This window comes from Thalassococcus halodurans, from assembly GCF_900108225.1.
Lineage (GTDB): Bacteria > Pseudomonadota > Alphaproteobacteria > Rhodobacterales > Rhodobacteraceae > Thalassococcus > Thalassococcus halodurans.
The window spans coordinates 113,696-169,338 of record NZ_FNUZ01000007.1 but is presented as its reverse complement, the minus strand read 5'-3'; the positions used below and the strand labels follow the sequence as shown (position 1 = coordinate 169,338).

General features: G+C 58.6%; 59 protein-coding genes (2 of these 59 running past the window's edge). 42 read left to right on the top strand and 17 right to left on the bottom strand.

Annotated features, from left to right (window positions below):
• The 7 genes in view from C4S59_RS17935 to C4S59_RS17905 are tightly spaced (at most 39 nt apart) and all read left to right on the top strand, a layout consistent with a single transcriptional unit that may run on beyond the window.
• Positions 1-478, top strand: partial view of an ABC transporter substrate-binding protein gene (locus tag C4S59_RS17935; RefSeq protein WP_103911791.1) — the 3' portion only. Its footprint begins 695 nt before the window's first position; 478 of the gene's 1,173 nt are visible here — the last part of the coding sequence; its start codon lies off the left edge, out of view; it ends in the stop codon at positions 476-478.
• A 15-nt stretch (positions 479-493) separates the two neighbouring features.
• Positions 494-1,468, top strand: a complete 975-nt coding sequence (locus tag C4S59_RS17930) for a YVTN family beta-propeller repeat protein (protein ID WP_103911748.1) — start codon at positions 494-496, stop codon at positions 1,466-1,468.
• Between the two features lie 22 nt (positions 1,469-1,490).
• The gene (locus tag C4S59_RS17925; protein ID WP_103911747.1) at positions 1,491-1,751 is read left to right on the top strand and encodes a PepSY domain-containing protein; all 261 of its coding nucleotides are present in this window, start codon (positions 1,491-1,493) and stop codon (positions 1,749-1,751) included.
• A gap of 39 nt (positions 1,752-1,790) precedes the next feature.
• Entirely contained in the window at positions 1,791-2,765 is a 975-nt protein-coding gene (locus tag C4S59_RS17920; RefSeq protein ID WP_103911746.1) for an ABC transporter substrate-binding protein, read from the top strand.
• 9 nt (positions 2,766-2,774) lie between these two features.
• Positions 2,775-3,524 carry an ABC transporter permease gene (locus tag C4S59_RS17915; protein ID WP_103911745.1) on the top strand — a complete coding sequence of 250 codons (750 nt, stop codon included), beginning with the start codon at positions 2,775-2,777 and terminating at the stop codon, positions 3,522-3,524.
• On the top strand, positions 3,521-4,141 hold the full coding sequence (locus C4S59_RS17910) for an ABC transporter ATP-binding protein (RefSeq protein ID WP_103911790.1): 621 nt from the start codon (positions 3,521-3,523) through the stop codon (positions 4,139-4,141). The genes C4S59_RS17915 and C4S59_RS17910 overlap by 4 nt, the downstream gene beginning before the upstream one ends.
• Complete coding sequence (locus C4S59_RS17905; protein WP_103911744.1) at positions 4,138-4,572, top strand: hypothetical protein; 435 nt, start codon at positions 4,138-4,140, stop codon at positions 4,570-4,572. The genes C4S59_RS17910 and C4S59_RS17905 overlap by 4 nt, the downstream gene beginning before the upstream one ends.
• 3 nt (positions 4,573-4,575) lie before the next feature.
• On the opposite strand, the gene C4S59_RS17900 is transcribed toward C4S59_RS17905, so the two are convergent.
• From C4S59_RS17900 to C4S59_RS17875, 6 genes are all read right to left on the bottom strand, one after another.
• Positions 4,576-5,292: an LrgB family protein gene (locus tag C4S59_RS17900; RefSeq protein WP_103911743.1), complete on the bottom strand. Its 717-nt coding sequence runs from the start codon at positions 5,290-5,292 to the stop codon at positions 4,576-4,578.
• The gene (locus C4S59_RS17895) at positions 5,285-5,638 is read right to left on the bottom strand and encodes a CidA/LrgA family protein (RefSeq protein WP_103911789.1); all 354 of its coding nucleotides are present in this window, start codon (positions 5,636-5,638) and stop codon (positions 5,285-5,287) included. The genes C4S59_RS17900 and C4S59_RS17895 overlap by 8 nt, the downstream gene beginning before the upstream one ends.
• A 177-nt stretch (positions 5,639-5,815) precedes the next feature.
• Positions 5,816-6,448: an ATP-binding cassette domain-containing protein gene (locus C4S59_RS17890; protein ID WP_103911742.1), complete on the bottom strand. Its 633-nt coding sequence runs from the start codon at positions 6,446-6,448 to the stop codon at positions 5,816-5,818.
• Complete coding sequence (locus C4S59_RS17885; RefSeq protein WP_103911741.1) at positions 6,441-8,165, bottom strand: ABC transporter permease; 1,725 nt, start codon at positions 8,163-8,165, stop codon at positions 6,441-6,443. The genes C4S59_RS17890 and C4S59_RS17885 overlap by 8 nt, the downstream gene beginning before the upstream one ends.
• A gap of 15 nt (positions 8,166-8,180) precedes the next feature.
• A complete protein-coding gene (locus tag C4S59_RS17880) occupies positions 8,181-9,392 on the bottom strand; it encodes an ABC transporter substrate-binding protein (RefSeq protein ID WP_200813250.1) in 1,212 nt (403 codons plus the stop codon).
• A gap of 9 nt (positions 9,393-9,401) precedes the next feature.
• Positions 9,402-10,013 (bottom strand): CDP-alcohol phosphatidyltransferase family protein, encoded by a 612-nt coding sequence (locus C4S59_RS17875; protein WP_103911740.1) that lies wholly within the window; start codon positions 10,011-10,013, stop codon positions 9,402-9,404.
• Between the two features lie 256 nt (positions 10,014-10,269).
• Between C4S59_RS17875 and C4S59_RS17870 the strand changes: the two genes are divergently transcribed.
• The gene (locus C4S59_RS17870) at positions 10,270-11,166 is read left to right on the top strand and encodes a lysylphosphatidylglycerol synthase transmembrane domain-containing protein (RefSeq protein ID WP_103911787.1); all 897 of its coding nucleotides are present in this window, start codon (positions 10,270-10,272) and stop codon (positions 11,164-11,166) included.
• Between the two features lie 2 nt (positions 11,167-11,168).
• Here C4S59_RS17870 and C4S59_RS17865 read toward each other — a convergent pair whose 3' ends face one another.
• Positions 11,169-11,801, bottom strand: a complete 633-nt coding sequence (locus C4S59_RS17865; protein WP_103911739.1) for a TetR/AcrR family transcriptional regulator — start codon at positions 11,799-11,801, stop codon at positions 11,169-11,171.
• 201 nt (positions 11,802-12,002) lie between these two features.
• On the opposite strand from C4S59_RS17865, the gene C4S59_RS17860 reads away from it, so the two are divergent.
• The 3 genes from C4S59_RS17860 to C4S59_RS19535 all read left to right on the top strand — a co-directional run bounded on the left by C4S59_RS17860 (position 12,003) and on the right by C4S59_RS19535 (position 14,566).
• Positions 12,003-13,409, top strand: a complete 1,407-nt coding sequence (locus tag C4S59_RS17860; protein ID WP_234994824.1) for an alkaline phosphatase D family protein — start codon at positions 12,003-12,005, stop codon at positions 13,407-13,409.
• Positions 13,410-13,483: 74 nt separating this feature from the next.
• Complete coding sequence (locus C4S59_RS17855) at positions 13,484-13,756, top strand: hypothetical protein (protein ID WP_103911738.1); 273 nt, start codon at positions 13,484-13,486, stop codon at positions 13,754-13,756.
• A 15-nt stretch (positions 13,757-13,771) separates the two neighbouring features.
• On the top strand, positions 13,772-14,566 hold the full coding sequence (locus C4S59_RS19535) for a hypothetical protein (RefSeq protein ID WP_146064561.1): 795 nt from the start codon (positions 13,772-13,774) through the stop codon (positions 14,564-14,566).
• A 19-nt stretch (positions 14,567-14,585) separates the two neighbouring features.
• Here the strand turns inward: C4S59_RS19535 and C4S59_RS17840 are convergent, their stop codons facing one another.
• On the bottom strand, positions 14,586-15,449 hold the full coding sequence (locus C4S59_RS17840; RefSeq protein ID WP_103911735.1) for a MurR/RpiR family transcriptional regulator: 864 nt from the start codon (positions 15,447-15,449) through the stop codon (positions 14,586-14,588).
• Positions 15,450-15,565: 116 nt separating this feature from the next.
• Here C4S59_RS17840 and C4S59_RS17835 point away from each other — a divergent pair, with 116 nt between their 5' ends.
• From C4S59_RS17835 to C4S59_RS17800, 8 genes are all read left to right on the top strand, one after another.
• Entirely contained in the window at positions 15,566-16,342 is a 777-nt protein-coding gene (locus C4S59_RS17835; protein WP_103911734.1) for an N-formylglutamate amidohydrolase, read from the top strand.
• Complete coding sequence (locus tag C4S59_RS17830) at positions 16,339-16,860, top strand: TRAP transporter small permease subunit (RefSeq protein WP_103911733.1); 522 nt, start codon at positions 16,339-16,341, stop codon at positions 16,858-16,860. The genes C4S59_RS17835 and C4S59_RS17830 overlap by 4 nt, the downstream gene beginning before the upstream one ends.
• Positions 16,850-18,175, top strand: coding sequence for a TRAP transporter large permease (locus C4S59_RS17825; protein WP_103911732.1), 1,326 nt, complete (start codon positions 16,850-16,852; stop codon positions 18,173-18,175). The genes C4S59_RS17830 and C4S59_RS17825 overlap by 11 nt, the downstream gene beginning before the upstream one ends.
• Positions 18,176-18,232: 57 nt before the next feature.
• Positions 18,233-19,261 carry a TRAP transporter substrate-binding protein gene (locus C4S59_RS17820; RefSeq protein ID WP_103911731.1) on the top strand — a complete coding sequence of 343 codons (1,029 nt, stop codon included), beginning with the start codon at positions 18,233-18,235 and terminating at the stop codon, positions 19,259-19,261.
• A gap of 68 nt (positions 19,262-19,329) precedes the next feature.
• Entirely contained in the window at positions 19,330-20,682 is a 1,353-nt protein-coding gene (locus C4S59_RS17815) for a glutamine synthetase family protein (protein ID WP_103911730.1), read from the top strand.
• Between the two features lie 52 nt (positions 20,683-20,734).
• Complete coding sequence (locus C4S59_RS17810; RefSeq protein ID WP_103911729.1) at positions 20,735-22,111, top strand: aldehyde dehydrogenase family protein; 1,377 nt, start codon at positions 20,735-20,737, stop codon at positions 22,109-22,111.
• On the top strand, positions 22,108-23,253 hold the full coding sequence (locus C4S59_RS17805; RefSeq protein WP_103911728.1) for an iron-containing alcohol dehydrogenase: 1,146 nt from the start codon (positions 22,108-22,110) through the stop codon (positions 23,251-23,253). Before C4S59_RS17810 ends, C4S59_RS17805 begins: the two co-directional genes overlap by 4 nt.
• A 133-nt stretch (positions 23,254-23,386) precedes the next feature.
• Entirely contained in the window at positions 23,387-24,112 is a 726-nt protein-coding gene (locus C4S59_RS17800) for a hypothetical protein (RefSeq protein ID WP_103911727.1), read from the top strand.
• 6 nt (positions 24,113-24,118) lie between these two features.
• On the opposite strand, the gene C4S59_RS17795 is transcribed toward C4S59_RS17800, so the two are convergent.
• Both C4S59_RS17795 and C4S59_RS17790 read right to left on the bottom strand, forming a co-directional pair.
• Positions 24,119-25,015: a sugar kinase gene (locus C4S59_RS17795; protein WP_103911726.1), complete on the bottom strand. Its 897-nt coding sequence runs from the start codon at positions 25,013-25,015 to the stop codon at positions 24,119-24,121.
• On the bottom strand, positions 25,012-25,710 hold the full coding sequence (locus C4S59_RS17790) for a GntR family transcriptional regulator (protein ID WP_103911785.1): 699 nt from the start codon (positions 25,708-25,710) through the stop codon (positions 25,012-25,014). Before C4S59_RS17790 ends, C4S59_RS17795 begins: the two co-directional genes overlap by 4 nt.
• A gap of 121 nt (positions 25,711-25,831) precedes the next feature.
• Here C4S59_RS17790 and uxaC point away from each other — a divergent pair, with 121 nt between their 5' ends.
• The 12 genes from uxaC to C4S59_RS17730 all read left to right on the top strand — a co-directional run bounded on the left by uxaC (position 25,832) and on the right by C4S59_RS17730 (position 37,429).
• Positions 25,832-27,238, top strand: coding sequence for a glucuronate isomerase (gene uxaC, locus C4S59_RS17785; RefSeq protein ID WP_103911725.1), 1,407 nt, complete (start codon positions 25,832-25,834; stop codon positions 27,236-27,238).
• Between the two features lie 29 nt (positions 27,239-27,267).
• Positions 27,268-28,242: a TRAP transporter substrate-binding protein gene (locus C4S59_RS17780; RefSeq protein ID WP_103911724.1), complete on the top strand. Its 975-nt coding sequence runs from the start codon at positions 27,268-27,270 to the stop codon at positions 28,240-28,242.
• 67 nt (positions 28,243-28,309) lie between these two features.
• Positions 28,310-28,816, top strand: coding sequence for a TRAP transporter small permease (locus tag C4S59_RS17775; RefSeq protein WP_234994823.1), 507 nt, complete (start codon positions 28,310-28,312; stop codon positions 28,814-28,816).
• Between the two features lie 3 nt (positions 28,817-28,819).
• Positions 28,820-30,100: a TRAP transporter large permease gene (locus C4S59_RS17770; protein WP_103911723.1), complete on the top strand. Its 1,281-nt coding sequence runs from the start codon at positions 28,820-28,822 to the stop codon at positions 30,098-30,100.
• Positions 30,101-30,112: 12 nt separating this feature from the next.
• Positions 30,113-30,424, top strand: coding sequence for a cupin domain-containing protein (locus C4S59_RS17765; protein WP_103911722.1), 312 nt, complete (start codon positions 30,113-30,115; stop codon positions 30,422-30,424).
• Between the two features lie 15 nt (positions 30,425-30,439).
• Positions 30,440-31,264 carry a 5-dehydro-4-deoxy-D-glucuronate isomerase gene (gene kduI, locus C4S59_RS17760; RefSeq protein ID WP_103911721.1) on the top strand — a complete coding sequence of 275 codons (825 nt, stop codon included), beginning with the start codon at positions 30,440-30,442 and terminating at the stop codon, positions 31,262-31,264.
• Positions 31,261-32,007 carry a 2-dehydro-3-deoxy-D-gluconate 5-dehydrogenase KduD gene (kduD, locus tag C4S59_RS17755; RefSeq protein WP_103911720.1) on the top strand — a complete coding sequence of 249 codons (747 nt, stop codon included), beginning with the start codon at positions 31,261-31,263 and terminating at the stop codon, positions 32,005-32,007. The genes kduI and kduD overlap by 4 nt, the downstream gene beginning before the upstream one ends.
• Positions 31,985-33,436, top strand: a complete 1,452-nt coding sequence (locus tag C4S59_RS17750; RefSeq protein ID WP_103911719.1) for a mannitol dehydrogenase family protein — start codon at positions 31,985-31,987, stop codon at positions 33,434-33,436. Before kduD ends, C4S59_RS17750 begins: the two co-directional genes overlap by 23 nt.
• Positions 33,433-34,620, top strand: a complete 1,188-nt coding sequence (gene uxuA / locus C4S59_RS17745) for a mannonate dehydratase (RefSeq protein WP_103911718.1) — start codon at positions 33,433-33,435, stop codon at positions 34,618-34,620. Before C4S59_RS17750 ends, uxuA begins: the two co-directional genes overlap by 4 nt.
• The gene (locus C4S59_RS17740) at positions 34,613-36,136 is read left to right on the top strand and encodes a UxaA family hydrolase (protein ID WP_103911717.1); all 1,524 of its coding nucleotides are present in this window, start codon (positions 34,613-34,615) and stop codon (positions 36,134-36,136) included. The genes uxuA and C4S59_RS17740 overlap by 8 nt, the downstream gene beginning before the upstream one ends.
• A gap of 205 nt (positions 36,137-36,341) precedes the next feature.
• Positions 36,342-36,497: a hemin uptake protein HemP gene (gene hemP, locus C4S59_RS17735; protein ID WP_407703080.1), complete on the top strand. Its 156-nt coding sequence runs from the start codon at positions 36,342-36,344 to the stop codon at positions 36,495-36,497.
• A gap of 263 nt (positions 36,498-36,760) precedes the next feature.
• Positions 36,761-37,429, top strand: coding sequence for a GntR family transcriptional regulator (locus C4S59_RS17730; RefSeq protein ID WP_146064560.1), 669 nt, complete (start codon positions 36,761-36,763; stop codon positions 37,427-37,429).
• On the opposite strand, the gene C4S59_RS17725 is transcribed toward C4S59_RS17730, so the two are convergent.
• Positions 37,426-39,750, bottom strand: coding sequence for a Tex family protein (locus tag C4S59_RS17725; protein ID WP_103911714.1), 2,325 nt, complete (start codon positions 39,748-39,750; stop codon positions 37,426-37,428). The two genes, C4S59_RS17730 and C4S59_RS17725, sit on opposite strands and share 4 nt — an antisense overlap.
• Positions 39,751-39,834: 84 nt before the next feature.
• Positions 39,835-40,251 (bottom strand): Fur family transcriptional regulator, encoded by a 417-nt coding sequence (locus tag C4S59_RS17720; RefSeq protein WP_103911713.1) that lies wholly within the window; start codon positions 40,249-40,251, stop codon positions 39,835-39,837.
• A 119-nt stretch (positions 40,252-40,370) separates the two neighbouring features.
• Here C4S59_RS17720 and C4S59_RS17715 point away from each other — a divergent pair, with 119 nt between their 5' ends.
• The 10 genes from C4S59_RS17715 to rfbA all read left to right on the top strand — a co-directional run bounded on the left by C4S59_RS17715 (position 40,371) and on the right by rfbA (position 50,918).
• The gene (locus C4S59_RS17715; RefSeq protein WP_103911712.1) at positions 40,371-41,270 is read left to right on the top strand and encodes a metal ABC transporter substrate-binding protein; all 900 of its coding nucleotides are present in this window, start codon (positions 40,371-40,373) and stop codon (positions 41,268-41,270) included.
• On the top strand, positions 41,267-42,016 hold the full coding sequence (locus C4S59_RS17710; RefSeq protein ID WP_103911711.1) for an ATP-binding cassette domain-containing protein: 750 nt from the start codon (positions 41,267-41,269) through the stop codon (positions 42,014-42,016). The genes C4S59_RS17715 and C4S59_RS17710 overlap by 4 nt, the downstream gene beginning before the upstream one ends.
• Positions 42,017-42,019: 3 nt before the next feature.
• Positions 42,020-42,871: a metal ABC transporter permease gene (locus C4S59_RS17705; RefSeq protein ID WP_103911710.1), complete on the top strand. Its 852-nt coding sequence runs from the start codon at positions 42,020-42,022 to the stop codon at positions 42,869-42,871.
• Positions 42,868-43,692: a metal ABC transporter permease gene (locus tag C4S59_RS17700; RefSeq protein WP_103911709.1), complete on the top strand. Its 825-nt coding sequence runs from the start codon at positions 42,868-42,870 to the stop codon at positions 43,690-43,692. Before C4S59_RS17705 ends, C4S59_RS17700 begins: the two co-directional genes overlap by 4 nt.
• A 183-nt stretch (positions 43,693-43,875) precedes the next feature.
• The gene (locus tag C4S59_RS17695) at positions 43,876-46,413 is read left to right on the top strand and encodes a hybrid sensor histidine kinase/response regulator (RefSeq protein ID WP_103911708.1); all 2,538 of its coding nucleotides are present in this window, start codon (positions 43,876-43,878) and stop codon (positions 46,411-46,413) included.
• A gap of 181 nt (positions 46,414-46,594) precedes the next feature.
• Complete coding sequence (locus tag C4S59_RS17690) at positions 46,595-47,458, top strand: hypothetical protein (protein ID WP_103911707.1); 864 nt, start codon at positions 46,595-46,597, stop codon at positions 47,456-47,458.
• A 126-nt stretch (positions 47,459-47,584) separates the two neighbouring features.
• The gene (gene rfbC / locus C4S59_RS17685) at positions 47,585-48,151 is read left to right on the top strand and encodes a dTDP-4-dehydrorhamnose 3,5-epimerase (RefSeq protein WP_103911706.1); all 567 of its coding nucleotides are present in this window, start codon (positions 47,585-47,587) and stop codon (positions 48,149-48,151) included.
• Positions 48,148-49,185 (top strand): dTDP-glucose 4,6-dehydratase, encoded by a 1,038-nt coding sequence (rfbB, locus tag C4S59_RS17680; protein ID WP_103911705.1) that lies wholly within the window; start codon positions 48,148-48,150, stop codon positions 49,183-49,185. The genes rfbC and rfbB overlap by 4 nt, the downstream gene beginning before the upstream one ends.
• A 6-nt stretch (positions 49,186-49,191) precedes the next feature.
• Complete coding sequence (gene rfbD / locus C4S59_RS17675; protein WP_103911704.1) at positions 49,192-50,049, top strand: dTDP-4-dehydrorhamnose reductase; 858 nt, start codon at positions 49,192-49,194, stop codon at positions 50,047-50,049.
• Positions 50,046-50,918, top strand: a complete 873-nt coding sequence (gene rfbA / locus C4S59_RS17670) for a glucose-1-phosphate thymidylyltransferase RfbA (RefSeq protein ID WP_103911703.1) — start codon at positions 50,046-50,048, stop codon at positions 50,916-50,918. The genes rfbD and rfbA overlap by 4 nt, the downstream gene beginning before the upstream one ends.
• A gap of 2 nt (positions 50,919-50,920) precedes the next feature.
• On the opposite strand, the gene C4S59_RS17665 is transcribed toward rfbA, so the two are convergent.
• The 3 genes from C4S59_RS17665 to C4S59_RS17655 are packed head-to-tail and all read right to left on the bottom strand — an operon-like array spanning position 50,921 to position 53,627.
• Positions 50,921-51,841: a sulfotransferase gene (locus C4S59_RS17665; RefSeq protein ID WP_103911702.1), complete on the bottom strand. Its 921-nt coding sequence runs from the start codon at positions 51,839-51,841 to the stop codon at positions 50,921-50,923.
• The gene (locus tag C4S59_RS17660; protein WP_103911701.1) at positions 51,838-52,503 is read right to left on the bottom strand and encodes an ABC transporter ATP-binding protein; all 666 of its coding nucleotides are present in this window, start codon (positions 52,501-52,503) and stop codon (positions 51,838-51,840) included. The genes C4S59_RS17665 and C4S59_RS17660 overlap by 4 nt, the downstream gene beginning before the upstream one ends.
• Positions 52,500-53,627 carry a capsule biosynthesis protein gene (locus tag C4S59_RS17655; RefSeq protein WP_103911700.1) on the bottom strand — a complete coding sequence of 376 codons (1,128 nt, stop codon included), beginning with the start codon at positions 53,625-53,627 and terminating at the stop codon, positions 52,500-52,502. The genes C4S59_RS17660 and C4S59_RS17655 overlap by 4 nt, the downstream gene beginning before the upstream one ends.
• Positions 53,628-53,842: 215 nt before the next feature.
• Here C4S59_RS17655 and C4S59_RS17650 point away from each other — a divergent pair, with 215 nt between their 5' ends.
• On the top strand, positions 53,843-54,787 hold the full coding sequence (locus C4S59_RS17650; RefSeq protein WP_407703079.1) for a glycosyltransferase: 945 nt from the start codon (positions 53,843-53,845) through the stop codon (positions 54,785-54,787).
• Here the strand turns inward: C4S59_RS17650 and C4S59_RS17645 are convergent.
• Positions 54,732-55,511 (bottom strand): sulfotransferase family 2 domain-containing protein, encoded by a 780-nt coding sequence (locus C4S59_RS17645; protein WP_103911698.1) that lies wholly within the window; start codon positions 55,509-55,511, stop codon positions 54,732-54,734. The two genes, C4S59_RS17650 and C4S59_RS17645, sit on opposite strands and share 56 nt — an antisense overlap.
• Positions 55,508-55,643 carry the final stretch of a CatB-related O-acetyltransferase gene (locus C4S59_RS17640; protein ID WP_103911697.1) on the bottom strand. 590 nt of this gene lie beyond the right edge of the window, so 136 of the gene's 726 nt are visible here — the last part of the coding sequence; its start codon lies beyond the right edge, outside the window; the stop codon is at positions 55,508-55,510. Before C4S59_RS17640 ends, C4S59_RS17645 begins: the two co-directional genes overlap by 4 nt.

The following is a 55,643-nucleotide window of genomic DNA, read 5'->3' as shown; positions in this document are numbered from 1 at the left end:
CGCCGCCGATGAGTCCGACGTGTTCGCGCCATACCTTCCGTTCCATTTGTGGACACCGCGCCCTGTGATGGGGGCGGCGGGGCTGCGGCCTGTGACAATCCACGGCGCGCATGAGGCATGGGGCGCGACCCAGTTCCAGCGCCGGTTCGAAGAACTGACAGGCCGCTATATCCGTGAAGAGGATTATCAGGTCTGGCTGTCCCTGCGCGTGCTGGGCGAGGCGGTGATCCGGACCTCGTCAAACGATCCGCAGACCATTCTGGACTATGCGATCAGTGATGAATTCGAACTGGCCGCCTTCAAGGGCGTGCCAGTGACGTTCCGGCCTTGGAACGGCCAGTTGCGCCAGCCAATTCTGCTTTATGACGGGCGGATAACAGTCAGCGTGTCGCCGCAGGACGGGTTCCTGCATCAGGTTTCGCCGCTCGATACACTCGGGTTGGATAAGCCTGAATCTTCTTGCACCGCATTTAACTGATTGGAGATTACCGTGATGAAATCGTTGTTTTTGTCTGCGGCGTTGGCATCCGTGGTGGCGATGCCCGCCATGGCGAACAAGGCGTTCGTGTCGAACGAAAAGGGCAACACGGTCACCGTGGTGGACACCGACACCTGGGAAGTGCTGGCAGAGTTTGATGCTGGCAACCGCCCCCGCGGCATCACCATCAGCCCCGATGGGAAAAAGCTTTATGTTGCGGCATCGGACGACGACACTGTGCGGGTGTTCGATACCGAGACGTATAAGGAAATCCACACCCTTCCGTCTGGTCCTGACCCCGAGCTGTTCGTTCTGCATCCCAGCGGCAACCCGCTCTATATCGCGAACGAGGACGACAACCTTGTGACCGTGACGGATACGGAAACGCGTACCATTCTGGCCGAGGTGCCGGTGGGTGTTGAACCCGAAGGCATGGGCATTTCGCCGGACACCAAGTTTGTGGTGAACACCTCTGAAACCACCAACATGGCGCATTTCATTTCGACCGAAGACTATAAGATCAAGCACAACGTGCTGGTCGATCAGCGCCCGCGCTATGCGCAATACACCGATGACGGCAAGCGTCTGTTCGTAACGTCTGAAATCGGCGGCACGGTCACGGTGATGGATATCGATGACACCGGCGCGCCGACCGTTGCGGGCAAGATCAGCTTTGAGGTGCCGGGCGTTTTGCCGGAATGGCTGCAGCCTGTGGGCCTGAAAGTGACGGCGGACGGATCCAAGATTTTCATCGCGCTGGGGCCTGCAAACCGTGTCGCTGTCGTCGATGGCGCGACGCTTGAGGTGAAGGATTACATCATTGTGGGGCAGCGCGTCTGGCAGTTGGGGTTCACCCCTGACCAGAAGTACCTACTAACGACCAATGGCAATTCCAACGACATCACTGTTATCGATGTTGAAAAGGAAAAGGCCATCAAATCTGTACAAGTCGGACAACAGCCTTGGGGCGTTGTCGTGACGCCGAATTGATTTCGTTTCAGGAGTTATAGACATGAAGAAACTGATGACATCCGCCCTGTGCCTGACACTTGCGGCACCGGTCTTTGCAGCCTCTCATGAAGAGGAAGCATCCGAAGAGGTGGTTGCACAGATCATGGCGCTTCTGGCGGAACAGCAGTGCGAAATGGACCCCGATGATATCGAGGTTGAAGAAGACGGGTACGATCTGGATGATGTCATTTGTGCAGGCAGTGGTCAGCAGGACATCAAGCTTGATCTGGACCTGAATGAAGTGAGCCGCCGTCAGGAATAACCTGACGCGCAGGCACCATCACCCGTGGGAGGAAACGTGATGAAACATTTTCTGACAAGACTGGGCGCAACGGCGGTTGCTGTGGCCATGGCAGGCGCGGCCTTTGCGCAGGATCTGCCGACAGTTCGTGCAGCGGTTCTTAAGATCGGAACGGTCAACTGGGAACTGGCGACGATTGTCGAAAACGGTCTGGACGAAAAGCACGGCTTCAAGCTCGAGGTGATGCCCTACGCAGACAACGGCGCGACCCGTGTCGCCGTGGAAGGCGACGAAGCCGATATGGCCGTTGCCGACTGGATCTGGGTCGCGCGCCAGAACGCCGATGGCAAGGATTACGTCGTTGTGCCGTACTCCAAGGCCGTGGGCGGTATCGTGGTGCCCAAGGACAGTACTGCCACCAGCCTGAAGGATCTGGCAGGCGGCAAGATCGGCATTGCCGGTGGTCCCTTGGACAAAAGCTGGCTGATCCTGCGCGCCTATGCGCAGCAGGAATACGGCATGGATCTGAAGGCAGACACCGAACAGGTGTTTGGTGCCCCGCCGCTGATTTTCAAATCCGGTCTGGGTGGCGAACTGAACGGCGCGATCAACTTCTGGCACTTCCTTGCCAAGATGAAAGCCGCCGGTATGAAAGAGGTTATGTCGGTTCAGACCGCTGCCAAAGAACTGGGCCTGAACACGGATACGCCTTTGTTGGGCTACTTCTTTAAGCAAAGCTATCTGGATGCGAACCCGGGTCTGGCGCAGGCGTTCTATAACGCAAGCCGCGACGCCAAGGATTTGCTGGCCTCTGACCCTGCCGCATGGGAGGCCGTGCGACCGCGTATGAACGCCAAGACAGACGCGCAGTTCGAACAGCTTAAGAATGACTGGCTGGCCGGTGTGCCTGCGCGTGGTCCGGTAGATGCCGAAGGCGCGGAAGCGTTCCTGAAGGTTATGTTCGATCTGGGTGGTGCCGATCTGGTCGGTGGCGCGTCCACTGTGCCCGAGGGTCTTTTTGCAGCCGTAGAATGATCCCTCTGGATGACTGAAAACAGGCTTGTTCCGGCGTTTTCTCTGATTGCGCTATTGGGTCTTTGGATCGTGGCCGCCGCTATTTCCGGCGATCCCACGGTCCTTCCCCAGCCTTGGGCGTTGATTGACCCCTTTTTGCAAGAGGTCGCGTCGGGCGAGCTGCCATATCATCTGTTCCAAACGCTGATCCGCGTGCTCTGGGCCTTTGCACTGGCTATGGGCGTGGGGATTGCGCTTGGCCTGATCATGGGGCGGTCCGAACGGATCAACCGCTGGCTGGACCCGTGGTTGGTGGTGTTCCTGAACCTGCCTGCTCTGGTCCTGATCGTGCTGTGCTACCTGTGGATCGGGCTGAACGAAACGGCCGCGATCGCGGCGGTGACGTTGAACAAAATTCCGAACGTGACAACGGTGATCCGCGAAGGGGCGCGCGCGACCTCGCGTGATCTGGATGCCATGGCGCAGGTCTATCGCATGTCGCGCTGGACCAAGCTGCGCCATGTGACCCTGCCGCAGATGGCCCCTTTTATCGCCGGTGCTGCGCGCAACGGGGTGGCCGTGATCTGGAAGATCGTTCTGGTGGTTGAATTTCTGGGCCGCTCGTCTGGCGTGGGCTTTCAAATCCATCTGTATTTCCAACTGTTTGATGTGGCGATGGTGCTGGTTTATGCGTTTTCGTTCATCTTTGTGATGTTGGCGGTCGAATGGCTGTTGCTTCAGCCATGGGAACGGCGCGTGCGCCGCTGGAGGGCCGCATGATCAGCGTCGACATCCAGCAGAAATCCTATGGCGATACCCCGATTTTGGGGCGCGTTGCGTTCCAGATCCCCAAGGGCGAAACGGTCGCCATATTGGGGCCTTCGGGTGTGGGGAAATCGACGCTGTTGCGGATCGTGGCCGGCATTGATCCCGATTATCAGGGCACCGTTGCGCGGCCCGATAAAATGGCCATCGTGTTTCAGGAACCCACACTGCTGCCGTGGCGGACGGTGTTGCAGAACGTCACGCTGGTGCACCCTGATCTGTCCGAAAACGCGGCCATGCGGATGCTGAAAAAGGTGGGCATTGCCGACAAGGCACATCTGTTTCCGGGTCAGACTTCGCTGGGCCAGCAACGTCGTCTGGCACTGGCGCGTGCCTTTGCCGGTCAGCCCGATTTTCTGATCATGGATGAGCCTTTCGTGTCGCTTGACCCGGAAACAGCAGACACCATGCTGGGCCTGACCGAAACGCTGATCGCGGAAACCGGACCTGCGGTTTTGTTTGTGACCCATGCACGGGAAGAGGCCACGCGACTGGCCGACAGAATTCTGGAATTGCGCGGTCAACCAGCAGTGTTGGCGCCTCATTTGGTAGAAACGGGAGAGATACCATGAAGAAGATTTTTGCAGCTGTGACGGCTTTGGCGATGGGCGCGGCGGGTATGGCGGCCGCGCATGATTTCGGTTTTGCGGGCGTTCTGTCGAACACAAACAAAGGCGAGATGCCGGGGATCACTCTGGCCTTGGGCAAGCCGCTGGCGGACGGTCCGATCACGCTGAATTCGGGCATGGTGTACGAGTTGGAGATTTACGCGGACGGTTCCGGCGAACTGGCGCTGGAAGGCTCGGGCTTTTTCCGTGCGATCTGGATCAATGAGGTCGTGGTGAACGGTCTGGAAATCCGTCCCTTCGGTCTGGAATCCGTGGAGTTCGACGAAGAAGGCACGATGGAGATCGAGTTTCTGGCGATCAAACCGGGTCGTTATTTCCTGAAAATCCCGGGCTCGAACGGTGAAAGCCAGCGGGTGGATATCAACATCGAGTAAACGCTACAGAAACAGGCGCGCGATCAGCGGGGCCAGTAGGGCGGTCAGCACCGCGTTCAGCCCCATGCCGATCCCTGAGAATGCGCCTGCTGTGGAATTGATACGAAAGGCATGCGCCGTCCCGATCCCGTGGGCGGCGACGCCAACCGCAAAGCCCCGCGCGCGCCAGTCGGTGATTTTCAAAGCGTTCAACATGGGCGTGGCAATGATCGCGCCGGAAATACCGGTCAGGATCACCAAGACTGCTGTCAGCGTAGGCTGCCCGCCAATGGCCTCGGATACACCAAGCGCCACGGGGGCGGTAGCCGATTTCGGGGCAAGCGACATAAGCGTTTCGCCGGTGATGCCCATGGCTTTGGCAATGCCTAGGGCGGTGATGATTGCGGTGAGCGATCCGGCAAACAGCGCGGCAATCATCGGGACCAGGGCGGCTTTGACCTTGGGCAGATTGTCATAAAGCGGTAGCGCCAGCGCGACAGTGGCCGGCCCCAACATAAAATGCACAAACTGAGCGCCCTCGAAATAGGTCGCATAGGGTGTGCTGGTGACCCAGAGAACCAAGGCGATCAGAATCACCGCCATCAGAACCGGATTGGCCAACGCATGCCGTCCGGCTTTGCCCGCCGCCCAGTCCGAGATGGTGTAGGCGACCAGCGTCGTGGTCAGCCACAGCAATGGCTCCTGCGCGAGATAGGACCAGAGCAGAACCGCGTCATTCATGGCGTTGCCCCATGAGCCGCGCGAAAAGGACGAAGGTCAACACAGCGGCCAGAATGGCCAGCGCGGTGCTGACGATGAGTGCCACGATCAGGCCAATCCCGTTGGTGCCAAACGTGCCCAGATGCGCGATGACGCCCACGCCCGCAGGCACAAAGAGCAGCGACAGATGCGCCAAAAGGCCATTGGCGGCAACGCGGATGACCTCGGCCAGTTTGGGGAAAATCAGCAGAGCGATGAAAAGCGCGGCCAGACCGATCACAGGACCCGGAACAAACAGATCAAAGCCCCGCGACAGGCTTTCGCCCGCAAGCTGGAACAGCAGCAATATGCAAATGGCGCGGATCATATGGGGATCAGTCCCTATTTTCGCGCGGAACGCAATCCAAATGCGCGGCTGCGCCGCACAGGCCATCTCGTCCTTGGGCCTTCGGCCCGCGTCCTCGGGTTTGGCGCCTAGAACAGATGTATTTTCTTTCCATAAATACCTTGGGGGAATTGGCCGAAGGCCAAGGGGGCAAAGCCCCTATGGGCCCAACTGGATCACACGCCCGCCCGCTGCTTTGGCATCGTCGATATCGTGGGTCACCATAACGACCGGCAAGTTTTTCTTTCGCGCGTGATCGAAGGTCAGGTCGCGGATCTGGGCGCGGCGGTCTGTGTCGAGGCCTGAGAAGGCCTCGTCTAGCAGCAGCGCCTTTGGGTCGGACAGGAGAACCCGCATCAGCGCGACACGTGCCTTTTGACCGCCAGAAAGTGTTGCGGGGTCGCGGGTTTCAAAACCTTTAAGCCCGACGTCGCTCAGCGCGGTTTCAATGGTCTTCTGTCGCTCGGACTTGGTTCCGCCACGCAGGCCGAACGCAAGGTTTGCGCCGACACTGAGGTGGGGGAAGAGCAGGTCGTCCTGAAAGAGAATACCGATTTTGCGGTGTTCTGGCGGTTGGGCCGTGACGTCGGAGCCATCCAAGACCACCTGTCCTGTTGCCGCGAAAGCGGGGGCAAGGTGGCCAGTCAGGAAAGACAGAAGCGTCGATTTTCCGGACCCCGACGGGCCCATGACCGTCAGGATTTCGCCTGGGGCTACCTGCGCATCGATTTGCAGCAGGGGCTGTCCGCCCCGGCAGATTTCGACGGCTTTCAGGTGCAGTCCGTTATCCATGAAGCCCCTTTCTGTTCCGCCACATCCAGTAGGGCAGAAGCGTTGCGATGGCAAAGGGGGCGATGACGGCCAAAGTTTGCATGACACCGAATGCGCCGATCGCGCGGCGGTCGCCGCCCGAGCTGAGCGCGACGGCTTCGGTCGTCAGTGTTGCAACTCTACCGCCACCTGCCAGAAGGGTGGGCAGGTATTGACCGACGCTGACGGCAAAGCCGACGGCGGCGGCGGTCAGGATGGGGCGGAGGAGCATGGGCAAGCGGAGTGTGAACAGGACGCGCGTGGGCGAGGTGCCGAGACTGCGGGCGATGGTGTCGATGCGCGGGTCCCAGTTGCGCCATGGGTCGGTAAGGGACAGGAACACGTAAGGCAGGACAAAGACCACATGCATCAATGTTACGGGCCAGAGACCCGAGGTCGCGCCTGTCATCAACAGCCCCGTTTGCACGCCCGGCAAGAAGGCGATCTGTGGGATCAGCAGAGGCGCATAGATCAGCCAGAGGGCCTTTTGTGACAGGCTGCGCCCTGTGCGGTGTTCGGCCTCAAGGCAGGCGATCACCAGCGTTACGGCGACGGCCACGGATAGGGCTGCGATCAGAAGGGTGGTGATCAGGCTATCGCTGATATCTGGCCAGTGGCGGGCCCAGTTTTTGGGGGTCAGGGATTGGGGGAGCGCGTCGGGGTAGCCCCAGAAACCAGCGACGCTCCAGACGCCAAGGCAGAGCAGGCCAAGCAGCACCGAAAGCGCAGAGAGTGTGCCCAAGATGATGCCAAGGGGCCGCGTTGTTTTATCGAGGTGCAGATTGCGTGTGCCGCGTTCCACCCACGCCAGACCCAAGCGGGCGGTGATGCGTTCGCCGATCCACCAGACCCCGAGCGCGGCGATCACCAGCGCCAGTTGCCAGAGCGCTGCGGCGCTGGCGATCAGGCGTTTGGATAGGTCGGGATCGGACATCCATTTCACCACCTGAACCGATAGCGGTGGCGGCGTTGTGGGGCCGAGGATCATGGCGACGTCGACGACCGACATGGAGTAGGCCAGCACGACCAGCACCGGCAGGCGGATCTGGGCGTAGATCACCGGAAAGACCGATTTCAGCCATCCGCTGACGCGTCCGTATCCCAGCGACTGCGCGACGCGCATCCGTTGTGTGCTGGCGCTTTGGCCCTTGGCGGCCAGCGCCATGAGAAGCAGGAACGGCACCTCTTTGGTCACAAGGCCCAAGGTCAGCGCGATGCCCAAAGGGTCTTGGGTGATCAGCACGTCAGGTGGGCGTTCCCAACCGGTTAGCCAAGGCGAAATCATGCGGGCGATCCAGCCCGAGGGGGCGATCAGGAAGGCGATGCCAAAGGCGGTTGCGGCGTGGGGGACGGACAGAAGCGGGGAGAGCAGTGTTTCCAACCAACGAAAGGCGCGGGTGCCGGACCAACCGGCCATCAGAAGCGTGACGATAGCCAAGGACAAAAAGGTTGCGGCAAAGCCCGTGATGACCGACAGGCGCGTGGCTGCCCAGATGCCGTTCCATGCAAAAAGGTCGGTGAAGGGGGTGATTGAAAATGCGCCCAGACCCGCGGCGGGTAGATAGCCGAAGGCAGGCAGCACAGTGCCCAAAAGCCCCGCCAGAACGGGGCCGATCATGATGATCAGGGTTAGTAGGGGCAGCGCGCCCCAGAAAGACCGCGCCGCCGATGCGGGGCGCCTGACGGCGCGGTCTGTCATGTTAGAGGTCCACGCTTACTGGCCCGCGCCGTAGCGTTCGGTCCATTCCTGCGTGATGCGCGTCATCCACGACCCGTGGGGTTCGGGTTGGACCGTGCCAAGCTCGGCAGGGCTGAGCGTGGCGATGCCCAGATCAAGGTTGGCAAAGGCGGTGCGCTCATCCTCGGACAGTTTGGACATGTCCAGAACGGTGCCGTAGCCAAGGATGCTCGGGTCTTGCGCGCGAAGCTGTGCCTCGGGCGACATCAGGAAGTTGGCGACAACCATCGCGCCTTCTTTGGAGCCGGAGTTATAGGGAACGGCTACGAAGGATGCGTTGCCCAATGTGCCGGCCTCTAGAACAAAAGTGCGCACGGTGTCGGGCAGTTGGTTGTTGGCGATGGCCGTCGATGCTTCGCCCGGGCTGAAGGAAATCGCCAGATCGATCTCGTTATCGGCCATCAGCTGCAACTGCGCAGGGCCTGTTGCCGGATAGGCCTGACCCTGACGCCAAAGGACGGGCGTCAACGCATCCAGATAGTCCCAAAGCGGGGCGGTGACGGCGGCAAAGTTGGCCTCGTCCACCGGTTTGGCCAGAACGTCGTTGTCATCGGTCAGTTCGATCAGAACCTGTTTCAGGAACGTCGCGCCAAGGAAATCCGGCGGCTGGGGGTAGGTGAAACGACCGGGATTGGCCTGCGCCCATTCCAGCATCGCCTCGGCCGTGGGTAGGGTCGCGTCCATGTCGGCGGTGTCGTACATGAACACCACCTGCGCCATGGCCCAAGGGCTTTCGTAGCCTTCGACCGGAACAGTGAAATCGGTCTGAACGGTTTTGCCGTCCACATCGACGTACTGCCAGTTGGGCAGATCTTCGGCGAAGGGACCGAACAGCAGATCGGCCTCTTTCATCGAGGCAAAGTTGGCACCGTTAATCCAGATCATATCGACGGCGCTGTCGTCATCCTGACCGGCCTGCTTTTCAGTCAGAACGCGGGTGACCGCATCTGCGGTGTCGGTCAGTTTCACATGTTCCAGGGTCACGCCGTAATCTTCGGACACTCGATCACCGACCCATGCGATGAAATCGTTTGTGGCGGTCGAGCCGCCCCATGCGTACCAATAAACGGTCTGGCCCTTGGCGGCGCTGGTGACGGCGTCCCAGTCGGCGGGATCGGTTTCGGCAAGCGCCGCCATCGGCAGGCCAAGCGTGGCCAGCAGGGGCAGGGCGGTCAGAAGGGTTTTCATAAGCACTCCTTAAACGTCTTGGAAAATCTCGCGCGCGGCCCAGATGCGCAGCGCTGCGGTGGCAAAGCAGAGAATGGCAAAGACCCATGCCAAGGGGGCAAAGGCCCATGGCATCAGGCAAAGGGCCACAAAGAACAGGATGGTTTCTGTCCCTTCCAGCAGGCCATTCGAATAATAAAGCGATTTCGATCCTTGGGCCGATGTCTCCATCCCGCGTTTTTCAGCAAGGATCGCAAAGCCCAGAAAACTTGCGGCGTTGAAGTAGAACGACAACAGCAAGACCGCGCCCGCAATGGCATTGTCGGTGGGGTTCAACACCACAAAGCCCACAGGCACCGCGCCGTAGAACAGGAAATCGCTGGCGATATCGAGGTAACCGCCAAAGTCGGTTTTATGCGTGGCCCGCGCAATGGCCCCGTCCAGCCCGTCGGCCAGACGGCTGGCCAGAAGGGGGATCAGCGCGGCAAGCGGCGCGCCTTGGGCGATCATGACAGCAGATAGCAGGCCAAGCACCAAGCCGATCAGCGTGACGGCGTTTGCACTGACGCCGGTTCTGGCCAAAGTGCGGCCAAGGGCATTCAGCGGCGGGTCGATGATCTGGCGGGCGCGGGCGTCAAGCATTCGGGGTCTCTGGGACGGTTTCGGGCATAAAGACACAAGGATGTCGTTTGTTGCAATTCTTCATACGAGAACGTGAACACCCTGCGATTATAAGAGGTTGGGCGATTTGCTGACTTGGCAAGGGGGGCGGGCATGTTCCGGCAGTCTTTGGTTCGTGTTGCTCATGGCTTTGCAGGCCCGTATATGCGGGACGACCAAAGGGACGGAAAAGGCACACTCCAGAATGGCATGGCTTCCGCGCCTCACGCGCGCTCAGATGCGGATTGTGCAATTGGCCGTCAGTTTCGGCCTGCTGTTCATTCTGTTCCATGCTGTCGACGGGGCCGAAGCAATGCGCATCCTGCGCCGCGCTGATCTGGGGCTTTTGGCCTTGGCGTGGCTGATCATGGGGCTGCAAACGGTGTTGTCTGCGGTGCGGTGGAAGCTGATCGCTTTCAAGCTGGGCCAGCGGTTCACGTGGAAAACCGCCGTGTCGGAATATTACCTGAGCCAGTTTATCAACCAGTCGCTGCCCGGTGGGATGATCGGCGACGCGGGCCGCGCCTATCGTGCGCGTCATCACGCGGGGCTGGTCAAAGCGGGGCAGGCAGTGTTTTTCGAACGCGCTGCACAGCAGGCGGGTATTTTCTTTTTCTTCCTTGCGGCCTTCATCATCACAACGATCCTGCCAGGGGGGCTGTCATGGCCTTTGTGGTTGAATTCGATCGTGACGCCAGCGGTACTGATCAGCCTTGGTTTGCCGGTGGTGTTCTGGCTGGGGTGGCAGTTGCCCGGCCCGCAGAAACGCGCGCTTGATAGCATGTGGCAGGCGGTGATTGCGTCGATGTTAAAGGGCAAGGCATTGCCGGTGCAGGTGGTGCTGAGCCTGTTGACGGCGCTTTGCAATATCGGGGCGTTTTACCTGTGCGCCCTGGCGACGGGGACCGAGCTTCCAATGGCGGCGACCTTCGGGTTGGTGCCGTTGATCTTGTTTATGATGCTGGTGCCGGTGACGGTGTCGGGCTGGGGCGTGCGCGAAGGGGTGGCGGCGGCGCTCTTCCCGATCACAGGCGCGACTGCGTCCGCAGGATTGGCCGCGTCGATCGCCTTTGGTCTGGTGTTTCTGGCCGCCGTTCTTCCCGGTGTGATCGCGATCCTGAAGCGCAAGCACTAGGCCTATTTCAGGTTCAGTCCCTTCAGGAAAATATCCAGACCCAGCTCAAACCGCGCCATGATTTCCGACGGGTCGCGGTTTTTCTGCAGGATCAGCGCATCCATAGGCGACGGGCGCACCATATCTGCCAGCAGTTCGGCCATTTGTTGCGTGTCGTCGATCTGCGCCTCGCCGCGTTCGTTGGCGCGGTCCAGTTCGGCCTTGATGCGGGTCCGGATCACGGGAAGCGAGCGGGAAAAGATACGCTCGGCCATTTCGGGCTGGTCGACGGCGTCGATGATGATGGTGCGCAAGATCGCGATGGGCAGCGACAGGCTGCTTTCGTCGGGCGTTAACAACAGGCGCAGACGTTCGGCCAAGGGCAATTCGGTTTCTGCGGGCGTCAGGTTGCTGACGATCCTGTTCACGCGGCGTTCGGTATAAGCCTCGAGCATATCGGCGCGGTCTTCGAACACGGTATAAAGCGTGCGTTTCGACATGCCGGCCGCTTTGGCAACGGCGGACATCGTCAGTCCGGCCATGCCGTCCTGATTGTACACAGCCTGCATTGCATCAAGGATCTGATCGCGACGGTCCGCCGGATCGCACACCGGAGGACGACCGCGGCGGGGTTTGTTCGCTGCCATGGTTGTCATGCTGTGTGTGCTTTCGTGTTGGGCACTACTGATCTTTTCAAAAACCGGTACGTTCGCGTCATAAAACCGTTGATAAACCTTTCTACGTGGGTTTGTACCTAGCACAAAGGGCCTATAAGTCAGCAAATTCGATCTGCTGACTGGTTTTTGCGGCAAATCGTTCCCAAATGCAAAAACAGGCAATGATAAAAGGGCTTTGGTGTGGAATTCGGACCGATTTTGATCTGGCGCGGCACAGACAGCGACAATGTGTCATTGGCTGCGGTGATGTCATTACGGTCAGAAAACCCGCCGTTGGGCTTTTCGGTCGGGAACATGCCTGTTGATCCCAAACGCTTGGCGGAAATCGACGGGCATGTGATCTGGCGGTTCGATTTTGCCCTGCCAGTGGGGCAGGTGGCCGAATACGCCTATGGCGAACAGACGTTTCCGGTCGATACCCGGTATGACGGGGATCTGAACATCGGTTTTGTGTCGTGTAACGGGCAGGAAAACGGTGATCTGGAACGTGATCCCGAAGAACGCAACCTGATGTGGAACGATCTTGCGGCGCGAGCCGATGCGACGCCCTATCATCTGATGCTGCACGGTGGGGATCAGGTTTACGCCGACGAGGTGACGAACGCACATAAACTGACCCGCCACTGGCCTGACGATCTGAGCGATGATTTCACCGAAGCAGAGCTTGAAGACCTGTTCCAGTCATTGCGCGCGGCTTATCTGCACCGCTACGGGCAGGTTTATAGCGCGGCACCTTTTGCCCGCGTGATGGCGCGGACGCCGTCGCTGATGATGTGGGACGATCATGACATTTGCGATGGCTGGGGGTCGTTGAAACCCGAAATCGTCGATCATCCCATCGCGCAAACCCTGTTCCGCGCTGCGCGTGAGGCGTTTTTGCTGTTCCAACACGCCGCGACCGATGCGGATGTACCGCAGCTGTTTCTGGATCAGACGGGGCGGTCTTTGGCATGGCGCTATGATCTGCCCGGCGTCAGCATCATCGCGCCTGATCTGCGATCCGAGCGCACGCGCGACCGGATCATGGGCGAAAATGGCTGGGCGGCGATGGAGAGTGCTACGCAAGACGTGCAGGAACGGGTGATCCTTGTGTCCTCTGTTCCGCTTCTTGGGCCGCGTTTGTCGGTGCTGGAGTGGATTTTCAACACCTTCCATATCGTGAAAAAATACCATGACGACCTGCGTGACCAGTGGCAAAGCCGTGCCCATCGGGTGGAATGGCAGAGGATGTTGCAGACGGTCCTGAACCTTGAGGATCAGGGCGCGACGGTGACGGCCGTTTCGGGCGAAATCCATCTGGCGACCCGTGCCGTCATGGATAGCCCCAAGGGCGGTGTCCAGCAGCTGGTGGCCTCGGGCATTTCGCATCCTGCACCACCCAAGCTTTACGCCCTGTCACTGGGGACCTTCGCACGGCTGGGTGAGGCACCTTTGGCGGGCCATCCAATCAAGATCGCGCCCTTGCCCGGTCAGCACCACAACTATTCCGCCGAACGGAATTACCTGAATTTTCGGCGGTTGAATGGACTTTGGGAAGCACAGTGGTCGCTAGAGGACAGCGGGAATACGCCGTGGCTGACACTTTGACTTTTTGGATGAAGGTCTCTTCACAAAGAAAAGCTATACACGTATAGGTGGCACGTCAGTCGTGTAGAGAAAAAATGAAGAGAAAACTGATAGTTATTGGCAATGGTGTTGGAATGGCACTTTGTCCTGAAAAATTTGACCTGAAAAGTGTCATGCCTGCTGTTTGGGAAAACTTTTGTTGCTCAGACTCAGATAAGGCCGAGCGTGAACTAATTGCTCACTGCCTAAAGGGAGTAAATAGCGAAGAAGGACCAACGCAAGAATCACAGCTGATGAATGCGCAGATTGCGCAACTTGGGCATGAGCTGATTAGTAATTCCGTTGACGAAAACAAGCTAACTGATTAGTTTACCTCTCCGGCAATGCAATATCAAAAAGTAATTGCGAAATATATTTACAATGTTGCACGTACTTTAAATTGTAACTCAGAAGAGTTTCAGGATGATCTCAGATTTCGGAAATTTATAGATGATTTAATACCATTTTTGAACGATACAAGATCTCATTTTGCAACGCTGAATTACGACACTTTATTTTATTCAGAATTTAATGACGACCAAGAAGTTGATGGTAAATCTTACAGAATTTGTCATCGATATTCGAGTAGAACTTGCCTTAATGATGGTTATCGAAAGACAGGCTTTGATGAAGCTAATTTCGACAGGGAGACGGGAGAAGACTTCGGTTATTATCTCCATTTACATGGTAGCCCTCTTATCGTCGACAGGCGTAATGCGCCTAGGAAACTAAAAAGGCACAAAGTAAATGGGCATGATCCAAAAAGCGCACGACATATTATTTTGTCCGATGGTGCACTGAAGCCTTTTCTAATTGAGAGATCGGAGGTTCTAAGACTTTATTGGAAAATGTTTAGCAAGGCTCTTGGTGAGGCTGATGAGGTTATCTTGTTTGGATATGGTGGATTTGATGACCATTTAAATCGGATTATAAAAGAAAAGTTCAAAGGTCGTAAATTTGTTATAGAGTGGAGTGGCTCCAAGCATTTTTCTGATGATAGTGACGTTTTGGAGTCGAAAGAAATTTCCGCGGATAATTATTGGCGTAGAAAGCTGGGCAAAAGAACGATAATAAAGCGTTCGGATAATATCTTAGAGTTTCAAAATTGGGATGATCCCAATAGTTTTATTCCATTCTAAAAAAATTGGACAAATTTGGTCAAGATCGAAATATCCGGCTTTGGCCCAACATCTTTTCCAACGCAGAAATACGCTCTGAACTGGAGTCGGACCGTAGGCTTTGGATGTCTGCCACCATCGCTTCGATCAGGAAGTTGATGGCTAGGGTCGAGTCCCAACTTGATGGGGCCTCGACCATCGCGCGGAAGCTGTAGCGTGCGTGTTTTTCGATGGGCGATCCCCATTGATCGGTGAACAGCACGATGGTTGCGCCCTGTTCGACGGCCAGTTCTGCAAGGCGTTCCAGTTCTTTTTCATAGCGGCGGATATCGAAGATGATGAGCACCGACTGGTCGGTCATATCCAATAGCGACTGGGGCCAGACACTGGGCGATGAATCCAGCGCCGACACGCCCGAGCGGATGATTTGCAGGTGGTTGTAGAAGTAATGCGCGTTCGAACGGGTGATGCGGCCGCCCAATAGAAACAGGGTGCGCGCGGGATCGGATAGCAGGGCCGCGACCTCGTCGAACTCGGCCAGGTCAAGCCGGTCGATGGTGCGGTTGATGTTGTGCGCCATGGCGACGGCAAAGCGGCTGACGATGTGATCCTGATGGTCCGCGCGTTCGGCCATTTCCAGTTTGGCCAACGGTTCGCGCATCCGTGCGGCGACCTCATCGCGGATAGCGTTTTGTAGATCGGGGAAGCCTTCGAACCCCAGTTTGCGGGCAAGACGGATGATGGTTGGCGTGGACACACCGGCGTCTTCGGCCAGCTTTGTGATGGATTGCAGACCGGCAACCATCGAATCGTCCTGAAGCAGGGCGGTCACCTTTCGCTCGGACGCGGTAAGGTCCGATTGCTTGTCTTTGATCAGGTCTTTGACCAGCCGCTTCCTGTCCATTTTCGTTCCATTCGTTACAAAATTTGGAGCGTTGTAAAAAAAGATACAGAAAATTCCTTGACGCTCCAAGAATTTTTGTAGTGATGTTTACACACACCGAAGGGGATTGAAGACGAATGGACACAGACGACTGGATCGCTGTCGATGTGACAGGACCGATTGGGCAGAGCCCGATTGTGCTGGTCTGTGAACATGCGTCGGCTTTCATTCCCGAAGAATTCGGTGGGCTGGGTTTAACCCGTGACGCAGCAAGTTCCCATGCGGCATGGGACATCGGGGCGCTGGATGTTGCCAAATTCCTGTCATCTGGCCTTGGCGCCCCGCTTGTCGCGGGCCGAGTGTCGCGGTTGGTTTACGACTGTAACCGCCCGCTTGAGTCCGCTGGTGCGATCCCTGCCAAAAGCGAAATCTACGACGTGCCAGGGAATGTGGGCCTGTCGAATGAGGAACGTCAGCGCCGCTATGACCTGATCCATCAGCCATTCCATGCAGCGGTGGCGAACATCCTGTTTGCACAAGAGCAGGCCATGGCGCGTCCGCCCATCCTTGTCACCGTGCACAGCTTTACGCCCGTCTATAACGGCGTTCGGCGGGATCTGGACATCGGCTATCTGTTCGACAGCCGTCCCGCGCTGGCCGAGTCCGCATTGACGGCCGAGCAGGGGGCAGGGCAGTTCAAGGCGGCCCTGAACGAACCCTACGCGCCCAAGGATGGTGTGACCCACACCTTGGTTCTGCATGGCGACAGTCAGGGGCGCGAGAATGTGATGATCGAGGTTCGAAATGACCTGATCGACACCTCGAAAAACGCCGCCAGCGTCGCCGCGCATCTGCAAGAGGTGCTAACCAAAGCCGTGGCGCAGATCACCGAAACAGAGGGGCAGGCGGGATGAAATTTCTGCGGTCATACATCCGCATCGTTGACCGGTTTAACCGCACCATCGGGCGGTTCGTCATGTACGGGCTGTTCGTTCTGATGGGCATTCTTCTGTGGTCGTCGATCAGTAAGGCGTTCTTCACCCCGTCGCTCTGGACGCTGGAAATGGCCCAGTTCGTGATGGTGGGCTACTACATCCTTGGCGGGCCCTACGCGATGCAGATGGGCGCAAATGTGCGGATGGATTTGTTCTATGGCGAATTCACCCCGCAGAAAAAGGCGCAGATGGACTGTATCACGGTGCTGTTCCTGATCGCCTACCTAGGCGTCCTGCTGTGGGGCGGGATCGATTCAACCATGTATTCCTTCCAGTACGGCGGCGAACGCAGCCCGACCGCGTGGCGCCCGTATCTGTGGCCGATCAAGGTGACGATGGTGTTCGGCATTGTTCTGATGCTGCTGCAAAGCCTGTCTGAACTGGCGAAAGACATCCTGTTCCTGAAAACAGGCGAGGAGATGCGCGATGCCGTATGAATTGATCGCCATCCTCATGTTCTCGACCATGATGCTGATGCTGTTCACAGGTCAGCGCGTCTTTGCGGCGATTGGCTTTGTAGCGGTCATGGCAGCGTTGTTCCTGTGGGGCGACCGTGGCGGCTATGACATCGGGTTCTCCGCCGCGATGAAGCTGATGAAGTGGTATCCACTGCTGACGCTGCCGATGTTTATCTTCATGGGCTACGTGCTGTCGGAATCCAAAATTGCCGACGATCTGTACAAAATGTTCCACGTCTGGATGGGCGGTTTGCGCGGCGGTCTGGCCATTGGGACAATCGGGCTGATGGTGCTGATTTCGGCAATGAACGGCCTGTCGGTGGCAGGTATGGCGATTGGTGCGACCATCGCGCTGCCCGAATTGCTGAAGCGAAATTATGACAAACTGATGGTGACCGGCGTCATTCAGGCGGGCTCCAGTCTGGGTATCCTTGTGCCGCCCTCTGTCGTCTTGGTGCTTTATGCGATGATCGCGCGGCAGCCGGTGGGTCAGCTGTGGCTGGCGGGGGCCATTCCAGGCCTGATGATGGCGACGCTGTTCATCATCTACATTGCGATCCGTTGCCGCCTGAACCCTGAACTGGGTCCGGCGCTACCGCCCGAGGAACGCGATATTGGCATGGCCGAAAAGCTGCGCCTGCTCCGCGCGGGTCTGCTGCCTGTTGGAATCTTTGCCGTTATGATGGTGCCGTTCGTGAACGGCTGGACCAGCCTTGTCGAAAGCTCGGCCATCGGCGCGATCGCGGCCTTTGTTGCGGCGGTGCTGAAAGGGCGGATGACACGTGTGGTGTTTGAAACATCGGTGCGTCAGACACTGGCCATCACCTGCATGTTCATGTGGATCATCCTTGCGGCGCTGGCCTTTGGGGCGGTGTTTGATGGTCTGGGCGCTGTGCGCGCCATCGAGGACTTGTTTACCGAACGTCTGGGCCTGAACCCGTGGGTCATCCTGATCCTGATGCAGCTGTCGTTCATCGTCATGGGCACGTTTCTGGACGACACCGCGATGTTAGTCATCGTGGCGCCGCTTTATGTGCCTTTGGTCGGTGCGCTTGGCTTTGATCTGGTGTGGTACGGCGTGCTTTACACCATCACCTGCCAGATCGCGTATATGACGCCGCCCTTCGGCTATAACCTGTTCCTGATGCGGGCCATGGCCCCGCCGGAAATCACCATCAAAGATATCTACCGCTCTATCGTGCCGTTTGTGGCCGTGATGATTGTCGCGCTCGCGCTTGTGATGATCTTCCCGCAGATCGCGCTTTGGCTGCCGGACCTTGTTTACGGAAAATAATTCATCACCAAGAGGCTGGGAAAACCGGCCCGTCCACCCAACAGTAGGAGAGAAGACATGACTTCAAGACGTAAGTTTCTGGCCGGCGCGGCCACAGCTCCGGCGGCCTTGGCCACACCGGCGCTGGCACAAAGCACCATCAAATGGCGCATGCAGACATACGCGGGCCCCGCACTGGCCGCTCACGTGATCGACCCCGCGATCGAGATGTTTAACAAGATCGCAGGCGACCGCATGCAGATCGAACTGTTCTATGCCGATCAGCTGGTGCCCACGGGCGAATTGTTCCGCGCAATGCAGCGTGGCACGATTGATGCGGTTCAGTCTGATGATGACTCCATGGCGTCGCCGACAGAAGTCACCGTGTTCGGCGGCTACTTCCCGTTCGGGTCGCGCTATTCGCTGGATGTGCCGGTGCTGTTCAACCAGTACGGCCTGAACGAAATCTGGGATGAGGAATATTCCAAGGTTGGCGTCAAACATATCTCGGCCGGTTCCTGGGACCCGTGCCACTTTGCCACCAAAGACCCGATCCGTTCGCTGGAAGACCTGAAAGGGAAGCGCGTCTTTACCTTCCCGACAGCGGGCCGCTTCCTGTCACAGTTCGGCGTCGTGCCGGTCACGCTGCCTTGGGAAGACATCGAGGTCGCGGTTCAGACAGGCGAACTGGACGGCATCGCGTGGTCCGGCATCACCGAAGACTACACAGTCGGCTGGGCGGATGTGACCAACTACTTCCTGACCAACAACATCTCGGGCGCGTGGGCAGGATCGTTCTTTGCCAACATGGACCGCTGGAACGAACTGCCGGAAGACCTGCAGACATTGTTCCGCGTCTGCTGTGACCAGTCGCACTACTATCGTCAGTGGTGGTATTGGGGTGGCGAAGCATCGCTGCGCGTCAACGGCGACAAGATGCAACTGACCTCGATTCCCGATGAAGAATGGGCCACAGTTGAAGAAGCGGCCGTCAAGTTCTGGGACGAGATCGCGGCTGAATCCGAGACAAAGGCCAAAGTCGTCGAGATCTTCAAGAAGTACAATGCCGACATGACAAAGGCCGGTCGTCCGTATCGCTACGGCTGATCCTAACATTAGCGGGATGGGCGGGCCCTGTCGGGCTGTCTGTCCCGCGCATCAATTCCGAGGCTGACATGACATTTGAAGAGCTTAAGACCCAGATCGCAAGCGGTGCCATCGACACCGTTCTGACCTGTATGATCGATATGCAGGGACGTCTGATGGGCAAACGTTTCCACGCCGAGGCGTTTCTGGACATAGCCGAGGATGAAACCCATTGCTGTAATTACCTGCTGGCGACCGATCTGGTGATGTCGACGCCTGAAGGGTACAAATCGACCAGTTGGGAACAGGGCTATGGCGACTATGTCATGAAGCCTGATCTGAGCACGATCCGGCCCACGCCGTGGCTGGAAGGCACCGCGATGGTTCTGTGCGATATTATTGATCACCACACTCATAAACCCGTGCCGCACGCGCCGCGCCAGATGCTGAAGAACCAGATCGCGCGGGCGACTGCGATGGGTCTGACGCCGGTTATGGCGACGGAGCTTGAGTTCTTCCTGTTCCAAGGCACGCATGACCAGATCGGTGCGGAAGGCTTCCGCGAGATGAAGACGATCTCGCGCTACAACGAAGACTACCACATCTTCCAGACGTCCAAGGAAGAGCACATCATGCGCCCGATCCGGAACCACCTGCGCGCGATGGGTGTGCCGGTGGAAGGGTCCAAGGGCGAGGCCGAGGCCGGTCAGGAAGAGCTGAACATCAAATACGCCGAGGCCTTGGCCTGCGCCGATCACCACACGATTGCCAAGCACGCGGTCAAGGAAATTGCCCATCAGAACGGTGCTGCGGCGACCTTCATGTCCAAGTGGCATCATGATCGCGTTGGCAGTGCTGCCCATGTGCATCAGTCGCTTTGGAAGGACGGAACGAACGCGTTTTATGACGCCGACCGCCCCTTGGCGAAGTCCGAACTGATGGATCACTACATGGCGGGTCTGATCGCCTATGCCAGCGATTACACCTACTTCATGGCGCCCTACATCAACAGCTACAAGCGCTTTGCCAAAGGCACCTTTGCGCCCACGCGCACTGTCTGGTCGGTCGATAACCGCACCGCCGCCTTCCGTCTGTGTGGCGATGGCACCAAAGGCGTGCGCGTTGAATGCCGTATCCCGGGCGCGGATATGAACCCCTATCTGGCGCAGGCGGCAATGTTGGCGGCGGGCCTGAAGGGGATCGAGGAAAAGTTGAGCCTGTCGGACGCGCTGAAAGGCGACGCCTATGAAGTCGCGGACGCCGGTGAAATCCCTTCGACCCTGCGGGATGCGCGCGAAGCGCTGATCGCTTCCGACATGCTGAAAGAGGCCTTTGGCGAAGACGTAATCACCCATTACGCCCGCGCTGCCGAGGTCGAGATCGAAGACTATGACCGCATCGTCACCGACTACGAAATCCGCCGGAATTTCGAACGGGCCTGAGTTTTACAAACACGTCGGTTCCATCGAACCGAAATCACTATGGAGAGGTCGCATGACCGTCACTTGTATCTCGCCGATCGACGGATCGGTTTATGCAGAACGTCCAACTCTGACGCTTGAGGCCGCGCGCGATGTGGTAAGTGCGTCCCGCGCGGCGCAACCGGCTTGGGCCGGGCGCCCGCTTCAGGAACGCATCGATCTGGTTATGGCAGGCGTGGCCGCTGTGGGTGCGATGAACGACGAAATCGTGCCGGAACTGGCCCATATGATGGGGCGTCCCGTGCGCTACGGCGGCGAATTCGGCGGTTTCAACGAACGCGCGTCTTACATGGCGGACATCGCAGCCGAGGCGCTGGCTGATATTCAGGTCGGCGAAGACGCCACTTTCAAACGCTATATCAAACGCATTCCCCACGGCGTCGTCTTTGTCGTGGCGCCTTGGAACTACCCCTACATGACCGCGATCAACACGGTCGCGCCTGCGCTGATCGCGGGGAACACCGTTGTGCTGAAGCATGCGGCGCAGACCCTGTTGGTGGGCGAACGCATGGCCAAGGCGTTCCACGATGCGGGCGTGCCTGAGGACGTGTTCCAGAACGTGTTCCTTGATCACGACACGACCTCGGCCCTGATTTCGGAAAAGGCCTTCGACTTTGTGAACTTCACAGGCTCCGTCGGCGGTGGTCAGGCGATGGAACGCGCAGCGGCGGGCACGTTTACCGGCGTGGGCACCGAACTGGGGGGCAAGGATCCGGGCTATGTCATGGAAGACGCCGATCTGGATGCGGCCGTTGATACGCTGATCGACGGCGCGATGTTCAACTCGGGTCAGTGCTGCTGCGGGATCGAACGGATTTACGTGCACGAAAGCCTTTTTGACGCCTTTGTTGAAAAGGCCGTTGCCGTGGTCAATGGCTACAAGCTTGGCAACCCGTTGGATGCGGAAACTACCATCGGCCCGATGGCCAACATCCGCTTTGCCAAAGAGGTGCGTGCGCAAATCGCCGAGGCGGTCGAGATGGGTGCAAAGACCCATATCGATACCTTCCCAGAGGATGACGGCGGCGCTTATCTGACGCCGCAAATCCTGACCAATGTCACCCACGACATGCGCGTGATGCGCGACGAAAGCTTTGGCCCCGTGGTCGGCATCATGTCCGTCAAAAGCGACGAAGAGGCGGTTGCCCTGATGAACGACAGCGAATTCGGTCTGACCGCCAGCCTTTGGACGGCGGATGTGGACCGTGCGCAGCGAGTGGGCGACCAGATCGAAACCGGCACGGTGTTCATGAACCGCGCCGATTACCTTGACCCCGGTCTGTGCTGGACGGGGTGCAAAAACACAGGACGTGGCGGGGGATTGTCGGTGATCGGCTATCAGAACCTGACCCGTCCGAAATCCTACCATCTTAAGAAGGTGACGAAATGAGCCTTGTTGGAAACTGGTCCTATCCGACCGCAGTGAAATTCGGGGCAGGGCGCATCGCCGAACTGCCCGGCGCGTGCGAAGCCGCTGGCATCAAGCGCCCGCTTCTGGTGACGGACAAGGGCCTTGCGCCGCTGCCGATCACAGCCGCGACGCTGGACATCATGGAGGCCGCAGGCCTTGGCCGTGGCATTTTCTCGGACGTCGATCCGAACCCGTCCGAGATCAATCTGGCCGCTGGTGTGGCCGCTTATAAAGAAGGCGGCCATGACGGTGTGATCGCTTTTGGTGGTGGCTCGGGTCTCGACCTTGGCAAAATGGTCGCCTTTATGGCTGGTCAAACGCGCCCTGTTTGGGACTTTGAGGATATCGGCGATTGGTGGACCCGTGCGGATGCCGACGCCATCGCGCCGATCGTGGCTGTGCCGACCACCGCTGGTACAGGGTCTGAGGTGGGGCGCGCCAGTGTCATCACCAATTCGGCCACGCATGAGAAAAAGATCATCTTCCACCCCAAGGTTTTGCCATCGGTGGTGATCTGTGACCCCGAACTGACCGTCGGCATGCCGCCCATGATCACGGCAGGCACGGGCCTTGATGCCTTTGCCCACTGTGTCGAGGCTTTTTCGTCACCCTTCTACCATCCCATGAGCCAAGGCATCGCGCTGGAAGGTATGCGGTTGGTCATCGACTACCTGCCCCGCGCCTATCAGGACGGCACGGATGTCGAGGCCCGCGCACAGATGATGTCGGCGGCGGCGATGGGGGCGACGGCGTTCCAGAAAGGTCTGGGGGCGATCCACGCGCTGTCCCACCCGATTGGCGCGGTGTTCAACACGCACCACGGCACCACCAACGCGGTCTGTATGCCTGCGGTTCTAGACCTGAACGAACCCATGATCCGCGACCGGTTTGATCGCGCGGCGGGATATCTGGGCATTGATGGCGGATATGACGGCTTCCGCGCCTTTGTTCAGACGTTCAACGACAGCTTTAACATCCCGCGCAAACTGTCCGAGATGGGCGTGACGGGGGATAAGATGGATGTGCTGGTGCCCATGGCGCTGTCCGATCCGTCCTGCGGTGGCAATCCGGTGGAACTGACCACCGAAAACGTCACAGCGCTGTTCGAAGCGGTGATCTAAAACACTCAGGGCGGGGAACAAACCCCGCCCTGTTTCGTTAAACAGCATGGCCGCTCAGGTGATGCTGTTGCTGTTTCATTATTGCTCTGCGGCCCTACGCGAATTTACGCATTAAGCCTGCGGGGATATTTTGATGAATGGCATTATCCGATTTGCGCCTTTGGCGGTTTTGTCCGGTGTGACCTATGCCGTGGGTCCGGGCGCGCAGGCGGACACCCACAAGGAAACGGTCGCGGCCTGTCTGGAAGCCGTTCGTTCCGATGACATGGAACGCGCCGAAACCCTTGCTGATCAGATCATCGAATGGCGCGCCTTGTTCGCAACCCAAGTCATCGCTGACGCGAAATCCTGTCTTGAAGCCGCCAAAGGGGGCGAGTGGACATATTTCACCACCAAAAGCCGTTTCCTGACTGGCATGGAGGCGGATATGGAGCAGGACTATATCGACAAGGCGATGAACAAAAAGGCCTCGAACCAAATCGATTATCAGAACGAACGGGCGCGGCTGGAATGCGAAATCTCGGCTGCGCAAGAGTCGGTCAAAAGCCTTGAGGCAGAGTATGACAACTTCAAACTGGCCCGCACGCAAGAGGCCGAGCATATGACCATGAAGGTCTGTTACGACCTCTATGCGTCGGACCCTGCCGCCGCTTTGTTAGAGCCGGTTTGCAATGAGGCCTTCCTTGAAACCGGCCTACCGGATTCCGACTACGAATTCGATTTCACCAACATCATGAGCGCCAAGGTCCGCTTGGCCAAATCCAAGGTCGAACTGGGCGAATTGCTGCGCGGGGTTACGGGCAGCGATATCTCGATGCCCTTCGGCAGCGATTGCGCCAAGTTCTCGGTCGAGGAATAGCGCGCTTTAGTCCAGATCGACCAATGCACCACGTTTGCCCACGACCTGCGCGGCTAGGGCACAGCCCGCGCGCACCGCATCGGCGTTGGACTGACCCGACATCAAACCGCTTAGGAAGCCCGCGTTAAAGGAATCGCCCGCCGCCGTAGTGTCGACCACTTGGGTCACTTTGAGGGGCGTAACGGTTTCCTGTGGCTGGCCTGCGGCGTCGATAAGAACGGCATCTGCGCCGTCCTTCACGATCGACAGGGTAACGCCCGCGTCGGCATAACGTTTGGCTGTCGCGGCCTTGTCGGCATCGTTGAAATAGGTGGCTTCATCCTCGAACGAGGGCAGGGCGATGTCCGCCACTGCCGCGCCGCGCATGATCCAATCACACATCTCTTGATCCGAAGCCCAGAGGCGCGGGCGCAGGTTCGGGTCGAACACGATGCGCACGCCTTTCGCACGGGCTTTTGCCAGAACAGACAGCAACGTTTCGCGCCCCTCAACCGGCAAAATCGCCAAGGTGATGCCCGAGAAAAACGCCACATCGCCTGCTTTCAGGTTCGGCAGTTCGCTCAGCCCGTCTGCCATCTGCCGCGCGGCAGAGGCGCTGCGCCAGTAGGAAAAACTACGCTCTCCGTCCTTCAGGGAAATCATATACAGGCCGACCGACGCGCCGGGGATTACCCGTAGTTCGGGCGTCACGCCCGCGTCTTGCATAAAGGCGGTCATCTGGGCCGAGGCCGCGTCATCGCCCACGGCGCTGAAATAGGACACGGTCAGGTCATCGCCCGCCAGTTTGCGCAGGTACCACGCGGTGTTGAACGTATCGCCGGCAAAGCCCATCGCGTAATGGCCGTCGCCTGTCGGGGCCATTTCGACCATACATTCGCCAATGGCGAGAACTGTCTGCGTCATGTGTCGCTATCTTCGAAATATTGGGGATGTTCTTCGCGGATCTGGGGCAGGATGTATTTGATCCGGCCCAGATGTTCCTCGAGGTGTTTTTGAACCGCATCCGCGTCGCGGGCGAACAGCGCGTCGGTGATCGACAGGTGCTGGTCAAAGGCGGTTTGCTGGCCGAACGACAGGGACAGAAACCGCACGCGGTCCATATGGGCCTTTTGTTCCTGGATCAGCGCCCAGGCATAGCCGTGACCGGACATTTCACAGATGCGCTGGTGCATGCGGTCATCCAGTTCGTGGAACTTGGATCGTTCATCTGCGGCGATGGCGGTTTTCTGTTGTGCGAGCAGACTGCGGATTTCGTCGAAGTCATCCTCGGTCATGGTGTTGACCGCATCAAGGAAGCAGGCGGTTTCCAGCGCGGTCCGGATAAAGCTGGCCTGAAGCACTGCCTGTGAGGAAATCTTGGTGATCAGTGTCGCGCGTTGCGGGCGGATCAGCAGGAAGCCCACTTGCGACAGGCGAAAGAACGCGTCGCGCACGGGCTGGCGCGAAACGCCAAGCGCCTTGGCAATCTCGATTTCGGAAACCTTGGTTCCGGGGGCCAGCTTGAACGTGATGAGCGCGTGGTAGAGCGATTCAAAAACCTGATCTGTCGTGGTGACAGTCTGGATCGCCGACAGGGGCGCAATGGAAAGGTCATTCATAGGCAAGGCGTCGTCCCGTTTTTCCAAGCTTTGGACAGTATAGACGAAATCTTTTTTGACACAACTAATCAACTAGCATATTAGTTTGGAAAAATGACGAGTCGCAAAGTGGGGGGACATTATGGCTTTGGTTGATCCGGATCGCCTATTTCCGGTCGAAACAGGCCTGCGTGGTTTGACGCGCGCGCTGTATGAAAGCGTGGCAGACCTGCCGATTATTTCGCCCCACGGTCACTGCGATCCGCAGTGGTTTGCGGAAAACAAACGTTTCCCGAACCCCGCCGAGTTGTTCGTAATCCCCGATCACTACGTCTTCCGCATGCTGGTGTCGCAGGGTGTGCCCCTGACCGATCTGGGTGTGCCCCGCGTTGACGGCGGCCCGACCGAAACCGATCCGCGCCTGATCTGGAAACGCTTTGCCGAGCATTACTACCTGCTGCGCGGCACGCCTTCGGCGATGTGGTTGAACCATTCGTTTGAACATGTGTTCGGTCTGGATGTACCGCTTTCTGCCGAAACGGCGGATATGTATTACGATCATATCGACGCGAAGCTCGCGCAGGATGATTTCCGCCCGCGCGCGTTGTTTGACCGCTTCAAGATCGAGGCGCTGGCCACGACCGAAGGCGCGCTGGACGATCTGAAATGGCACCGCCAAATCCGCGAAAGCGGTTGGCAGGGCAGGGTGATCACCACCTACCGCCCCGATGCTGTGGTTGATCCGGAATTCGAAGGGTTCGCGGACAATGTCGCCGAACTGGGTGCGATCACTGGTGAAGATACCGCAACGTGGGATGGCTATCTGAATGCCCATCGCGCACGCCGCGCCTATTTCAAGGAATTCGGCGCAACCGCATCGGATCACGGGCATGCTACCGCGCGGACCGAAGACCTGTCTGCGGCGGATGCCAATGCGCTGTTCCAGAAGGCGTTGAAAGGCACCTGCACTGCGGACGAGGCGGACGCCTTCCGTGGTCACATGCTGACAGAAATGGCGCGGATGAGCCTTGAAGACGGGCTGACCCTGCAAATCCATCCGGGCGCACGACGGAACCATTCGGCACCGGTCTTTGCCGCCCATGGCCGCGACAAGGGCTTCGATATTCCGGGCCGCACCGATTACGTCGGCGCGCTGCGCCCGCTGCTGGATGCGGTGGGGATGGAACGTGACCTGACGGTCATCCTGTTTACGCTGGATGAAACCACCTATGGCCGCGAACTGGCGCCGATGGCAGGGGCCTATCCGGCCCTGCGTCTGGGCCCGCCGTGGTGGTTCTTTGACAGCTACGAAGGCATCCGGAAATTCCGCGAAGCCACGACCGAAACCTGCGGTTTCTACAATACAGCCGGGTTCAACGACGACACCCGTGCTTTCTGTTCGATCCCCGCGCGCCACGACGTCGCGCGGCGGTCGGACTGTGCCTACCTCGCGACTCTGGTCGCGACTGGACGCCTGAGAGAGGACGAGGCGTTCGAGGTGGCACAGGACCTGACCTATCGCCTCGCCAAAGAGGCATACCGGCTGTGACAGGCCAAAAATCCAAGGGAGGATTATCAATGAAACGTCACCTGATGGCAGCGCTGCTTGCCACATCCGCGATGGCCACAGCGGCCAGCGCCTGCGAAGTCACCCTGCGGTCGTCCGACACGCACCCCGAAGGCTACCCCACCGTGGTTGCCGTTCAGGAAATGGGCAAGATGCTGGAAGAGCGCACCAATGGCCGTCTGTGCATCGAAGTGTTCCACTCGGCGCAGCTGGGTCAGGAAAAAGACACCATCGAACAGACGCAGTTCGGCGTGATCGACATGAACCGCGTCTCGATGGGCCCGTTCAACAACATCATCGAAGAAACACAGGTCGTATCGCTTCCTTACGTCTTCCGTTCGGTCGAGCACATGCACAATGTCATGGACGGCCCGATTGGCGACGAAATTCTTGCGGCGTTTGAGCAGCATGATCTGGTCGGTCTGGCGTACTTCGACGGCGGTTCGCGCAGCTTCTACAACTCGCAGAAACCCATCACATCGATGGAAGATCTGGCGGGCATGAAGTTTCGCGTGATGCAGTCGGATATCTTTGTCGACATGGTTGGTGCTCTTGGCGCGAACGCGACACCGATGCCTTACGGCGAGGTATACTCCTCGATCCAGACCGGCGTTATCGATGGCGCGGAAAACAACTGGCCGTCCTATGAATCCTCGGGTCACTTCGAAGTTGCTGGCTACTACACACTGGACCAGCACCTGATCGTTCCCGAAGTTCTGGTCATGTCCAAAGCCAGCTTTGACAAGCTGAGCGCCGACGATCAGGCGATTGTCCGTCAGGCGGCAAAAGACGCCGTTCCGGTCATGCGCGCCCTGTGGGCCGAGCGTGAAAAAGTGTCCGAGCAAAAGGTCCGTGACGCGGGTGTCGAGGTGATCACCGACATCGACAAAACCCCGTTCATCGAAGCGATGAAGCCGGTCTATGAAAAGCACGTCACATCCGACAAGCTGAAAGACCTCGTCACACGTATTCAGGCGACAGAGTAATCTGACCCTGATCGGTGCGCGCGGTGTCCTCTTACCGCGCGCGCCCCTCCTAACAGAAAGACGCGCCGTGGAAACGATTGCGATCATCACAGGGAAACTTGCCCGTATCGGGCTGTGGATCGCGGGGGCGGGGCTTGTTGCCATGACCGTCATGATCGCGGCGCAGGTCTGGTGGCGGTATGTTCTGAACGACAGCATCATCTGGACCGAACCCGCATCCGTCATGGTGATGGGCTGGTTCATTCTGCTGGGGGCCGCCGTGGGAATCCGCGAAGGCTATCACCTGTCGTTCGAGGTGTTTTTGCACTTTGCACCGGACCGGCTGAAGCTGATCCTGTATTCGATCTCGGACATTGTGGTGACGGCCTTCGGCTTTGGCATGGTGTGGTACGGCACGCTGCTGGCCATGAAAACCGCCGGCAACAAGATCCCGTCGCTGGGTATTTCCGGCGCTTATGATTTCCTTCCCATCGTGGTGGGCGGCGTCCTTGTGGTGCTGTTTTCACTGGAACGGCTGGCGCGCCGCGCCGCCGGATTGCCGACCGCCCGCTTTGGCGAAGAACTGGACGACTGACCTATGGAACTCTGGATTCTTTTCGGAACCTTCACCTTTCTTTTGCTGATCGGTACGCCGGTCGCCTTCTGTCTGGGTGTGTCCAGCTTTGCGACAGTTCTGTACATGGGCCTGCCGCCGGTGGTGGTGTTTCAGCGCCTGAATTCGGGCGTGTCCGTCTTTGCGCTTATGGCGATCCCCTTCTTTATCTACGCGGGCGAACTGATGGTCAGGGGCGATATCGCCCGACGGCTGGTCGCCTTGGCGGGGGGGCTTGTGGGCCACTTACGCGGTGGTCTGGGCCAAGTGAACATCACGGCGTCTGTGCTGTTTGGTGGCATCTCGGGCTCTGCCGCGGCGGATGCGTCGGCCATCGGGGGCCTGATGATCCCGCAGATGGAGAAGAAGGGCTATGACACCGACTATGCGGTGAACGTAACGGTCGTGTCGTCGATCATCGCGCTGATGCTGCCGCCGTCGCACAACCTGATCATCTACTCGATTTCGGCAGGTGGGCGTCTGTCCATCGCCGATCTGTTCACCGCTGGCATCGTTCCCGGCCTTTTGTTGGCAGTCGCGCTGATGGTCGCGGCGTGGCTTGTGGCGCGGAAGCGCGGCTATCCGACCGAGCCATTCCCCGGAATGCGGATGATGGGTGTTCTGCTGGCCTCGGCTGTGCCGGGTCTGATCCTTGTGGCAATCATCTTCGGTGGCGTGCGTTCGGGCATTTTCACCGCATCTGAAAGCTCCTGTATTGCCGTGGTCTATGCCTTCCTTGTGACGGTATTCGCCTATCGCAGCCTGAACTGGACCGAGTTCTGCGAAGCGACCTTTGCCGCCGTGCGCACAACGGCGATGGTTCTTCTGGTCATCGGCATGGCGGCGGCCTTCGGCTGGCTTCTGGCCTTCCTTAAGGTGCCTTCCGAAATGGTGACCTTCCTGAAGGGCGTGTCGGACAACCCGATCGTGATCCTGCTGCTGATCAACATCAGCCTGCTGGTTCTGGGCACCTTCATGGACATGAGCCCGCTGATCGTGATCACCACGCCGATCTTCCTGCCGGTCGCCACCGCCTTTGGCGTCGATCCGGTGCAGTTCGGCATCATCCTGATCCTGAACCTTGGCATCGGCCTGTGCACACCGCCCGTGGGTGCCGTGCTGTTCGTTGGCTGTGCCGTGGGCAAGATCGGGATCGGGCAGGCCATGCGCACGATCTGGCCTTTCTACTTTGCGGCCTTTGGCGTGCTGCTGCTGGTCACCTATGTGCCTGCGCTGTCGCTCTGGCTGCCCTCTCTATTCCGCTGATTGGAGTTTTCGATGATCCGCACGTTTCCGGTTGTTCACCCTGATCAGGGCGTGACCCGTCAGGTGTTGTCCGACAGTCCTGAACTGATGGTTGTGTCCTTCGCATTCGAAGAGGGTGCAAAGGGCGCGCTGCACAGCCATCCGCATGTCCAGTCGACCTATGTGAAGACCGGCAAGTTCCGCTTTTCCGTGGCTGGCAACAGCTTTGACGTCAAACCCGGCGACAGCTTTGTCATCCCGTCGGGTGCTGAACACGGCTGCACCTGCCTTGAGCCGGGCGAGCTGATCGACACCTTTACCCCCCGCCGCGACGATTTTCTTTGAATAGGAGCCATTTCCATGACCACCGCTGAAACCCGCTACGCCATTGATCCCGCAACCTCCAAGACACTGGATACCCAAGGTCTGCGCGATCATTTCCACGTGGGCGGCCTGTTCGCCGAGGGCGCGATCAAGCTGGTGTATTCCCATTACGATCGTCTGATCCTTGGCTCGGCCGTGCCTGCGGGCAAGGACCTAACGCTGGATCACGTGCCTGAAACGGGCACCGCCACCATTCTGGAACGCCGCGAAATGGGCATTCTGAATATCGGCGACACCGGCACGGTGTATGTTGGTGGCGAAACCTATGAAATTGCCAACGGCGAAGTTCTGTACATCGGCATGGGCGCAGGTGCGATCACCTTTAGCGGGGCAGGCCGTTACTACATCCTGTCCGCCCCAGCGCACCGCACATGCCCGACCAAGCTGATCACACTGGCCGAAGCCAAGCGGGTTGAACTGGGTTCGATCGCGACAGCCAACGAGCGGGTCATTATCCAGCTGCTGCACCCCGATGTCTGCGAAAGCTGTCAGCTGTTGATGGGCTACACCCAGTTCAAAGAAGGCTCTGTCTGGAACACGATGCCCGCCCACCTGCATGACCGCCGGATGGAGGCCTATCTGTATTTTGACATGACGACAGACCAGCGCGTGTTCCACTTCATGGGCCAGCCGAGCGAGACGCGTCATATCGTCGTCGCGAACGAAGAAGCCGTGATTTCCCCGCCGTGGTCCATCCACTCGGGCGCGGGCACAGGCTCTTACACGTTCTGCTGGGCGATGGCCGGTGACAACGTCGACTTTACCGACATGGACATGGTCGCGATGGAGGACCTGCGATGACCAACCCCTTCAGCATCGAAGGCAAGCGCGCGCTGGTGACGGGGGCGAACACAGGGATCGGTCAGGCGATTGCCATTGGTCTGGCCGCCGCCGGTGCCCATGTGATCGCCGCTGGCCGGTCGTCCTGTGATGACACGGTCGCGCAGATCACCGCCGCAGGTGGCAGTGCCGAAGCGCTGACGCTCGACCTGTCCGATCCGGTCAAAGGCGCGGGCGAGCTGGCCAAGGCCGGTGATCTGGACATTCTGGTGAACAACGCCGGCATCATCCGGCGCGAGGACTCGGTCGATTATTCCGAGGCCGACTGGGACGACGTGATGGATGTGAACCTGAAGGCCGTGTTCCTGCTGTGTCAGGCTTTTGCCAAGGCGGCGATTGCACGTGGGGCCGAGGGACGGATTGTGAATATCGCCTCGCTCCTGAGCTTTCAGGGCGGCATCCGCGTGCCTGCCTATACCGCGTCGAAACATGGTGTGGCTGGTCTGACCAAGATTTTCGCCAATGAATGGGCCGCGAAGGGCATCAACGTGAATGCCGTGGCACCTGGCTATATCGCGACCAACAACACCGAAGCGCTGCGTAACGACGCGGCGCGCAATCAGGCGATTTTGGATCGTATTCCGGCGGGTCGCTGGGGCGATGCAGAGGATATCGCCGGTGCTGTGACCTTCCTGTGCACGCCTGCTGCGAAATACGTGACAGGTGCGGTTCTGAATGTGGATGGAGGCTGGCTTGCCCGCTAACCCGAGACTGAACCGCCAAGGCGACGCGCCGAAAACCGGCATCGTCCACCTTGGCCCCGGCGCGTTCTTTCGCGCATTCAATGCGATCTATACGCAAGAGGCCATGGAGGCCGCGGGCGGCGATTGGGGCATTACGGCTGTAAGCCTACGCAGCCCCACGGCGCGTGACCAGCTTGAACCGCAGGGGGGTGTTTATACATCCGTGTCCTTGGGGGCCGAGGGCGTTACGCATACCTTGATCGGTTCGATCAACAAGGTGCTTGTCGCACCGGAAAACCCTTCTGCGGTTTTGGATGTGATGGCTGATCCGGCGGTGAAGATCGTGTCGTTGACCATCACCGAAAAGGGGTACTGCCATGAGCCGTCTACGGGGCGGCTGCGGTTGGATCATGCCGACATCGTGCATGATCTGGCGCATCTGGATGCGCCGCAATCGGCGCTCGGGTTTATCGTGGGTGCCTTGGCGCGGCGTCGCGCAGCAGGTGTTGCACCCTTCACGGTGTTAAGCTGCGATAACCTGCCGTCGAACGGCCATCTGGCGCGCGGCATGGTGTTGGAGTTTGCGGGGCAAGTGGACGCCGGTCTCCGCGACTGGATCGCGTCCGAGGGGCGGTTTCCGGCCACCATGGTGGACCGGATCACGCCCGCGACGACCGAGGCCGATATCGCCGCGCTGGAAGAGGCGCAGGGCTATTATGATCCGGCCTGTGTTCAGCATGAACCCTTCCGCCAATGGGTCATCGAGGATGACTTCGTCGGCGGCGCGCGGCCTGATTGGCATTTGGGCGGCGCGCAGTTCGTGCGGGACGTGGACGCCCATGAAACCATGAAGCTGCGCTGTCTGAACGGCACCCATTCGACGCTGGCCTATCTGGGCTACTTGGCGGGGTATGAGACGATTTCCGACACGGTGTCCGATGCGGCATTCGCTGTGCTGTGTGAGTATTTATGGACAGATGAAATCATACCCACAGTGCCCCAGCCCGAAGGCGAGGATTTGGCGGCATATGCGGCGGCTTTGTTAGAGCGGTATCGCAATCCGGCCATTCGTCACCGGACGTGGCAGATTGCTATGGACGGATCGCAGAAGCTGCCCCAGCGGATTTTGGGAACGGTAAGTGATGCTTTGGCGGCGGGTCGGACCGTGCCTGGACTTGCGCTCGCTGTGGCGGGGTGGATGCGTTACGTGGGTGGCGTGGATGAGGCCGGGGCAATGATTGATGTGCGTGATCCTTTGGCGGCGCGCTTGCGCGAGTTGTCGGAAGGTGCGGCAACGCCCGCTGCGAAGGTGGCCGCCCTGTTGGCGGTTGAGGATGTGTTCGCGCCCGAGTTGGCGGCGCATGACGGTTTTCGGGATGCGGTGACGGGGGCCTATGCGGGGCTGGTTGCCAAAGGCGCGCGCGCCATGGTGCAGGAGTTGGTGGCATGATCGAGACGTGGCGCTGGTTTGGTCCGTTGGACGCGATTGATTTGTCCGAGATTGCGCAGACTGGGGCGCGGGGTATTGTGACCGCCTTGCACGACATTCCCTATGGTGAGGTCTGGCCGGTTGAGGCGATTGCCGAACGCAAGGCGATAATTGAAGCCTCTTGTGCGCATTGGGCGGTGGTGGAGAGCCTGCCGGTGCATGAGGATATCAAGCTGGGGCAAGGCGATCTGGATGGGCTGTTCGAGAACTACCGCCAGTCGCTTGCGAACCTTGCGTCGCAGGGCGTGACGACCGTTTGCTATAACTTTATGCCGCTTCTTGACTGGACGCGGACGCGGTTGGATGCTGCTTTGCCGGATGGCGGTACGTCGCTGCGGTTTTCGCAGGTCGAGATGGCCGGGTTCGAGGTTCATATGCTGGGCCGCGAAGGCGCGGAGAACGAGTATACTCAGGATATACTGGATCAGGCCGCCAAGTGGGCCGACGGTGCGGATGAGGCAGAGCGGCAGCGGTTGTTGACGGCGATCATGTCCGGTTTGCCGGGGGCCTATGCGCGGTATGATGTTGAGGGCCTGCGAGCGGCGCTTGCGCCTTGGCAGGGGTTTACCACGGAAGATTTGCAGGCGAACCTGAAGCGGTTTCTGGAAGAGGTTATCCCGACGGCGTCCGAGTTGAGGATGCGGATGTGTATCCATCCCGATGATCCGCCGCGTCCGTTGTTGGGATTGCCGCGCATCGTTTCATCGCGCGATCATATCGCGGCGATCATGGGCATGGTGGATGATGTGGCCAACGGGCTGACGCTGTGTGCTGGTTCGCTGGGGGCTAATCCGGCCAATGATGTGCCTGCCATCGCGGCAGAGTTTGCTGACCGGATTCACTTTGCCCATCTCAGGAATGTCCGGAAGGAACCGGATGGGTCGTTCGAGGAAGCAGCGCATCTGGATGGGGACACGGATATGCCGGCCCTGGTTGCGGTTTTGCTGGCGGAAGAGAAGCGTCGCCGGAAAGACGGGCGTAGGGATGCGGATATTCCGTTCCGCCCGGACCATGGTCATGCCTTGTTGACGGATGAAGGGCGCAATACCCATCCGGGCTATCCGTTGGTCGGGCGTTTGCGCGGTTTGGCGGAATTGCGCGGTGTGATCGCCGGTTTGACCTATGCGGATGCCACACATGGCTGAGCCGATTGTTCTGGACCCGAAAGATGACGTGGCCATTCTGACGGCCAAGGCCGGTGCGGGGGATGATCCTTTGGGACTGGGTGCGCCTTTGGACACGCCTGTTGCGCAGGGGCATAAGGTTGCGCGGCATGGTTTGGTCAAAGGCTCCGCGATTCGGAAGTTCGGGCAGATCATCGGCTATGCCACGGCAGACATTTCCGCGGGTGAGCATGTACACAGCCACAACTGTGCCATCGGGGATCACGATCGGGGCTATGAGATCGGTGCGGATCTGGAGGCTGCCAAGGCGGCTGTTGCCCCGCAAAAGCCGATGACCTTTCAGGGTTACCGCCGTGAAGACGGGCGCGTGGGAACGCGGAACTATATCGCGCTTTGTGCCACTGTGAATTGTTCAGCCACCGTCATTCGGAAAGCGGCGGATGAGGTTGTGCGTCGTGGTCTGCTTGCACCTTATCCCAACGTGGATGGCATCTTTGCTTTGGCCCATGGAACGGGTTGTGGCATGGCGTCGGAGGGTGCGGGTTGGGATAACCTTCAGCGTGTCCTTTGGGGGCATGCGACGCACCCCAATGTGGGCGCGGCGGTGTTTGTGGGCCTCGGCTGTGAGGTGATGCAGATTGCGCGGATGAAAACGCTGTTCGGGGCCGAGGGGAGCGAACGGTTTCATGGACTGACCATTCAGGACACAGGCGGCACGCGCGCCACGATTGAAGCGATTGTTGCCAAGGTGGCAGAACTGCTGCCCGAGGTGGCCAAGGCCGAACGTACGACCTGTCCTGCCTCTGATCTGGTGATCGGGCTTCAGTGTGGTGGCTCTGACGGCTATTCCGGCATCACTGCGAACCCCGCTTTGGGGGCCGCATCTGATTTGCTGGTGGCGCAGGGCGGCACGACCGTTCTGTCCGAAACGCCCGAGATCTATGGCGCCGAACAACTGTTGCTGAGGCGTGCTGTGAATGGGCGCGTTGCCGACAAGCTGATCGAACGTATACGCTGGTGGGAAGAGTATACGCAGATGAACGGCGGTTCGATGGACAACAACCCGAGCCCCGGCAACAAGGCGGGCGGGTTGACCACGATCCTTGAAAAATCCTTGGGCGCTGTGGCCAAGGCGGGGTCTGCGCCGCTGTCGGATGTGCTGCACTATGGCGAGAAGATCGACAACAAGGGCCTGATCTTTATGGACACGCCCGGATATGATCCTGTGTCTGTGACGGGTCAGATCGCCGGTGGGGCGCAGTTGATTGTGTTTACCACGGGGCGCGGATCGGCGTTCGGATCGAAACCTGCGCCGACGATCAAGGTGGCCACCAATGACCGGCTGTATCAGTCGATGTCCGAGGACATGGATATCAACTGCGGCGATATCCTGAGCCAAGGCGTATCGATCCCTGACAAGGGCCGCGAGATGTTGGAACACTTCCTTGCTGTCGCCTCGGGCCAGCCCAGCAAAAGCGAAGAACTGGGGCTAGGCGACAACGAAACCGTGCCATGGCAAGTCGGGGCTGTGATGTAAGATCGAAACGCGAAGGGAAACCTTCGCGTTTTTTGTTTTAGGGGGTGCTCGGATTCCCGCCTTGACAAACCCTACTAATTCTATCAGGAATAACTCAGCCACCCCGCACAGGGTCAGCCAGATCAGATCGCTGTGCCAGGGGGTTGCCCTTGGCGTTCCTGCAATTTGCCGAAATGGCCAACCCTGACTGAGGGCACACACAATGATGAACCGTGAAGTTAGCGTCGAAGGCGCGCAAATCGTCCCCACGCATGAAGCCGAGCTTCTGACCTCGGGCGGCACACTGGCCCATATCCGTTTGAACGACCAAGTCTACACGCTGCGGATCACCCGCGCGGGCAAACTGATTTTGACGAAATAATCCTGAAGAACCGGCGATGGCACGCGCTGCCAATAGGTCTGTCCTGCAAACATATAGTGACCTGTTGGATTGGTTCGATAAGCGGAAGCAGGGGGGCGAAACGGGAAGTTTTTCGCCCCCCTGTTTTCGTTCAAAATCACCGATTGCTTGAAAATTGGACGTTTGCCCAAGGATTGAGCGGATAAGCTGGATGTGAGTAGGCAAAAGATACTGACAGTTTGATTGTCATTCGCCTGTAGCGTGTGGGTGATTATTGTCGATCCATGAACACCACAGGCACATTTATTCACAGCGAACAGGTTTCGCAGATAGCGGCAATTTCGGCCGCTCTTGAATCTGATATTGTCAGCGGTGCACTTCCCGCTGGCACTGTTTTGGACGAAGTTTGGTTGTCCGAAAAGTATCGAGTTGAACGGGCGGATATCCAGTCGGTGATGCACACGCTCGTGGCGCGCAATCTGGCAGAGCGGAGTTATTCCAAAGGTCTGGTGGTTGCCGAGATCACCCGAGAACGGATTGCGCAGATGTTCGAGGCGCTGAGCGAGATTGATCTGCTTTGTGTCAGGCTTGCGGCCGAGCGGATGACGCTTGGCGAAGTATGGGCATTGGAAGAGTTGCACCGCCAGATGGGGGCGATGGTCGAGGCCGAGGATTACGATGCCTATGACCGTGCGAACGCGCGCTTTCACGATATGATCTGCCGCAGCACCAAAAACCCAGACCTGGTTGTGATGCGCACCGGTGTGCGGGGGCGTTTGATCGGGCTGGTGGCCCGTCAGGTGGACACGCCCGCGCGGCTGAATACCTCGCACGATCAGCACGGGGCAATCGTGCGGGCGCTGCGCAATCGCGATGCTGTTCAGGCAGAAGAGGCGCTGAAAACGCATATCGCGTTCTCAGCCGAACATATCCTGTCCAACGTGGACGTTTAGCGCTTTTTCATCGCTTCCAGCAGGGCAGCACCAAGTGCGCCCTGTGAATTGTCCTGTTTGGGTTTTGGCGCGGATTTGCCGTTGTGCCGCTGGGGGCGACCCGTGCCATGGGACGGACCGGCGCTGCGTTCGGTGCGGGCCTCTTTCGCGGAGGTGCCGCCGTCTTTGCGCATGGACAGGCCGATGCGTTTGCGGGGGACGTCGACCTCGGTCACGCGGACTTTGACGACATCGCCGGTTTTGACCACCTCATGCGGGTCTTTCACGAACCGGTCGGCCAGTTGGCTGACGTGGACCAGACCATCCTGATGGACGCCGATATCAACGAAGGCCCCGAAGGCGGCGACGTTGGTGACGGTGCCTTCCAGAACCATACCTTCGCGCAGATCGTTGATGGTTTCGACGCCGTCGGTGAATTGCGCGGTCTTGAAGCTCGGGCGAGGGTCGCGTCCGGGCTTTTCCAATTCGCCAAAGATGTCGCGAACGGTGGGCAGACCGAAGGTGTCATCGGCGAAATCAGCAGGGTTCAGGCGTTTCAGAAGGGCAGGGTCCTTCATCACATCGCGTAGATCACGGCCACAGGCGGCAACGATCTTGCGCGCGACGCCATAGGCTTCGGGGTGGACCGAGGACGCATCCAGAGGTTCCTCGCCGTCGCGGATACGCAAGAAGCCCGCACATTGTTCAAACGCCTTGGGCCCAAGGCGCGCGACCTTGAGCAGGGATTTGCGATCTTTGAAGGGTCCGTTGGAGTCGCGATGGGCGACGACAGCCTCGGCCAACACAGGGCCAAGGCCCGACACATGCGCCAGAAGCGGGGCCGAGGCCGTGTTCAGATCAACGCCAACCGCGTTCACGGCGTCTTCGACCACGGCATCCAGCGCTTTGGTCAGGCGGGATTGGTCCACGTCGTGCTGATACTGGCCCACGCCGATGGCTTTGGGCTCGATCTTGACCAGTTCGGCCAGCGGATCCTGTAGGCGGCGGGCGATGGACACGGCGCCACGCAGCGACACGTCGAGATCGGGGAATTCCTTGGCGGCAAGCTCCGAGGCCGAATAGACCGATGCACCCGCCTCGGACACGACGACCTTGGTGGGGGCGGGGATGCCCTTGGGCAGCAGTTTGATGGCGTCCGCGACCAGACGTTCGGTTTCGCGGCTGGCTGTGCCGTTGCCGATGGCAATCAGGGCGACGTTGTGCTGGGCGATGTGGCGGTGGATGGCTGCAATCGCGCCGTTCACATCGTTCTTGGGCTGGAAGGGATAGAGCGTGTCTGTCGCCAGCACCTTGCCCGTCGCATCCACCACCGCGGCCTTCACACCTGTCCGGATACCGGGGTCGAGGCCCAGCACGGATTTTGCACCAGCGGGGGCGGCCAGTAGCAGATCCTTCAGGTTGCGGGCAAAGACCTGAATGGCCTCTTCATGGGCGCGGGCGCGCATTTCGCCCATCAGATCGACCATCATGGTCAGTGACAGTTTGATGCGCCACGTCCAGCCCGCCATGGTGCGCAGCCAGTCGTCGCCTTTGCCACCCTGACCGACGTTCAGTGCCTGCGCCACAATACCCGCCGCGCGGGGTGCGCCGGTTTCGGGATCGGGCGCGATATCGAGCGTTACGATACCCTCATTGGCAGCACGAAGCATTGCCAATGCACGGTGAGAGGGAACGTCAGCCCATTTTTCCCGCTTGTCAAAATAGTCCTGGAATTTCGCACCCTCAGCCTCTTTCCCTGCGACGACAGAGGATGTCAGCCATGCCTCTGCCCGCATGAAATCGCGCAGGCGGCCCAGCAGGGTGGCGTCCTCGGACAGGCGTTCGGCGATGATGTCGCGCGCGCCGTTCAGGGCCGTTTTTACGTCGGGCACGTTTTCGGTGATAAAGGTTGCGGCCAAGGCCTCGGGGTCGACGCTGCGATCATTCAGGATGCCGTCGGCCAGTGGTTCCAGCCCGTTTTCCTTGGCGATGGTCGCCTTGGTGCGCCGTTTGGGGCGATAGGGCAGGTAGATGTCTTCCAACTCGGACTTGGTTGTCGCGTTCACGATCGACCGCGCCAGTTCGTCGGTCAGCTTGTCCTGGGATTTGACGGATTCAAGGATGGTCGCGCGGCGGGCTTCCAGTTCACGCAGGTAAGACAGCCGATCAGCCAGCGTGCGCAGTTGGGAATCGTCCAAGCCACCTGTGGCCTCTTTCCGGTAGCGGGCGATGAAAGGAACGGTCGATCCTTCGTCCAGCAGTTTGACGGCGGCATCCACCTGACGGGGTTGTGCCGAAATGTCAGTGGCGATCAGCTGGGCGATACGTGCGTTGGTGTCCAAGGAGGCCTCCGAAAGTGTTGGAGGTTCGTTCTAGCCTTAGGACAAATCGGGGAAAAGAGCCCGCGCACCTATCGGCGGAAAAAGTCAGCCGTCCTTTTTCCGGACGTAGAGCTCCATCCGGTGGTGGACGATTTCATAGCCGATTTCGGCGGCCAGTTCGGTTTGCAACTGTTCGATGCGGTCCGAGCAGAATTCGATCACTTCGCCGGTGTCCACGTCGATCATGTGATCGTGGTGGTCATCTTCGGCTTTCTCAAAGCGGGAAGGGGTGCCGTCGAACTGATGGCGCTGGATGACGCCCTGATCCTCAAGCGCGGTCAGAGTGCGGTAGACGGTGGACAGCGACAGACTTGGCATATCCTTGGACGCGCGGCGGTGCAGTTCCACGGCGTCTGGATGGTCATCTGCGCCCGCGATCACGGTCAGCAAAGCCGCCCGCTGGCGGGTGATGCGCACACCTGCGTCGCGCAGGGCTTGGGTCAGGTCATCTGCTTTGGTCATGCCCTATTCTTTGGCACGGGGCGGAAAAATCATCAAGCCTTCTTGCAAATCGTTCGCAACAAGCTTGACAAGTTGCAAATCAGTTGCAAATGCATAAAGGGACAAGATGGGAGCATTTCATGTTCACAAGACGTGGCTTTATTGCTGGCACCACCGGTTTCGCGGCTTTCGCCGGAACGGGGGCAGGGGCCTTTGCATCCGGCCGTATCAAGGTGGCGACCACCTTCACCATTATCGCAGACATGGCGCAGAACGTGGCGGGTGATCTGGCCGATGTGGTGTCGATCACCAAGCCGGGTTCGGAAATCCACGGCTACCAGCCGACCCCGCGCGATATTCTGGCGGCACAAGATGCCGATTTGATCCTGTGGAACGGGATGAACCTTGAACTGTGGTTCGAACAGTTTTTCCGCAATCTGCGGAATGTGCCTGCGGCTGTTCTGTCTGACGGCGTTGATCCGATGCCGATCAGCAGCGGGTCCTATGAAGGCAAGCCGAACCCGCATGCATGGATGGCGCTGGATTCCGCGCTGATTTATGTGGACAACATCCGCGATGCGCTGTCTGAGGTCGACCCAGCGAATGCCGAGGCCTATGCCGCCAACGCCGAGGTCTACAAAACCCAGATTGCCGACACGATTGGCCCGTTGCGGGATGCGGTGCGTGCGCTGCCCGAAAACCAGCGCTGGCTGGCAACGTCCGAGGGCGCGTTTTCCTATCTGGCGCGGGATTTTGACCTGAAGGAACTGTACCTCTGGCCGATCAATGCGGATCAGCAGGGCACGCCGAAGCAGATCAAGGATGTCATCGACGCGGTCCGCGCGAATGGCGTGCCTGCCGTTTTCTCGGAATCCACAGTCTCGGATCGTCCGGCCAAACAGATCGCCCGTGAAACCGGCGCGGCCTATGGCGGGGTGCTTTTTGTGGACTCCCTATCCGAGGCTGACGGCCCCGTGCCGACCTATCTGGATTTGCTGCGGGTCACATCCGAGACGATCTTGGAAGGCTTACAATCATGACCGGCCTGCGCGCAAACGGGATCGGGGTCACGTACCCCAACGGCCATGTTGCGCTGCGTGATGCGAGTTTCGAACTGCCAGAAAAATCGATCACCGCGCTTTTGGGTGTGAACGGCGCGGGGAAGTCCACGTTGTTCAAGGCGCTGATGGGCTTTGTGAAAGTTACATCAGGCACGGTCGAGTTTCTGGGCAAACCCGCCGAACAGGCGCTGGATCAACAAATGGTTGCCTATGTTCCCCAGTCGGAAGAGGTTGATTGGTCTTTCCCCGTGCTGGTCAAGGATGTGGTCATGATGGGCCGCTATGGCCGGATGGGATTTCTGCGTCGTCCGAAGGCGGCTGACAAACTGGCGGTCGAGGCCGTGCTAAGCCGTGTCGGCATGCAGGACTATCAGAACCGCCAGATTGGTGAGCTGTCTGGGGGTCAGAAAAAGCGGGTCTTCTTGGCCCGTGCGCTGGCACAAGAGGCGCAGGTTATTCTGCTGGACGAACCCTTTGCCGGTGTTGACGTCCAGACCGAAGAGCAGATCATGGACCTGCTGCGCGCTTTGCGTGACGAAGGTGCCGTGATCCTCGTTGCGACGCACCACCTGAACACCGTGCCGCAGTTCTGCGATCATGCGGTTCTGGTGGATGGCACTGTTCTGGATGCGGGGCCTTTGGAGCAAACCTTCACACCGGAAAAGCTTCGCCGTGCCTTTGGTGGCGGGCGCAGCAACGCGATCTTTCTGGATGCGGCGGAATAGGCCATGTCGGTCCTGCTGGAACCCTTTGCCTATAACTACATGACCAACGCGATCTGGGTGTCGGCGTTGGTTGGGGCTGTCTGTGCGTTCCTGTCATCCTACCTGATGCTGAAGGGCTGGTCGCTGATTGCCGACGCGCTGTCCCATTCGATCGTTCCGGGTGTGGCGGGAGCTTATATGCTGGGCCTGCCCTTTGCCTTGGGCGCGTTTCTGGCGGGTGGCTTGGCGGCGCTGTCGATGTTGTTCTTGCGCAGCCGGACGGGCCTCAAGGAAGACGCGATCATCGGGCTAATCTTTACCGGCTTTTTCGGACTGGGCCTGTTTATGGTGTCGCTGAACCCGATGTCGGTGTCTGTGCAGACCATAACAATGGGCAACATTCTGGCGATCTCGGTCGAGGATACGGTGCAACTGGTCATCATCGGGGCGGTGTCGATGATTGTGCTGCTGGCCAAATGGCGTGATCTGATGGCGGTGTTTTTCGATGAAAACCACGCACGCAGCATTGGCCTGCCAGTGACGGGCCTGCGCGTTGTGTTCTTTACGCTTCTGGCGGCCTGTACCGTGGCGGCGATGCAGACTGTGGGCGCGTTTCTGGTGATTGCGCTGGTGGTGACACCGGGGGCGACGGCCTATCTGCTAAGCGATCACTTCCCGCGTCTGATCCTGATTTCGGTGATCTTCGGCGCGGTGACCTGCGCGGTGGGGGCTTATCTGAGCTATTTCCTGAACGGCGCGACTGGCGGCATTATCGTCTGCCTGCAAACGGCGCTGTTCCTGATGGCCTATCTGTTTGCACCAAAACACGGGCTTTTGGCGGCGAAACGACGGGTTGCTGCAGAGGTGGCGGAATGATCCAAGAGCTGCTGCTGCCGTTCCAGTTTCCGTTCATGCAGAACGCCTTTCTGATCATGATGCTGATCGCACCAGCCGCTGCGATGCTGTCATGTTTTCTGGTTCTTAAAGGCTGGTCCCTGATGGGCGACGCGGTGAGCCACGCGGTTTTGCCGGGTGTGGTGCTGGCCTATGTGGTTGGCGCGCCCCTGATCCTTGGCGCGTTTCTGGCGGGGCTGTTTTGTGCCGTGTCCACCGGATTTCTGGCGAACACATCACGGGTCAAACAGGATACGGTAATGGGCGTCGTGTTTTCCGGCATGTTCGGGCTTGGCATCGTGCTTTACACCGCGATCGAAAGCGATGTGCATCTGGATCATATCTTGTTCGGCAACATGCTGGGTGTCGGGCCCGAGGATTTGTGGACGGCAGGTGCGATTTCCATTGCAGTCGCGGTCATCCTTCTGGCGACATGGCGCATGGTTCTGGCCCATGCGTTTGACCCGATGCACGCCCGCATTGCGGGACTGCCAGTTCGGGTGATCCATTACGGATTGCTGGCGATGTTGTCGGGCATGATCGTAGCGATGCTGTCGTCTGTGGGGTTGGTTCTGGCGATTGGCATGCTGATTGCACCGGGCGCAATCGCCTATCTGATGACCGATAAGTTCTCGCTAATGTTGATCTATTCCGTACTAGTCGCACTTCTTTCGTGCATATCCGGCATCTACCTGAGCTTTTGGATAGATAGCGCCCCAGCTCCGACAATTATCCTTATTTTTTCGGGGCTTTTCGTACTAAGCTTGGTGTGGCGCAGCGGGTTAGGGCGCAGAGCTGCCTAGCAGATCGGGCAGTACTGTCACCTTTCGGATAGCTAGCAACAAAAGGCCGAGTGCTATGTGTTTGTAAGCCTGTTGTGCCCTGAAAACGTCGTATTCCCATGGGATAAGGTGATTATGGGCGACATCTAAATTTGCAAGTAACGAACCGATATCAAGTGTAAGCCGATTGAAGCGCCATAAGAAATGACTGAGCACACGGACGGCCAACCTTTCAGAAGTGATCTGGGTGTACCCGAGCCTTTGCGTGAAACCTTTTCGGTTTCGCGCCTTTTCCGTTTGCGCAGGGCGATCAAAAAACACCCCGTCAAAGGGCTGATCTATTTTGCTCCTCTGGTGCTGTTCTGGACCGTGGCGATGACCTACGGGGCGCTGGTGCATGGGCGGAACGACTTTGCCGTTCAGTACTCGCCAGCAATCTCGCTCTATTCCATCATTCTGGGCATTCTTGTCTATCCGGTGCGCCTGTTCTGGATGCCGACCTTGGCGGCGGGGGCCATTTTCCTTGTGCCGATCATGATCCCGGCGCTGAACAACGATGCATGGCAGTTCACGCTGCAACAAGCGCCCGAGATCGTGCTGTATTTCCTGATTTCCAATATGGTCATGGGCACGATCATCGGCCTTTCCGTGGCCAGCATCAATCTTGGTCCGCAGCGGTTCACGCCCTACGGCGCGGACATCGCGCAGGTGATGCTGACTGCAGCGATTTTCTTAATCGTGAACGTGACCTTTATCCTGACGACCTCGGTCGTTTTTCAGGGGCTTGATCCGGACATTCGGGCGATGGCCGGATTGGGCGACAACTATGTCGAGCTAGCCATTCGTCGTGCGTTGCGCGGCGGTTCGGTCGTGTTGGCGTTCTTCCTGATCATTTTGCAGCGTCCGAAACGCCGTGATTTCCGGTCATTGGCCGCGACCATTCTTCTGTTCATCGCGCTTGCCTTTTTGCACACGAACGGATTGGGCGGCTTTCCGGCGCTTGATGCCTCTGTCGTGGCGGTCTTTCTGGCTGTGGTTTTGCCAAGTTCGATCGCGACACTGTCGCTGGCGTTGGGGGTTGCGATTTACGCTGCGGCCACGGGTACTTATCTGAACGATCAGGTTTTTGTGTCTGCCGAAGAGGCGTTGCTTGACACCTATTCGATCATCGTCTTGCAAATCGGGACATTCGTTCTGGCCCTGCGCAGCTATTTCGAGACGCGCGAACAGGAGCACGTCAATAACATAAACCGTCTGGATGCGGCGCGCGACTTTGCCGATGTGGGTATTTTCGCGGTTAACCTGAAGCGTGGTTTGATCCGTTTGGACAAAACCGGCATGCGCGTCATGGGCATCGACCAATCGGTCATGAGCCTTGAGACGGTTCTTCAAAGGATGCGGCCCGAAGATCGGCTGGCGCTTGAAAGCATCAACTTTCTTGAGGCAGGCAAAAACGCCAACCTGAACATCCGCGTCACGCGACACGAAGACGATATCCGCGATCTGATGATTTATGTCTGGTCCGAACAAACCGACAGCGGTCTGATCCTTGCTTTCGGTCTGGTGCTGGATGTGACCGAGCAGAATGTACAGGCCACCAAGCTGCGGCGGACGTTGTCGGAACTGCAGGAAAAGGACGAAAAGCAACGGCGCATGTTCTCGATCATCTCGCACGAACTGCGCACGCCGGCCTCGGTGATTTCGCTTTTGGCCGATGACCTGACCGCAGAAAATGTCAAAGAAACGCAGGCGCAGCTTCAGGAAGGGTCGGAACAGTTGTTGGGCGTTCTGGCTGACATGCGTCAGGCCGTGAACCCCGATCAGAACATGACAATCCAGAAGGGTGCCTATGCCCCTGCGGCGGTGGCACAGTCGGTGCGCAACACGCTGCACTATCTGGCCGAAGATAAGCAGATGGAGATTGTGTTTTCCCTGGCGGCGGGTGCTGAAAACAACCGCATTGGGGATCAGCTTCGGGTTAAGCAGGTGCTTGGAAATCTGGTCAAGAACGCACTTGTCCATTCCGGTGGCACCTACGTGAAAATCGCGTTCGAAGAGCTGATTGCGAACGGGCGAACCTATAGCCGCTGGACGGTTTCGGATGACGGCAAAGGCATTCCGAAAGAAGACATCGATCGCCTGTTCGAACCGTTTGAACGCGGCGGTGTCGAAGCGGGTAGCCGACCGGACGGCAGCGGGCTTGGCCTGTTTATCGCCAAGCTGACGGTCGAAGCGCTGTCCGGCAAGATCGAGTATCTGCCCCAGATCAAAGGCGTGGCCTATCAGTTCACCGTTCCCGAAGACATGGCGCCAGCGCGTGCGTCTTCTGCTCCGGCGCCCTCGGCCACGACCCGCTTTGAAGATTGCCGTGTTCTGCTGGTCGAAGATCACGTGCTGATGGGGCAAGTCACGCAGAAGCAATTAGAGCGGCACTTTGGCCGTGTCGATCTTGCGCAGAACGGCCGGATCGCGCTGGAATACATTCGCAACGACCCGCACGATCTGGTGATCACCGATCTGTTCATGCCCGAACTTGAAGGCGATGAGTTGATCCGCGAGATGCTTCAGGACGGCTTTGATATTCCCACGGTTGGCCTGACCGCTGCGGCTGTGGGCAACGATATGGACCGTTTCCACGAAGTGGGCGCGGAACTGGTTCTGCAAAAGCCGTTGAACATGGACGAAGTGCTGAGTTTTGCCTCTGACTTGTTCAGCCCGAGTGTTCTGAAACGCGCGCAGTAAATCCTGCAAAATTCAAATCAAATTGTCTGCTGAATCCTTTCCAGAGTTCAGCCCGTCGAAATGTTTCCGCGCGCAATGTGGGGAAACGTGACGATGATTTCATGGACGGGGTACAGAACCCGTCAATTGAACCGTTGTCATGTGGCAAGAGCAGACCACAGGGCAGAGCGGCAGAAACCAAATGGGCTTTTTCACTGCATTCATGGCATTCTTTTCGATCTGGGGAATAGGTCAGGGGCAAAACGCGGGCTCTGGCCGGTCGTCAGATCACAATGATCAGCGCGAGGCCGAGCCTGAATATAACGAAATGTCCAATCTTGCGGAAAGACAGATGGGGTCCGATACGGTCGATACCGCGTCCGAGGTAGATTTAGACGACAGCTATACCATCGACGTCATTTTCGACGACGACGTGCCCGCGGCATTACGAGAGTCGGTGCTGCGTGCGCAGGAAACGCTGGAAACCCTAATCACAGGTGATGTCGCAGGCACGGACACGATTGATGACTTGCAGGTCCATATCCAGACGGCGGCGATTGACGGGCAGGGGGCATCGGTTGCCCGCACGTTGGTGAATGAATTTGGCGCCGACGACCTGCCTGTTGATGTGGACATTTTCGTTGACGAGGATGACATCGCGGCGCTGGCCGAACGGGGTGATCTGGACAGTCTGGTATTGCACGAAATGCTGCATGCTGTCGGTTTTGGGGTGTCTTGGGAACGGCTGGGGCTAATTTCCGAAGACAGCGAAGGCAACCCTGTCTTTACAGGGGAACATGCAACCGCCGTCTATGCCGAGATGACGGAAGCCGACGGCGATCCCGCCGGAGTGCCGCTGGAGCAGCACGGATCAGGTTTTACCGCCCAGCGACACTGGGACGAAGAGCGGATCGATGGCGAGTTGATGATCGGCTACCTGACCGGTCAGACCTCGGTTTCGGACCTGACCCAAGCGTCCCTGATCGATATTGGCCATGAAATTGCCGATGACGAGGAAGACCAATGGGACGCGCGGATCAAGGAATTGGCTGACTTGGTTTTCTGATTGTACCGCAAATTTGGCCGTTGGCCGCCGAAACACGGTTGAGAAAATTCTCCTATTTCGCCGTGACTTCACCACAATCGGACTGTTAACAGAAACCCACGACTGATTGTGCATGGGTATTCCGGTATGGACATTGAAAAGACCGCTTTGGACGGTGTGGTGATCATCACGCCCAAACGGTTCGGGGATCATCGGGGGTTCTTTTCCGAAAGCTGGAACAAATCCGCGATGGATGCCGCCGGATTGTCCTATGACTTTGTGCAAGACAACCATTCGCTCTCCATGACGCCCGGCACTGTTCGCGGTTTGCACTTTCAGGCACCTCCGCGTGCGCAGGACAAACTGGTTCGGTGCGGTCGCGGGGCGCTTTTCGATGTGGCTGTCGACATCCGCAAGGGCAGTGCGACATACGGGCAGTGGGTTGGCGTGGAACTGACCGCAGAAAACGGCAAACAATTGTTGGTGCCAGCGGGATTTGCCCATGGATTCATGACGCTCGTTCCCGAAACCGAAATCATTTACAAATGCACCGATACCTATGCACCGGAAACGGAAGGCGCGCTTTTGTGGAATGACGCCGAAATCGGGATCAACTGGCCGTTGGATATCGCGCCTGTGCTATCTGACAAGGACGCTGCTGCGCCCGGTTTGGCAGGGTTCGACAGCCCCTTTGCCTGTGGAGCGACGGCATGAAAATTCTGGTGACAGGTGGGGCTGGCTTTATCGGATCTGCGGTGGTGCGACAGGCGGTCGAGCGGGGGCACGAGGTCATCAATCTGGATGCGTTGACCTACGCGGCGTGTCTGGAAAATGTCGCCACCGTGGCTGACAAACCGAACTACACCTTTGAACACGCTGATATCCGTGACCGCAAAGCGCTGGACCGAATTTTGGCCGATCACAAACCGGATGCCATCATGCATCTGGCGGCCGAAAGCCATGTGGACCGCTCCATCGACGGTCCGGCCGATTTTATGGAAACCAACATCATCGGCACGTTCAATCTGTTAGAAGCGGCGCGCAGCTATTGGGTCGCTCAAGGCAAACCAGAGGGCTTCCGCTTCCATCATATTTCGACCGATGAGGTTTTCGGATCGCTCGGCACTGATGGCCAGTTTACCGAAACGACGCCCTATGATCCCCGTTCGCCCTATTCCGCGTCCAAGGCATCGTCGGATCACTTGGTTCGTGCGTGGCATGAAACCTACGATCTGCCGGTTGTCCTGACCAACTGTTCGAACAACTACGGCCCCTACCATTTTCCGGAAAAGCTGGTGCCGGTTGTGATCCTGAACGCGCTTCACGGTCGCCCGATCCCGATTTACGGCAAGGGTGAAAACGTCCGTGATTGGCTGTACGTCGAAGACCACGCCGACGCGCTTTTGCTGGTGCTGGAAAAGGGCGAGTTGGGACGGTCTTACAATATCGGCGGCGAAAACGAGCGCAGCAATCTGGAACTGGTGCAAACGATCTGCGCTATTCTGGACAAAAAGCGCCCAGAAAACGCGCCCCATGCTGACCTGATCACCTTTGTCACCGACCGCCCCGGGCATGATATGCGCTATGCAATCGACCCGACACGCATCAGCACGGAATTGGGCTGGCACCCCTCGGTGACGGTCGAGGAAGGTCTTGAGAAAACCGTGACCTGGTATCTTGAAAACACCGACTGGTGGCAGGCGTTGCTGGATCGCGATGGCGTCGGCAAACGGTTGGGAACAGGGTAGGCTGTCATGACCATTCTTGTCTTTGGCAAAACCGGTCAGGTCGCGACAGAACTGCAGACGCTTGGCGGACCACTGGTTACCGCGCTGGGGCGCGATCAGGCTGATTTGGCCGATCCGCAGGCCTGTGCCGCCGCGATCCGTGATGCCAATCCAACCGTTGTGATCAATGCGGCCGCCTGGACAGCCGTCGACAAGGCCGAAAGCGAAGAAGCTGCGGCGCAGATTGTGAACGGCGATGCACCGGCGGCGATGGCGGCTGCCTGTGACGAGCTTGGTATTCCGCTTGTCCATATCTCGACCGATTATGTTTTTGACGGCAGCGGTACGACCGCGTTTAAACCGGATGATCCGACAGCCCCTTTGGGGGCATACGGGCGCACAAAACTTGCAGGCGAAGACGGGGTGCGCAGTGCGGGTTGCCCTTATGCGATTTTGCGGACGTCTTGGGTTTTTTCGGCGCATGGCGCGAATTTTGTGAAAACGATGCTGCGGCTCGGGTCCGAGAGGGACAGTCTGACCATTGTTGCGGACCAGACCGGCGGTCCGACCTCGGCCAGATCAATCGCGGCGGCCTGCATGACAATCGCCGACCAGCTTTTGTGTGACCAAAGCAAAAGCGGCACCTACCATTTCAGTGGGGCGCCGGACGTCAGCTGGGCCGACTTCGCGCGGGAGATTTTCAAACGGGCCGGTTTGGACTGTGCGGTGACGGATATTCCAACCTCGGATTACCCGACACCCGCGGCCCGCCCGTTGAATTCGCGGATGGACTGTTCCAGCACCGAAGCGGTTTTCGGCGTGTCGCGCCCCGATTGGCAGGCGGAACTTGACCTTGTTTTGAACGATCTTGGAGTTTTCTCATGACACAGCGCAAAGGGATCATCCTTGCTGGCGGTTCCGGCACACGGCTTTATCCGATCACCATGGGTGTCTCGAAACAGCTGCTGCCTGTTTATGATAAACCGATGATTTACTATCCGCTGTCGGTGTTGATGTTGGCGGGTATCCGGGAAATTTGCGTGATCACGACGCCTCAGGATAAGGACCAGTTCCAGCGCACCTTGGGCGATGGATCGCAGTGGGGATTGTCGCTGACCTATGTCGCGCAGCCCAATCCCGATGGTCTGGCGCAGGCCTATTTGCTGGCAGAAGAGTTTCTGGATGGCGCACCGTCGGCAATGGTTCTGGGGGACAACGTGTTCTTCGGTCATGGCCTGCCGGAAATGCTGGCCGAGGCGGATCAGAAGGAAGTGGGCGGCACGGTGTTTGGATACCGTGTTGCAGACCCAGAACGATATGGCGTCGTGGCCTATGACGAAAACGACCAGGCGACGCAAATCATTGAAAAACCAGCCAAACCGCCATCGAACTATGCGGTGACGGGGCTTTATTTTCTTGATGGTACTGCGCCGGAAAAGGCGCGGGCTGTCAAGCCGTCGGATCGTGGAGAGCTTGAGATCACATCGCTTCTTGAGATGTATCTGAATGCAGGATCGTTAGACGTGCGCCGTATGGGCCGAGGATATGCCTGGCTGGATACCGGCACGCACGGGTCGCTTCTGGATGCGGGCAATTTCGTGCGGACGCTGGTCCAGCGGCAAGGCCTTCAAATCGGTAATCCCGATGAGATTTCATACCAGAAAGGGTGGATCGACGCCGATCAGCTTCGCCAGCGGGCCGAAACCTTCGGAAAGAACGACTACGGTGCCTATCTTCTGGCGCTGCTGAACTGACGCTATACGCGCCATTCAGCAGGGACCTCTGATCCGTAGCGTTTTCGGATGCCGTCGTACTGCGATGCGAACACGCTGCGCATTTTTTCCCGCAGATCGGTGGGCAATTTCACCGGCTTCCCGCGGTTCACATGGTCCGACAATGGGGCCTGAACCGGTTTGATGTTCAGAAACCGGCAGATGTTGTCCAAACTTTTCGGGTTGAAAAGGTTTTCATAGAAAATCGTGCGCCAATGGTCGTCCGGGACAGCATGTTCAAGGCGCGAAAGCGTGGACAGATAGTCGGCACGTTCAACCCGCGCCATGCGCCCAGACGCAATCAGCGTTTCTGCATGGGTGATGCAGGCCAGTTGCAGTTCCGATTGTGTGACGTCAGGTCCAAGCCGCGCGGAAACACCCATGCGGATTTGCGACCACATGCGCGCGACTGGATCGCGCATGATGAACAGAAATTTCGCATTGCCGATCTCGGCCATTTCGGAAAATTTCCGTTTTGGAAGAATGGCATAGGCGGGAGTAATGTCGGCAATCACCTTTTGCCCCGCATACCCTTTGCAAAGATACCGGATATAGCGGGCGTGGTCCGTCGCGGTTTGCCCGCCATGGATCGACAAAAGCGAGACCAGATTTTCAAGCCGGTCCAAGGTTTCCTGTTTCGGGGAATTGCCTTGTGCTTCCAGTGTTTCCACGATCTGGCGTAGGGCTTTGAGACGGATGTCGTAGCTCAACGTGTTCTGGCCGGTTTCGATGTCGAAGTAATGCACCTCTTTCGCGGGTGGAAAATGGACGTCGGTGCTGCGGGACAGGTATTGATAAAGCCAAGTTGTGCCCGCTTTCTGCGCGCCGATGCAGTAGAACATGCGCGCTGTGTCTGGAAAGGTGACCGAGTTCGCAAACTCTTTGGCGATAGGCATCTGGATCATGCGCAGTTCCTTTTAAGCAGTGTTTCGTGCCGCGAAATTGCGGCTTCGAGATCGTCAAAATATTCGAGCTGGCCGTCATGCAGCACGGCGCCTGCAGTGCACATCCGGCGCAGCATCGGCATCGAGTGGCTGACAAAGATTGCGCTGGCCCCAGCGACCCGAGACGCAAAAACAGCGCGGGATTTTTCGACAAAGGACTTGTCGCCAGCGCCCGTCACCTCGTCGATCAGGTAGGTGTCGAAATCCAGCGCCATGTTGATCCCGAAGGCCAAGCGCGCCTTCATGCCTGACGAATACTGGCGCACGGGCTGATGCAACTGTCTGCCGAGATCGGAGAACCCGGCGACAAACCCGAGTACCTTGCGGGTGTCTGCGCCGTAGATGCGGGCGACGAATTTGACGTTTTGCGCGCCGGTCAGATCGGGATGCATCGCGCTGGCGAGGCCGACAGGGTAGGATATGCGCCCGTCGCTGAGAATGTCGCCCGAATTCGGGCGCGATGCCCCCGCTATCATGCGTAACAGCGTGGATTTCCCCGCGCCATTGCGCCCCAGCAAAGCCACCGATTGGCCGGTCGGGAACACCGCCGAGATTTTGTTCGCGGTCCAGACGCGCCCCGTCGGGCCATCGTAGAATTTACTTAAATTTTTCAGCACAATCATCGCCGGTCCCGAAATGCGTAAAGGATCAATGTGCTGAGCATCCATGCGAGCCCGGCAAAGAACGCGACCATAGCAAGCAGGCCCCAGCGATGTGGGCGCAGTGCCGCCTCGGGCAGGGTCGGGTCGATGTGTGATGCAAGATAGCGGCTTTTGCGCTGCGCCTCGGCCAGGGCATTTTCGAAACTGGCGCGCGCGGCAGCATAGCTTTGTTCGGCAAATTGAAGATCGACCATCAGGCCTTCATATTCGCCTATCAGATTGGCAAAAGCGGTGTCCTGACCGCCGTCCTGATTGCTGCCCAACCCGAGCTTTGCCTGCTCCTCGGCGATCCGTGCTTCGATCACCATCACGCGGGCTTCGGCCTGTTTGATACGTGGGTCCACGCTTCGGGCAGATTGGCGGAGCACGTCCACATCGATTAGGGTCTGGGCCAGCTGTTCCTGAAGCGAAGACAGAAGGCCCATTTGGCCCTGAACGCTGGCCTCGGGGTCAACGATCTGGGTGCGGTTTCGAAACATGGTCATGTCTTCGCGCACGCGTTTCAGATCGGCCTTGGCGCGGTCCAGCTCTGCACGGGCGTAGCGTGTCGCGTCTTCGCGGGCGATGGCCGATAGGTGGTTAATCATATCGGCGCTTTCCTGATAAATCAGGCGGTTCAGCGCGCGGGCATCTTCGGGGGTAAAGGCCTGAACCTGCACCTCGATCAGACCGCGGCCTGTGTCCGTGTTGATCGTCACGCGACGGTTCCAGTATTTTGTCAGATCCTCGATCTGGCCGGGAGCGTGATAGGCGAAGATCGGATCAGACGCGGGGTGTCGCCAATCCGTTCCGGGCAGGGACCAGAGAGTGCGCAGGTCGAGAACGGCGTCAGCCTTGGCAACCAAGGCAGGGCTTTCGATAAAGCGCGCTAGAATATCGGCGTCCGAGGCCGCAGCGCCGGGCATTTCCGCAACGCCACCCAAAAGTTCCAGCGCAGAGCCTGTTTGTTCGGTGCGGACGGAAAACCCCGAGAGGGACACGTAACGATCGGCGGCGCGCGTCCACAGGTACCATGCACTAACCAGAACAGGCGCGATGAACATCAGCAAAAACTTGGCGATCAGCGCCTTATGATGTCCGGCCATTCGTTGATGATGGGCAGCATGCCCCGTCTGAAAGGCGCCATCCTGTGCGGGACGAAGCGGGATTGGATCAGACTGTGCCGACACCTCTGTTCACCTTTCATTATGGGAATCTTTAGCAAACCGTAACGAGACCGACCTTAGGATCATGGAGTGAAGAGAAGCTGAATCCAGAAAGGACCGTTGTGCCAAATTCGCCGAAACATGTTCGTCTTTTGATGGCCACGCGGGACGGGGCCGCTTATTTACGACCGCAGTTGGACAGTTTGATTGCGCAGACCCACACGGATTGGTCGCTGGACGTGGCCGATGACGGATCGCGGGATGAGACGCGCAAGATTTTACGCGAATACGCAGCAGAATATCCGCAAATCCGGTATTTCTACGGGCCCGGGCGGGGCGTGGCGGCGAATTTCCTGTTTCTGTTGGCGCGTGCGGTGCGGGAGCGGCCCGACGCACTGATCAGCTGTACCGATCAGGATGACGTCTGGATGCCGGATAAGCTGACAAATGCCGTCCGTTGGTTCGCTAGCCAGTCCGGCTGGCATCGACAGGCAATGGCATATTGCTGTCGGGCAATCCTGACAGATGCCGAGTTGAATGAAATGGGCACGTCTTCTTTGCCGCCACGAGGGGCGTCCTTCGGAAATGCGCTGGTCCAGAACATATTGCCGGGCAACGCGACGGTTTTATCCCCGCGTGCGGCAGCCGCTGTGGCGCGTACCGTGCCCGCCGCGATTGCGGCCGATGTGCCATTTCATGACTGGTGGGTGTACCTTGCTTTGACCGGCCAAGGGGCCACGATCTTTAATGATGAAAAGCCCGGGCTTTTCTATCGCCAGCACAAGGGAAACCAATTGGGTCACCACAGCCAGTTGCGCGGGCGATGGGCGCGGTTTGGCCTATTGGTCAGCGGAGCTTACGGCGAATGGATTGATCGGAACTTGCGGGCCTTGGAAGCCATCCAAGGGTCGTTAACTTCTGAGGCGATGCAATGTTTGGGCGAATTCATCGTGGCGCGGAAAAACGCGGAACTTCCCCAATCCGTTCATCGTCAAAGCGCGATGGGGGATCACCTTTTGTTGCTGCTCGCCAAAACGGGTCGGCTTAGCCGACCATCCGGTATGATGCCCCAGCAGGCGCAAACCCAAGCGCGTGCATAAGGCGCTGGTCAACTGCAACCATCTGTTCAAGCTTTTGCACTGCGTCCTTTGACAGAAGGGCGGCCAGTTTCGGCCATCTGGGGCCGTCTGATGGCCCGACGTTGACGCGTTTGTCGACGATGGACACAGACTTGCCAGTCCAGCGTTTCAGGTCCCGTTCAAGGGGCCGTAGGTCATTGGTGTGGTAAAGTCCGGACAGGTCACGGGCCGCGGCTTGGGCCTTGGCCAGAAGAACATCGGACGGCATATGGATTGCCTGCGCCGCGCCGCGAATGCGTTTTGTGACCAGATAGCTGCAATAAGGGTTCCAATAGTGGTCACGGATAAAGGCCTGCCACATGGTGTTTCCGGCAAAAAAGTAGTCTTCCGGAGACCACACTGCCGCCCGCTGCATGCCCATATTTTCTTGTAGGGTCAGAGCGTTGGGCCCGATCAGGTCGGCCTTTCTGCGCAGGTAGAAATAGAACGATGCAATCCGTTCCAGAGGATCGCGTAAAACGGTGAACGCCTTTGGATCGTTGGGCAAATTTTCCAAGTCGACCCAGTCGATATGGCCGGAATAGATTTGGCAGCCCACAGGCATTTGGGTTTGGCCATCTGGCACCTGAGTGTGCACCCGTATTGGCGACACGTTTTCCGGCCCTGCGATTTCGGTCAGCGCGGCGTGTATGGATTGGCCAGCGGTTTTGGGGATGTGCAGAAAAACCAGTGTGGGCTGTGTCATGCGGCCAAGCCTTGCGTGCTGAAACAGTCGAATACATGCGGCTGCACGTCCTTCATGTCGCGCAGTCCGGCGATAAATCCGTCCAGATCTGAGGGGTCGAGGTGCTGAAGCTGCCACGGCGCGAAGCGCCAC

Coding starts and splice junctions, on each gene's coding strand:
- C4S59_RS17930 (WP_103911748.1), top strand. CDS start 494: ATGAAATCGTTGTTTTTGTCTGCGGCGTTGGCATCCGTGGTGGCGATG.
- C4S59_RS17925 (WP_103911747.1), top strand. CDS start 1,491: ATGAAGAAACTGATGACATCCGCCCTGTGCCTGACACTTGCGGCACCG.
- C4S59_RS17920 (WP_103911746.1), top strand. CDS start 1,791: ATGAAACATTTTCTGACAAGACTGGGCGCAACGGCGGTTGCTGTGGCC.
- C4S59_RS17915 (WP_103911745.1), top strand. CDS start 2,775: ATGACTGAAAACAGGCTTGTTCCGGCGTTTTCTCTGATTGCGCTATTG.
- C4S59_RS17910 (WP_103911790.1), top strand. CDS start 3,521: ATGATCAGCGTCGACATCCAGCAGAAATCCTATGGCGATACCCCGATT.
- C4S59_RS17905 (WP_103911744.1), top strand. CDS start 4,138: ATGAAGAAGATTTTTGCAGCTGTGACGGCTTTGGCGATGGGCGCGGCG.
- C4S59_RS17900 (WP_103911743.1), bottom strand. CDS start 5,292: ATGAATGACGCGGTTCTGCTCTGGTCCTATCTCGCGCAGGAGCCATTG.
- C4S59_RS17895 (WP_103911789.1), bottom strand. CDS start 5,638: ATGATCCGCGCCATTTGCATATTGCTGCTGTTCCAGCTTGCGGGCGAA.
- C4S59_RS17890 (WP_103911742.1), bottom strand. CDS start 6,448: ATGGATAACGGACTGCACCTGAAAGCCGTCGAAATCTGCCGGGGCGGA.
- C4S59_RS17885 (WP_103911741.1), bottom strand. CDS start 8,165: ATGACAGACCGCGCCGTCAGGCGCCCCGCATCGGCGGCGCGGTCTTTC.
- C4S59_RS17880 (WP_200813250.1), bottom strand. CDS start 9,392: ATGAAAACCCTTCTGACCGCCCTGCCCCTGCTGGCCACGCTTGGCCTG.
- C4S59_RS17875 (WP_103911740.1), bottom strand. CDS start 10,013: ATGCTTGACGCCCGCGCCCGCCAGATCATCGACCCGCCGCTGAATGCC.
- C4S59_RS17870 (WP_103911787.1), top strand. CDS start 10,270: ATGCGGATTGTGCAATTGGCCGTCAGTTTCGGCCTGCTGTTCATTCTG.
- C4S59_RS17865 (WP_103911739.1), bottom strand. CDS start 11,801: ATGACAACCATGGCAGCGAACAAACCCCGCCGCGGTCGTCCTCCGGTG.
- C4S59_RS17855 (WP_103911738.1), top strand. CDS start 13,484: ATGAAGAGAAAACTGATAGTTATTGGCAATGGTGTTGGAATGGCACTT.
- C4S59_RS19535 (WP_146064561.1), top strand. CDS start 13,772: ATGCAATATCAAAAAGTAATTGCGAAATATATTTACAATGTTGCACGT.
- C4S59_RS17840 (WP_103911735.1), bottom strand. CDS start 15,449: ATGGACAGGAAGCGGCTGGTCAAAGACCTGATCAAAGACAAGCAATCG.
- C4S59_RS17835 (WP_103911734.1), top strand. CDS start 15,566: ATGGACACAGACGACTGGATCGCTGTCGATGTGACAGGACCGATTGGG.
- C4S59_RS17830 (WP_103911733.1), top strand. CDS start 16,339: ATGAAATTTCTGCGGTCATACATCCGCATCGTTGACCGGTTTAACCGC.
- C4S59_RS17825 (WP_103911732.1), top strand. CDS start 16,850: ATGCCGTATGAATTGATCGCCATCCTCATGTTCTCGACCATGATGCTG.
- C4S59_RS17820 (WP_103911731.1), top strand. CDS start 18,233: ATGACTTCAAGACGTAAGTTTCTGGCCGGCGCGGCCACAGCTCCGGCG.
- C4S59_RS17815 (WP_103911730.1), top strand. CDS start 19,330: ATGACATTTGAAGAGCTTAAGACCCAGATCGCAAGCGGTGCCATCGAC.
- C4S59_RS17810 (WP_103911729.1), top strand. CDS start 20,735: ATGACCGTCACTTGTATCTCGCCGATCGACGGATCGGTTTATGCAGAA.
- C4S59_RS17805 (WP_103911728.1), top strand. CDS start 22,108: ATGAGCCTTGTTGGAAACTGGTCCTATCCGACCGCAGTGAAATTCGGG.
- C4S59_RS17800 (WP_103911727.1), top strand. CDS start 23,387: ATGAATGGCATTATCCGATTTGCGCCTTTGGCGGTTTTGTCCGGTGTG.
- C4S59_RS17795 (WP_103911726.1), bottom strand. CDS start 25,015: ATGACGCAGACAGTTCTCGCCATTGGCGAATGTATGGTCGAAATGGCC.
- C4S59_RS17790 (WP_103911785.1), bottom strand. CDS start 25,710: ATGAATGACCTTTCCATTGCGCCCCTGTCGGCGATCCAGACTGTCACC.
- uxaC (WP_103911725.1), top strand. CDS start 25,832: ATGGCTTTGGTTGATCCGGATCGCCTATTTCCGGTCGAAACAGGCCTG.
- C4S59_RS17780 (WP_103911724.1), top strand. CDS start 27,268: ATGAAACGTCACCTGATGGCAGCGCTGCTTGCCACATCCGCGATGGCC.
- C4S59_RS17770 (WP_103911723.1), top strand. CDS start 28,820: ATGGAACTCTGGATTCTTTTCGGAACCTTCACCTTTCTTTTGCTGATC.
- C4S59_RS17765 (WP_103911722.1), top strand. CDS start 30,113: ATGATCCGCACGTTTCCGGTTGTTCACCCTGATCAGGGCGTGACCCGT.
- kduI (WP_103911721.1), top strand. CDS start 30,440: ATGACCACCGCTGAAACCCGCTACGCCATTGATCCCGCAACCTCCAAG.
- kduD (WP_103911720.1), top strand. CDS start 31,261: ATGACCAACCCCTTCAGCATCGAAGGCAAGCGCGCGCTGGTGACGGGG.
- C4S59_RS17750 (WP_103911719.1), top strand. CDS start 31,985: ATGGAGGCTGGCTTGCCCGCTAACCCGAGACTGAACCGCCAAGGCGAC.
- uxuA (WP_103911718.1), top strand. CDS start 33,433: ATGATCGAGACGTGGCGCTGGTTTGGTCCGTTGGACGCGATTGATTTG.
- C4S59_RS17740 (WP_103911717.1), top strand. CDS start 34,613: ATGGCTGAGCCGATTGTTCTGGACCCGAAAGATGACGTGGCCATTCTG.
- hemP (WP_407703080.1), top strand. CDS start 36,342: ATGAACCGTGAAGTTAGCGTCGAAGGCGCGCAAATCGTCCCCACGCAT.
- C4S59_RS17730 (WP_146064560.1), top strand. CDS start 36,761: ATGAACACCACAGGCACATTTATTCACAGCGAACAGGTTTCGCAGATA.
- C4S59_RS17720 (WP_103911713.1), bottom strand. CDS start 40,251: ATGACCAAAGCAGATGACCTGACCCAAGCCCTGCGCGACGCAGGTGTG.
- C4S59_RS17715 (WP_103911712.1), top strand. CDS start 40,371: ATGTTCACAAGACGTGGCTTTATTGCTGGCACCACCGGTTTCGCGGCT.
- C4S59_RS17710 (WP_103911711.1), top strand. CDS start 41,267: ATGACCGGCCTGCGCGCAAACGGGATCGGGGTCACGTACCCCAACGGC.
- C4S59_RS17705 (WP_103911710.1), top strand. CDS start 42,020: ATGTCGGTCCTGCTGGAACCCTTTGCCTATAACTACATGACCAACGCG.
- C4S59_RS17700 (WP_103911709.1), top strand. CDS start 42,868: ATGATCCAAGAGCTGCTGCTGCCGTTCCAGTTTCCGTTCATGCAGAAC.
- C4S59_RS17695 (WP_103911708.1), top strand. CDS start 43,876: ATGACTGAGCACACGGACGGCCAACCTTTCAGAAGTGATCTGGGTGTA.
- C4S59_RS17690 (WP_103911707.1), top strand. CDS start 46,595: ATGGGCTTTTTCACTGCATTCATGGCATTCTTTTCGATCTGGGGAATA.
- rfbC (WP_103911706.1), top strand. CDS start 47,585: ATGGACATTGAAAAGACCGCTTTGGACGGTGTGGTGATCATCACGCCC.
- rfbB (WP_103911705.1), top strand. CDS start 48,148: ATGAAAATTCTGGTGACAGGTGGGGCTGGCTTTATCGGATCTGCGGTG.
- rfbD (WP_103911704.1), top strand. CDS start 49,192: ATGACCATTCTTGTCTTTGGCAAAACCGGTCAGGTCGCGACAGAACTG.
- rfbA (WP_103911703.1), top strand. CDS start 50,046: ATGACACAGCGCAAAGGGATCATCCTTGCTGGCGGTTCCGGCACACGG.
- C4S59_RS17665 (WP_103911702.1), bottom strand. CDS start 51,841: ATGATCCAGATGCCTATCGCCAAAGAGTTTGCGAACTCGGTCACCTTT.
- C4S59_RS17660 (WP_103911701.1), bottom strand. CDS start 52,503: ATGATTGTGCTGAAAAATTTAAGTAAATTCTACGATGGCCCGACGGGG.
- C4S59_RS17655 (WP_103911700.1), bottom strand. CDS start 53,627: ATGGCCGGACATCATAAGGCGCTGATCGCCAAGTTTTTGCTGATGTTC.
- C4S59_RS17650 (WP_407703079.1), top strand. CDS start 53,843: ATGGCCACGCGGGACGGGGCCGCTTATTTACGACCGCAGTTGGACAGT.
- C4S59_RS17645 (WP_103911698.1), bottom strand. CDS start 55,511: ATGACACAGCCCACACTGGTTTTTCTGCACATCCCCAAAACCGCTGGC.